The organism is Mesorhizobium sp. IMUNJ 23033 (genome assembly GCF_044778005.1).
Lineage (GTDB): Bacteria > Pseudomonadota > Alphaproteobacteria > Rhizobiales > Rhizobiaceae > Mesorhizobium > Mesorhizobium amorphae_A.
Map to the genome: position 1 here is coordinate 1 of NZ_JBJACT010000026.1, position 56574 is coordinate 56574.

Annotated in this window: 51 protein-coding genes, 2 tRNA genes and 3 pseudogenes (1 of these 56 only partly in view); 30 read left to right on the top strand and 26 right to left on the bottom strand. The window is 62.0% G+C overall.

Features of this window, described 5'->3' with window-relative positions:
- Positions 1-223, top strand: a pseudogene (locus ACFX5Q_RS24570) (IS5/IS1182 family transposase); the annotation flags it as partial.
- A 115-nt stretch (positions 224-338) separates the two neighbouring features.
- On the opposite strand, the gene ACFX5Q_RS24575 reads toward ACFX5Q_RS24570, so the two are convergent.
- From ACFX5Q_RS24575 to ACFX5Q_RS24585, 3 genes are read right to left on the bottom strand one after another with little or no spacing between them, the layout of a single operon-like run.
- Positions 339-1013 carry a lysoplasmalogenase family protein gene (locus ACFX5Q_RS24575; protein ID WP_404282207.1) on the bottom strand — a complete coding sequence of 225 codons (675 nt, stop codon included), beginning with the start codon at positions 1011-1013 and terminating at the stop codon, positions 339-341.
- A complete protein-coding gene (locus ACFX5Q_RS24580; protein WP_404282209.1) occupies positions 1010-1897 on the bottom strand; it encodes a DMT family transporter in 888 nt (295 codons plus the stop codon). The genes ACFX5Q_RS24575 and ACFX5Q_RS24580 overlap by 4 nt, the downstream gene beginning before the upstream one ends.
- 29 nt (positions 1898-1926) lie before the next feature.
- The gene (locus ACFX5Q_RS24585; RefSeq protein WP_404282211.1) at positions 1927-2715 is read right to left on the bottom strand and encodes a DUF3108 domain-containing protein; all 789 of its coding nucleotides are present in this window, start codon (positions 2713-2715) and stop codon (positions 1927-1929) included.
- A 249-nt stretch (positions 2716-2964) separates the two neighbouring features.
- Here ACFX5Q_RS24585 and rpmB point away from each other — a divergent pair, with 249 nt between their 5' ends.
- The 3 genes from rpmB (at position 2965) to ACFX5Q_RS24600 (ending at position 4780) form a co-directional block, all read left to right on the top strand.
- Positions 2965-3261, top strand: coding sequence for a 50S ribosomal protein L28 (gene rpmB / locus ACFX5Q_RS24590; protein WP_192182457.1), 297 nt, complete (start codon positions 2965-2967; stop codon positions 3259-3261).
- 135 nt (positions 3262-3396) lie between these two features.
- Positions 3397-4077 (top strand): queuosine precursor transporter, encoded by a 681-nt coding sequence (locus ACFX5Q_RS24595; protein ID WP_404282213.1) that lies wholly within the window; start codon positions 3397-3399, stop codon positions 4075-4077.
- A gap of 28 nt (positions 4078-4105) precedes the next feature.
- The gene (locus ACFX5Q_RS24600) at positions 4106-4780 is read left to right on the top strand and encodes a hypothetical protein (protein WP_404282215.1); all 675 of its coding nucleotides are present in this window, start codon (positions 4106-4108) and stop codon (positions 4778-4780) included.
- Between the two features lie 42 nt (positions 4781-4822).
- Here ACFX5Q_RS24600 and ACFX5Q_RS24605 read toward each other — a convergent pair whose 3' ends face one another.
- The 4 genes from ACFX5Q_RS24605 to ACFX5Q_RS24620 form a co-directional block, all read right to left on the bottom strand.
- A complete protein-coding gene (locus tag ACFX5Q_RS24605) occupies positions 4823-5845 on the bottom strand; it encodes an esterase-like activity of phytase family protein (protein WP_404282217.1) in 1023 nt (340 codons plus the stop codon).
- Positions 5842-7740 carry a cobaltochelatase subunit CobT gene (gene cobT, locus ACFX5Q_RS24610; protein ID WP_404282219.1) on the bottom strand — a complete coding sequence of 633 codons (1899 nt, stop codon included), beginning with the start codon at positions 7738-7740 and terminating at the stop codon, positions 5842-5844. The genes ACFX5Q_RS24605 and cobT overlap by 4 nt, the downstream gene beginning before the upstream one ends.
- Positions 7741-7751: 11 nt before the next feature.
- Positions 7752-8738 carry a cobaltochelatase subunit CobS gene (cobS, locus tag ACFX5Q_RS24615; RefSeq protein ID WP_006200247.1) on the bottom strand — a complete coding sequence of 329 codons (987 nt, stop codon included), beginning with the start codon at positions 8736-8738 and terminating at the stop codon, positions 7752-7754.
- Positions 8739-8861: 123 nt separating this feature from the next.
- The gene (locus tag ACFX5Q_RS24620; RefSeq protein WP_040582048.1) at positions 8862-9491 is read right to left on the bottom strand and encodes a J domain-containing protein; all 630 of its coding nucleotides are present in this window, start codon (positions 9489-9491) and stop codon (positions 8862-8864) included.
- Positions 9492-9722: 231 nt separating this feature from the next.
- Between ACFX5Q_RS24620 and ACFX5Q_RS24625 the strand changes: the two genes are divergently transcribed.
- A complete protein-coding gene (locus ACFX5Q_RS24625; protein ID WP_404282222.1) occupies positions 9723-10025 on the top strand; it encodes a BolA family protein in 303 nt (100 codons plus the stop codon).
- A gap of 62 nt (positions 10026-10087) precedes the next feature.
- Here the strand turns inward: ACFX5Q_RS24625 and ACFX5Q_RS24630 are convergent, their stop codons facing one another.
- A complete protein-coding gene (locus ACFX5Q_RS24630) occupies positions 10088-11638 on the bottom strand; it encodes an acetolactate synthase large subunit (RefSeq protein WP_404282223.1) in 1551 nt (516 codons plus the stop codon).
- A 294-nt stretch (positions 11639-11932) separates the two neighbouring features.
- Here ACFX5Q_RS24630 and ACFX5Q_RS24635 point away from each other — a divergent pair, with 294 nt between their 5' ends.
- From ACFX5Q_RS24635 to ACFX5Q_RS24645, 3 genes are read left to right on the top strand one after another with little or no spacing between them, the layout of a single operon-like run.
- Positions 11933-13882, top strand: a complete 1950-nt coding sequence (locus tag ACFX5Q_RS24635; RefSeq protein WP_404282224.1) for a PrkA family serine protein kinase — start codon at positions 11933-11935, stop codon at positions 13880-13882.
- 18 nt (positions 13883-13900) lie between these two features.
- Positions 13901-15211, top strand: coding sequence for a YeaH/YhbH family protein (locus ACFX5Q_RS24640; RefSeq protein WP_404282226.1), 1311 nt, complete (start codon positions 13901-13903; stop codon positions 15209-15211).
- Positions 15212-15220: 9 nt separating this feature from the next.
- Positions 15221-16771 carry a SpoVR family protein gene (locus ACFX5Q_RS24645; RefSeq protein ID WP_404282228.1) on the top strand — a complete coding sequence of 517 codons (1551 nt, stop codon included), beginning with the start codon at positions 15221-15223 and terminating at the stop codon, positions 16769-16771.
- 64 nt (positions 16772-16835) lie between these two features.
- On the opposite strand, the gene ACFX5Q_RS24650 is transcribed toward ACFX5Q_RS24645, so the two are convergent.
- From ACFX5Q_RS24650 to ACFX5Q_RS24660, 3 genes are read right to left on the bottom strand one after another with little or no spacing between them, the layout of a single operon-like run.
- Positions 16836-17729 carry an HlyC/CorC family transporter gene (locus tag ACFX5Q_RS24650; RefSeq protein ID WP_404282347.1) on the bottom strand — a complete coding sequence of 298 codons (894 nt, stop codon included), beginning with the start codon at positions 17727-17729 and terminating at the stop codon, positions 16836-16838.
- On the bottom strand, positions 17729-18880 hold the full coding sequence (aroB, locus tag ACFX5Q_RS24655) for a 3-dehydroquinate synthase (RefSeq protein ID WP_404282230.1): 1152 nt from the start codon (positions 18878-18880) through the stop codon (positions 17729-17731). The genes ACFX5Q_RS24650 and aroB overlap by 1 nt, the downstream gene beginning before the upstream one ends.
- Positions 18877-19488: a shikimate kinase gene (locus ACFX5Q_RS24660; protein ID WP_404282232.1), complete on the bottom strand. Its 612-nt coding sequence runs from the start codon at positions 19486-19488 to the stop codon at positions 18877-18879. The genes aroB and ACFX5Q_RS24660 overlap by 4 nt, the downstream gene beginning before the upstream one ends.
- Positions 19489-19650: 162 nt before the next feature.
- Here ACFX5Q_RS24660 and ACFX5Q_RS24665 point away from each other — a divergent pair, with 162 nt between their 5' ends.
- From ACFX5Q_RS24665 to ACFX5Q_RS24685, 5 genes are all read left to right on the top strand, one after another.
- Positions 19651-19803, top strand: a complete 153-nt coding sequence (locus ACFX5Q_RS24665; RefSeq protein WP_404282349.1) for a histidine kinase — start codon at positions 19651-19653, stop codon at positions 19801-19803.
- 27 nt (positions 19804-19830) lie between these two features.
- Positions 19831-20748 carry a site-specific tyrosine recombinase XerD gene (locus ACFX5Q_RS24670; protein ID WP_404282234.1) on the top strand — a complete coding sequence of 306 codons (918 nt, stop codon included), beginning with the start codon at positions 19831-19833 and terminating at the stop codon, positions 20746-20748.
- A gap of 100 nt (positions 20749-20848) precedes the next feature.
- Positions 20849-21799 (top strand): acetyl-CoA carboxylase carboxyltransferase subunit alpha, encoded by a 951-nt coding sequence (locus tag ACFX5Q_RS24675; protein WP_192182431.1) that lies wholly within the window; start codon positions 20849-20851, stop codon positions 21797-21799.
- Positions 21800-22012: 213 nt separating this feature from the next.
- Positions 22013-23308: a L,D-transpeptidase family protein gene (locus tag ACFX5Q_RS24680; RefSeq protein ID WP_404282236.1), complete on the top strand. Its 1296-nt coding sequence runs from the start codon at positions 22013-22015 to the stop codon at positions 23306-23308.
- 51 nt (positions 23309-23359) lie between these two features.
- Positions 23360-23635, top strand: a complete 276-nt coding sequence (locus ACFX5Q_RS24685) for a sulfurtransferase TusA family protein (RefSeq protein WP_404282238.1) — start codon at positions 23360-23362, stop codon at positions 23633-23635.
- A 17-nt stretch (positions 23636-23652) separates the two neighbouring features.
- Here ACFX5Q_RS24685 and ACFX5Q_RS24690 read toward each other — a convergent pair whose 3' ends face one another.
- Both ACFX5Q_RS24690 and ACFX5Q_RS24695 read right to left on the bottom strand, forming a co-directional pair.
- Positions 23653-24771 carry a CobW family GTP-binding protein gene (locus ACFX5Q_RS24690; protein ID WP_404282240.1) on the bottom strand — a complete coding sequence of 373 codons (1119 nt, stop codon included), beginning with the start codon at positions 24769-24771 and terminating at the stop codon, positions 23653-23655.
- A 3-nt stretch (positions 24772-24774) separates the two neighbouring features.
- Complete coding sequence (locus ACFX5Q_RS24695) at positions 24775-25941, bottom strand: D-alanyl-D-alanine carboxypeptidase family protein (protein WP_404282242.1); 1167 nt, start codon at positions 25939-25941, stop codon at positions 24775-24777.
- A gap of 214 nt (positions 25942-26155) precedes the next feature.
- Between ACFX5Q_RS24695 and ACFX5Q_RS24700 the strand changes: the two genes are divergently transcribed.
- From ACFX5Q_RS24700 to ACFX5Q_RS24750, 11 genes are all read left to right on the top strand, one after another.
- Entirely contained in the window at positions 26156-27319 is a 1164-nt protein-coding gene (locus ACFX5Q_RS24700; protein ID WP_404282244.1) for a M20 aminoacylase family protein, read from the top strand.
- 186 nt (positions 27320-27505) lie between these two features.
- Positions 27506-27582, top strand: a tRNA-Arg gene (locus tag ACFX5Q_RS24705).
- A gap of 99 nt (positions 27583-27681) precedes the next feature.
- Positions 27682-27777, top strand: a tRNA-Glu gene (locus ACFX5Q_RS24710).
- Positions 27778-28410: 633 nt separating this feature from the next.
- Positions 28411-29370, top strand: coding sequence for a substrate-binding domain-containing protein (locus ACFX5Q_RS24715; protein ID WP_404282246.1), 960 nt, complete (start codon positions 28411-28413; stop codon positions 29368-29370).
- 113 nt (positions 29371-29483) lie between these two features.
- Positions 29484-31013, top strand: a complete 1530-nt coding sequence (locus ACFX5Q_RS24720) for a sugar ABC transporter ATP-binding protein (RefSeq protein WP_404282248.1) — start codon at positions 29484-29486, stop codon at positions 31011-31013.
- A gap of 11 nt (positions 31014-31024) precedes the next feature.
- Positions 31025-32074 (top strand): ABC transporter permease, encoded by a 1050-nt coding sequence (locus ACFX5Q_RS24725; RefSeq protein WP_404282250.1) that lies wholly within the window; start codon positions 31025-31027, stop codon positions 32072-32074.
- 168 nt (positions 32075-32242) lie between these two features.
- The gene (locus tag ACFX5Q_RS24730) at positions 32243-32869 is read left to right on the top strand and encodes a thermonuclease family protein (protein WP_404282252.1); all 627 of its coding nucleotides are present in this window, start codon (positions 32243-32245) and stop codon (positions 32867-32869) included.
- 18 nt (positions 32870-32887) lie between these two features.
- Entirely contained in the window at positions 32888-33025 is a 138-nt protein-coding gene (locus tag ACFX5Q_RS24735) for a hypothetical protein (protein ID WP_404282253.1), read from the top strand.
- 2 nt (positions 33026-33027) lie between these two features.
- Positions 33028-33858: a hypothetical protein gene (locus ACFX5Q_RS24740; RefSeq protein ID WP_404282255.1), complete on the top strand. Its 831-nt coding sequence runs from the start codon at positions 33028-33030 to the stop codon at positions 33856-33858.
- A gap of 95 nt (positions 33859-33953) precedes the next feature.
- Positions 33954-34328, top strand: a complete 375-nt coding sequence (locus tag ACFX5Q_RS24745; protein ID WP_404282257.1) for a hypothetical protein — start codon at positions 33954-33956, stop codon at positions 34326-34328.
- A gap of 223 nt (positions 34329-34551) precedes the next feature.
- Entirely contained in the window at positions 34552-38664 is a 4113-nt protein-coding gene (locus ACFX5Q_RS24750; protein WP_404282259.1) for a hypothetical protein, read from the top strand.
- 950 nt (positions 38665-39614) lie between these two features.
- Here ACFX5Q_RS24750 and ACFX5Q_RS24755 read toward each other — a convergent pair.
- From ACFX5Q_RS24755 to ACFX5Q_RS24775, 5 genes and pseudogenes are all read right to left on the bottom strand, one after another.
- A pseudogene (locus ACFX5Q_RS24755) lies at positions 39615-40096 on the bottom strand (cytochrome c-type biogenesis protein).
- Positions 40093-42084: a heme lyase CcmF/NrfE family subunit gene (locus tag ACFX5Q_RS24760; RefSeq protein ID WP_404282261.1), complete on the bottom strand. Its 1992-nt coding sequence runs from the start codon at positions 42082-42084 to the stop codon at positions 40093-40095. The pseudogene ACFX5Q_RS24755 and the gene ACFX5Q_RS24760 overlap by 4 nt, the downstream one beginning before the upstream one ends.
- A 35-nt stretch (positions 42085-42119) precedes the next feature.
- Positions 42120-42490: pseudogene (gene ccmE, locus ACFX5Q_RS24765) on the bottom strand (cytochrome c maturation protein CcmE).
- Complete coding sequence (locus ACFX5Q_RS24770; RefSeq protein WP_404282262.1) at positions 42426-42635, bottom strand: hypothetical protein; 210 nt, start codon at positions 42633-42635, stop codon at positions 42426-42428. Before ACFX5Q_RS24770 ends, ccmE begins: the two are co-directional and overlap by 65 nt.
- Before the next feature lie 68 nt (positions 42636-42703).
- Positions 42704-43261 carry a tetratricopeptide repeat protein gene (locus tag ACFX5Q_RS24775; protein WP_404282264.1) on the bottom strand — a complete coding sequence of 186 codons (558 nt, stop codon included), beginning with the start codon at positions 43259-43261 and terminating at the stop codon, positions 42704-42706.
- Positions 43262-43587: 326 nt separating this feature from the next.
- On the opposite strand from ACFX5Q_RS24775, the gene ACFX5Q_RS24780 reads away from it, so the two are divergent.
- The 4 genes from ACFX5Q_RS24780 (at position 43588) to ACFX5Q_RS24795 (ending at position 46055) form a co-directional block, all read left to right on the top strand.
- Positions 43588-44034 carry a thiosulfate oxidation carrier protein SoxY gene (locus ACFX5Q_RS24780; RefSeq protein WP_404282266.1) on the top strand — a complete coding sequence of 149 codons (447 nt, stop codon included), beginning with the start codon at positions 43588-43590 and terminating at the stop codon, positions 44032-44034.
- Positions 44035-44051: 17 nt separating this feature from the next.
- On the top strand, positions 44052-44378 hold the full coding sequence (gene soxZ / locus ACFX5Q_RS24785) for a thiosulfate oxidation carrier complex protein SoxZ (protein WP_404282268.1): 327 nt from the start codon (positions 44052-44054) through the stop codon (positions 44376-44378).
- A 94-nt stretch (positions 44379-44472) separates the two neighbouring features.
- Positions 44473-44790, top strand: a complete 318-nt coding sequence (locus tag ACFX5Q_RS24790; RefSeq protein WP_404282351.1) for a c-type cytochrome — start codon at positions 44473-44475, stop codon at positions 44788-44790.
- Positions 44787-46055 (top strand): FAD-dependent oxidoreductase, encoded by a 1269-nt coding sequence (locus ACFX5Q_RS24795; protein WP_404282270.1) that lies wholly within the window; start codon positions 44787-44789, stop codon positions 46053-46055. Before ACFX5Q_RS24790 ends, ACFX5Q_RS24795 begins: the two co-directional genes overlap by 4 nt.
- 9 nt (positions 46056-46064) lie before the next feature.
- Here ACFX5Q_RS24795 and ACFX5Q_RS24800 read toward each other — a convergent pair whose 3' ends face one another.
- The 8 genes from ACFX5Q_RS24800 to ACFX5Q_RS24835 all read right to left on the bottom strand — a co-directional run bounded on the left by ACFX5Q_RS24800 (position 46065) and on the right by ACFX5Q_RS24835 (position 55391).
- Positions 46065-48251 (bottom strand): heavy metal translocating P-type ATPase, encoded by a 2187-nt coding sequence (locus tag ACFX5Q_RS24800; RefSeq protein ID WP_404282272.1) that lies wholly within the window; start codon positions 48249-48251, stop codon positions 46065-46067.
- Positions 48248-48976 (bottom strand): sulfite exporter TauE/SafE family protein, encoded by a 729-nt coding sequence (locus ACFX5Q_RS24805; protein WP_404282274.1) that lies wholly within the window; start codon positions 48974-48976, stop codon positions 48248-48250. Before ACFX5Q_RS24805 ends, ACFX5Q_RS24800 begins: the two co-directional genes overlap by 4 nt.
- Positions 48977-49503: 527 nt before the next feature.
- The gene (locus tag ACFX5Q_RS24810; RefSeq protein WP_404282276.1) at positions 49504-49680 is read right to left on the bottom strand and encodes a hypothetical protein; all 177 of its coding nucleotides are present in this window, start codon (positions 49678-49680) and stop codon (positions 49504-49506) included.
- A gap of 3 nt (positions 49681-49683) precedes the next feature.
- Positions 49684-51369, bottom strand: coding sequence for a cbb3-type cytochrome c oxidase subunit II (locus ACFX5Q_RS24815; protein ID WP_404282278.1), 1686 nt, complete (start codon positions 51367-51369; stop codon positions 49684-49686).
- Positions 51366-52802, bottom strand: coding sequence for a cbb3-type cytochrome c oxidase subunit I (locus tag ACFX5Q_RS24820; RefSeq protein WP_404282280.1), 1437 nt, complete (start codon positions 52800-52802; stop codon positions 51366-51368). Before ACFX5Q_RS24820 ends, ACFX5Q_RS24815 begins: the two co-directional genes overlap by 4 nt.
- A gap of 152 nt (positions 52803-52954) precedes the next feature.
- Positions 52955-53419 carry a c-type cytochrome gene (locus ACFX5Q_RS24825; protein WP_404282282.1) on the bottom strand — a complete coding sequence of 155 codons (465 nt, stop codon included), beginning with the start codon at positions 53417-53419 and terminating at the stop codon, positions 52955-52957.
- Between the two features lie 28 nt (positions 53420-53447).
- Positions 53448-54584 (bottom strand): metallophosphoesterase family protein, encoded by a 1137-nt coding sequence (locus ACFX5Q_RS24830; protein WP_404282284.1) that lies wholly within the window; start codon positions 54582-54584, stop codon positions 53448-53450.
- Between the two features lie 90 nt (positions 54585-54674).
- A complete protein-coding gene (locus ACFX5Q_RS24835) occupies positions 54675-55391 on the bottom strand; it encodes a hypothetical protein (protein ID WP_404282286.1) in 717 nt (238 codons plus the stop codon).
- A 184-nt stretch (positions 55392-55575) separates the two neighbouring features.
- Between ACFX5Q_RS24835 and ACFX5Q_RS24840 the strand changes: the two genes are divergently transcribed.
- Positions 55576-56190, top strand: coding sequence for an SCO family protein (locus ACFX5Q_RS24840; protein ID WP_404282288.1), 615 nt, complete (start codon positions 55576-55578; stop codon positions 56188-56190).
- Positions 56191-56295: 105 nt separating this feature from the next.
- Positions 56296-56574 carry the 5' end (the start) of a 5-aminolevulinate synthase gene (gene hemA / locus ACFX5Q_RS24845; RefSeq protein WP_404282352.1) on the top strand. It continues 1029 nt past the right edge of the window, so only the first 279 of its 1308 coding nucleotides appear in the window; its start codon is at positions 56296-56298; its stop codon lies off the right edge, out of view.

A 56574-nucleotide genomic window follows, 5' to 3' on the forward strand; every position in this document is an offset into this window, starting at 1 on the left:
CGCCATTGTCGCCGATATGGGAGCTGAGGCCGTCATCCCCTGCAACCCGACCCGAAAGATCCTGATACCCTACGACTTCGAAGCCTATAAGGCGCGCAACCTGATCGAACGCTGCTTCAACAAGCTCGAGCACTTCAGACGCATAGCCACTCGATACGACCGGCGTGCCCTATGCTTCCTCAGTTTCGTCCAACTCGCTTGCGCAATGCTATGGATGCGGTGAATGTCGATTCAGCCTAGAGCAATTCCAGGAAAAGTGCGTATCGGTTTTCCGTCCGGAATTGCGTAAAAACAAATACTTAGAGCGGGGCAGCGATTCTATCAAAAGCTGAACCGCTCTAGGCGAGCAGGAATCCCAAGGTGATGACTAGCTGGGCGACGTAGTAAAGCGCCCAGACCGCGTAGCGCATCCAGATGCGATGCGGCGAGATGGCGGCAAGCAGGAACTGTTCGGTGGCGAGCAGCCCGTCCGACGCCATGAACAGAATGGCGCCGCCGATCACCAGGCTATTGCTGGTGGTGAGCGCCGATATCCCCATGGCGAGGATCGCGGCGACATAGACGCCGATCGGGAGACGCAAAGTAGGGCCGACACGGCGCCAGAGTGCAGCCAGCATGACGAGCGCGAATGCCGCCATCGCCAGCGCGATCGCCCCGCGCCATGACTCTGCGCCGAGCAGCCCCATCCCGCCGCCGCTGCGCAGGAACAGCGGGACATAAAGGATGTGCGCTGCGAAAAAACTACCCAACCCGCCGAGAAAGGCCTTTTCGCCGCCGCGCGACAGGAAGGCGTCGCCGACTGCACTCAGCGCCAGCGCCGCGACGAGCAGCCACGGCCCGCCTTGCATGAAGGCAAGCACCGCCAGCATCGCCACGGCAAGCGTCTTAGCCGCCGAGCGCGCGAGCCGCGGCGGCATGCCGAGCGTGAAGGCATAGATCACCGCCGCCACCAGCGAGAACACCAGTGTCGCATTGGCGTTGGCGTCGATGCCGCCGGGGAACGGCATCGTCATACGCTGGCCTCGCCTGCCGCCGGCTTGCGCATGAACAGCGATTTTGCCGCCAGTGCCGCGCCGCCGGTGATGAGCACGCAGGCGGCGAGGATACGCAGCGACGGCTCGGCGACGCCGGCCGCGATCAGCACCAGCGTCGACAAAAGCGGCGCGGCATAGCTTGCCGCCCCCAGCACCTGGATATTGCCGCGCTTGACGCCGATGTCCCAGGCATAGAAGGCCGCACCCACCGGCATCAGCCCGAGACCGATCACGGCCAGCCACTGGCCGGCGCCGTCAGGCAGCACTGTCTTTTCCAGCAAGAGGTGGCAGACCAGCGAAAGCGCCGAAGTCGCCGCGCAGAACCAGGTGACGATGCTGGTCGGTACCGACGGGAACCGCCGCGACAGCAGCGAATAGGCCGACCACAAAAGCGCGCAGACGCCGGCCATCGCATAGCCGAAAGCATAGCGCGCGTCGAAGGCGAGCCCGCCGCCCTTGGTGACGATGAGGACGGTGCCGGCAAGCCCCAGCAGCGCGCCGACGACATGGTTCCAGGCCAGCCGCTCGCCCGGCATCAGCGCCGAGCCGAGCACGATCAGCAGCGGCCACAGATAGGCGATCAGGCTCGCCTCCACCGCCGGCGCGTTGCGCAGCGCGGTGAAGTAGAAGAAGTGGTATCCGAACAGGCCCACAATGCCGATCACCCACACTTGCGGCGGGATTTTCTCGACCTTTCCGGAGGCCGGCATCACCATCCGCGCGCCCAGCCCGACGCAGGTGCCGATCGCGAAGGTGATGGCCGACAACAGGAAGGGCGGCACCTGCCCGGACGCGTCGGTGAGCAGCGCCAGCAGCGCCCACATGGCGACTGCCGAGAACCCGATCAGTGTTGCGCGCCCCATACCCCGTCTCCGGCGGCGCGCGACGGCGCCTAGTTGATTGCCTCGAACCGCCCGGCGCTGATGGTCAGTGTGCCGATCTGTGTGCCGACCGTGGCGCGGATCGGCGCATATACCCCGCTTTGGCCGACTGGCGCAAACGTCACCATCATCTTGCTGCGGTTCTTCAGGTAATTCAAAGCCTTGCGGCCTTTGCGATAACCCGCCACTGGCTCGAAGCCCATGCGGCAGGTCACCGTGTCACCTTTGTAGCCTTGCACCGAGATCGATCCCTTGGAGGCGTAGGTCAACGTCAGGTTAGCGCGCATCTCGCCGTCGTAGAATTTCACCGTGCGCCCGCAGACATTGTCGAGACTGTCGGCATGGATGACGGTGGCGGCCATCGGATCGAGCACCGATGTCAGGTCGCCGCTGCCCAGCGGCACCCAGCTTTTGGGATCGCGCTTGCCTGGCGCGGGGACGACTTTGGTGGCGGTGACGGCGCCATTGGCGAAGCGGATGTCGACCACCGATGCCTTCTTGCCCGACGTGTAATCGGCGCGGAAGGCCTGCGGCTGCATCTTCTTGCCGGAAATCGTGCCTTTCGACGAGATGGTGCCCTTCGTGTCGTCGAACAGCTTGGCAAGGCCCGCGGCGGAGACCGTGCCGTTGATCGAATAGGTATCGCCCTGATAGCTGCTTGAGAACGTCGCCCTGGCCACCGAAAGACCGAGGAACGACACCGTATATTCGCCCTTGAAGGACTGCGGCGCGGCTGCGGCGGCTGCATCAGGCAGGGCAATGGCAAGCAAGGCTGATAGGGCATATGACGAACGAAGCATGACGGCGGATCGATCCTCGATTTCAGCCGGAAGGCGGGCAACTTCAGGCTGGCATGTCCCTTTGCGACCGCTTATAGGCCAGAATCCGGCCTTTATATGAAACAGGCGCTGGGCATGCCGGAGCTTGACGCGCCAGCGAAATGCAACTATGGAACGCCAACTTTTTCCATAAGGCCGCCTGACCGAGACCGCGCGCCACCCGGCGCGGGTTGAATGGTTTGGTCAGACCGAGAACTGAAGGTTAGAACCATGTCCCGCACCTGCGAACTCACTGCCAAGGCCGTCATGACCGGCAACAATGTGAGCCACGCCAACAACAAGACCAAGCGCCGCTTCCTGCCGAACCTGGTCAATGTGACGCTGATTTCCGAAGTGCTGAACCAGAACGTGCGCCTGCGCGTTTCGGCCAACGCACTGCGTTCGGTCGAGCATCGCGGCGGCCTTGATGCGTTCCTGGCCAAGGCCGACGCCAAGGAATTGTCGCAGCGCGCCCGCCTGCTGAAGAAGCAGATCGCCAAGAAGCTCGCCGAGCAGCCGGCAGCCTGAGACGGTTTTCGGACGGAATACCGTCCGAGCCGTTGAGCCGAAAGGCGCGAAGCGGTTTTCGGCTAGACATCTGAGCAATGCAGCGCCGTCCGGATTGGGTGGCGCTTTGCTGGTTCCATTACCCAGGATAAAAAAATGAATTCCTTCTCGCGATACCTGCCCTTCGTGGCCGCCATGGCGCTTGTCGTCGTGGCGTCGAACATCCTCGTGCAGTTCCCGATGCAGGGCCAGATCGGCGGCCTGTCGCTGGCCGACATCCTGACCTGGGGAGCCTTCACCTATCCCTTCTCCTTCCTGGTCACCGACCTCGCCAATCGCCGCTACGGCCCGGTCGTGGCGCGCCGGATCGTCTTTGTCGGCTTCATGACGGCAGTGATCTGCTCGATCCTGATCCCGCCCTTCCTGTTCCGTCACGGCCTGATCGAGTTCGAGACCGCCGCCGACCGGCTGGTGCGCATCGCGGCGGCTTCCGGCGCGGCCTTCCTGACGGCGCAACTGCTCGACGTCACCGTGTTCAACCGGCTGCGCCGGCAGAGCTGGTGGCGCGCGCCGATCGTCGGCACGCTGGTCGGCTCGGTGTTCGACACCGTCGTGTTCTTCAGCGTCGCCTTCTCGGCTGCCTTCGCTTTTGCCGGCCCGAACGACAGTTTCGCGCTCGAAGCGGCGCCGCTGCTGGGCGTGCTGCCGGTCGAAACCATGCGCTGGGTATCCTGGGCAATGGGCGACCTCTCGGTGAAGCTGATCATCGCCGTGGTAGCGCTGATCCCCTACCGGCTGCTCGCCGCCCACTGGAGTCAACCGGCGCTGGCGACATAGCCATGATTCCAGAAAGTGGAAACAGGCCGTGATCCCCTGGGTCCAACTGGACTCGGCAAAGACGCCGGACGGCGGGCAAGAACTTCGCCTGAAGCGGCGCGGCACTGAATTCTCGATCATGCTCGGCACCAACGAGCTGATGAACAGCCGTCTCAGCGGCTCCGAGGAAGCACTGGCCAGTCTCTCCTGTGAAAAGATTGCCGGCCGCAAGCAGCCCAAAATTCTGATCGGCGGCCTTGGCATGGGCTTTACGCTGCGCGCCGCCCTTGCCGAACTCGGCGGCGATGCCAGCATCACCGTCGCCGAACTCGTTCCCGCAGTCGTCGCCTGGGCGCGCGGCCCGATGGCCGAAATCTTCAAGAACTGCCTCGACGATCCCCGCGTCACCATTTTGGAGGCCGAAGTCGGTCACATCATCAGCTCCGACCAGTCGGCCTGGGACGCCATCCTGCTCGATGTCGACAACGGCCCGGAAGGCATCGTCCATAAGGGCAACGACGCGCTCTATGGCGCGGCCGGCCTCGGTGCCGCCCGTGCCGCGCTCAAGCCCGGCGGCGTGCTGGCGGTGTGGTCGCAAGGGCCGGACAGCGGTTTTGCGCGCAGGCTCAAGCAGGCGGGCTTCGCGGTCGAGGAGGTCAACACCCGCGCCAACGGCAAGCGCGGCGCGCGCCACGTCATCTGGATCGCGACCAACGGGAAATAGGCCTGCTGGCTCGAAATCGCGGGCTCGTTTTGACCGGCGGCCTCAATCCTCGTGCAGAACAAATTCCAGATAGAGGTTGCGCTGCAGGATCGAATGGTTATCGTCTGACATCAGCGACACCATCAGCGCGCCGTCGTCACGGGTCCAGACATCCAGACCTTCCATATTGTCGATCTGGTAGCCCATGTCGGCTTCCAGCAGCACCGGCCCGTCGGCGACGGCGCCCTTCTCGACGCTCTCGCCATAGATGCGCCGCAGCCGCATCTTCACCCCGCCGGCCATCGAGAAGCTGCGCTCGAGCAGCAAAAGATCGCCGTCCGGCAGGAAGGCGCCGTCGGTGATGTCGAAATCGCCATTGCGCTTGACGGTGAAGACGCCCTTGTGTGGCCCTTCGATGATTGCCGCATAGATGTTGCCGGCCTTGTCGAGGCTCTTTTCCGACACCACCACCAGCCCACCCTCATGCTGACCATAAGGATGGGCGTGGGTGACCGTCTCGAAGCCGCGGTTCTGCCGCAACTCCTTGGCCGGAACCTGAAAATCCAATTGCTTGAACGGCGCCTTCATGCCGTCCGGATCGATCTTGAACTGGGCGACACGCTGGTTGCGTTCGAAGCCGACCGTGGCGATGCCGTCCTTGACCGCCAGGCCTTCGGCATCGACCTGCCACTTCTTGTCGATCGGCTGGCCTGCCTCATCGACCATCTGCTGCATGCGGAAATTCTGGATGCCCGAAGGACGCTTGTCGGCATCGTGGGTCACGCTGCCGAAGAACCAGAAGCCGGTGTCGGCGACGCCGATGAAGTCGCTGCCGGGTTTCAGGAAGCGAAAGGCCGACAGCGCGCCGAAATCGCGCGATGCCGAGGTCATTTCCAGTCCGCCGACGAATTCGAGCGGCCCGAACTGCTTGTCGTCATGGCCGATGCGGAATTGGCCTATCGGTCGCGCCGTGATTTCGACCGGCTCGACGGAGTCCGGGCCGGCGGCAACCGCTGGCGACAGCATGCCGGCCAGCATGCAAGCAGCAAAAATCGTGTGCCTGAGGCCCCCGCCCGAAAAGCTCATCCGGCGCGCCGCAGGCCGCCGCGGCGCGTCTCGCGTGCGCTTTCCTCGCCAAACAGAGAGGCAAGCTGCTCGGTCATGGCGCCGGCCAGTTCCTCGGCATCGACGATGGTGACGGCGCGCCTGTAGTAGCGGATGACGTCGTGGCCGATGCCGATGGCCAAGAGTTCCACCGGCGAGCGCGTTTCGATCAGTTCGATGATGGCACGCAGATGCCGCTCAAGATAATTGCCTGGGTTGACCGACAGCGTCGAATCGTCGACCGGCGCGCCGTCCGAGATCATCATCAGGATTTTTCTCTGCTCCGGCCGGGCGATCAGACGGTTGTGCGCCCAAAGCAGCGCCTCGCCGTCGATGTTTTCCTTCAGCAGCCCCTCGCGCATCATCAGGCCGAGGTTGCGGCGCGCCCGCCGCCACGGATGGTCGGCGGATTTGTAGATGATGTGGCGCAGATCGTTGAGCCGGCCGGGATTCGGCGGCTTGCCGTCCTTCAGCCACTTCTCGCGCGCCTGCCCACCCTTCCAGGCGCGGGTGGTGAAGCCGAGAATCTCGACCGAGACGCCGCAGCGCTCCAGCGTGCGCGCAAGGATATCGGCGCAGGTGGCGGCGACGGTGATCGGCCGGCCACGCATCGAGCCCGAATTGTCGAGCACCAGCGTCACCACCGTGTCCCGGAATTTGGTGTCGCGCTCCTGCTTGAAAGACAGCGGCTGCATCGGGTCGATGACGACGCGCACCAGCCGGGCCGGATCGAGATAGCCCTCTTCGAGGTCGAAATCCCAGGAGCGGTTCTGCTGCGCCATCAGGCGGCGCTGCAGCCGGTTGGCCAGCCGGCCGACGACACCTGAAAGGTTCGCCAGTTGCTTGTCGAGGAAGGCGCGCAGCCGATCGAGTTCTTCCTCTTCGCAAAGCTCCTCGGCGCCAACAGTCTCGTCGAAGGCTGTCGTGAAAACCTTGTAGTCGATCTCTTTCGGCAGATTGGTAAAGGGATTGTCGTTGCGTCGAGCCTCGCCGGGCGTCTCCGCGTCGGAATCGTCCTCGTCGGAGAGATCGTCGGCGGTTGCGTCGGACGCCTCCGTCTCGGCCGACTGCTCATCGTCGGCCGACGCTTCGGCATCATCGGACTGCGACTGCTCGGAGCCGGAATCGTCCTCGCCGCCCTCCTCGCTTTGCTCTTCGCCTTGCGGCTGGTTATCGTCATTGTCCTCGGAGTCTTCGGTCTCCTGGTCGTCGCCGAGCTCCTCGGCCATTTCCATGGAAACCAGCATGTCGCGCACGACGCGGGCGAAGGCCTGCTGGTCGTCGAGCTTGGCCGACAGCCCGTCGAGGTCTGCGCTTGCTTTCTCCTCGACCCAGGGGCGCCAGAGGTCGACCAGCCGCTCGCCGCTCTTCGGCACGGCGCGGCCGGTCAGCTTCTCGCGAACCATCAGCGCCAGCGCCTCCTCGATCGGCGCGTCGGCCTTGTCTTTGACGTCGATGAGGTTGGCCCTGGCGTATTTGTCCTCAAGCATCGAGCCGATGTTGTCGGCGACGCCCTGCATGGCGCGGCTGCCGATCGCCTCGACGCGGGCCTGCTCGACCGCATCGTAGATCGAGCGCGCCAGCTTGCCTTCCGGCGCCAGCTTGCTGTGGATGCGTGCATCATGGCAGGCGCGCTTCAGCGCCATGGAATCGCCGAGACCGCGGGTGATCGCGATATCGGTCCTGGAGGCTTTCTTTGGCAGTTCGGGTAGGCGGGCGCGGCTGCCGGCAAGTGCGGGCCTGTCCTTGGCGAAGCCGACTTCGAGATCCTTGTCGCCGGCGATCGCGCGCATGCAGACGGTCACCGAGCGCTTGAAGCTGTCAGCTTCAGACCCCGTCTTCGACTTGTTGCGCGTGTTGTCGCCCGGACCCGCCATGGAGACTCTGTTTAGCCCAGCACCACATTGGCGGCCGATTCGGGCAAATCTTCGCCGAAGGCGCGCTGGTAGAACTCCGCGACCACCGAGCGCTCGAGTTCGTCGCATTTGTTGAGGAAGGTCAGCCGGAACGCCATGCCGATATCGCCGAAGATCTCGGCATTCTCGGCCCAGGTGATCACCGTGCGCGGGCTCATGACGGTCGACAGGTCGCCATTGATGAAGGCAGAGCGCGTCATGTCGGCGACGCGCACCATCTTGTTGACGATGTCCTTGCCCTTGCTGTCGCGATAGTGCTTGGCCTTGGCCAGCACGATGTTCACCTCATTGTCGTGCGGCAGATAATTCAGCGTGGTGACGATCGACCAGCGGTCCATCTGTGCCTGGTTGATCTGCTGGGTGCCGTGATAGAGGCCGGTGGTGTCGCCGAGCCCAACCGTGTTGGCGGTCGAGAACAGCCGAAAGGCCGGATGCGGGCGGATGACCCGGCTCTGGTCGAGCAGCGTCAGCCGGCCCGACGATTCCAGCACGCGCTGGATGACGAACATCACATCCGGACGGCCGGCATCATATTCGTCGAAGCACAACGCGACATTGTGCTGGTAGGCCCAGGGCAGGATGCCGTCGCGGAATTCGGTGATCTGCAGCCCGTCCTTGACGACGATGGCATCCTTGCCGACGAGGTCGATACGGCTGACATGGCTGTCGAGGTTGACGCGCACGCAGGGCCAGTTGAGGCGAGCGGCGACCTGTTCGATATGCGTCGACTTGCCGGTGCCGTGATAGCCCGACACCATGACGCGGCGGTTGTAGGCAAAGCCGGCCAGGATCGCCATCGTCGTGTTCTTGTCGAACAGATAGTCGGGATCAACGTCGGGCACATGCTCGCTGGTCACCGAATAGGCCGGTACCACCATCTTGGAGTCGAAGCCGAATTTGTCCTTCACCGACACCGTCGTGTCGGGCAGGTTGGCGATGTCGCGATCGACCTTGTTCATCTCTATCAACGTCTCCACGGGCGAAACGCCTGATTTCGCCGGCAATCGATTTTGTCCGGGGGCGGTCTTAGAGCCTTTTCCAACCTTATGAAAGTTGGAAAACGACACGAACCGTATGGTCGCTCAGCACAATCCCGCCTGCTTGAGCACGCGATAGGCCTGCAGCACATCGCGGAACCGGTCTTCCGAACCTCTGTCGCCGCCATTCGCATCCGGATGGTGGCGCTTCACCAGTTCCTTATAGCGTGCCTTGATATCCTTGCCAGTCGCCTTTGTATCAAGGCCAAGCGTTTCCAGTGCCTTGGCCTCAAGCGGCTTGGCCTTGCGCTCGCGCGCCTCGCGCGGATCCTTCGGACCTTTGAACAGGTCGAACGGATCGCGCATGCGGTTGTAGTAGCCGGCGCGGCCGGAACGCTGCTGGGCGAAGTCAGGCGAGGATCGCGTCGAAGCGCCATTGATGCCCATCTTCCACGTCGGCCGGTGGCCGGTCATCGCTTCCTTCTGGAAACGGGCTATCTCGCTGTCCGGCACGCCGGAGAAATAGTTGAAGCCCTTGTTGTACTCGCGCACATGATCGAAGCAGAACTGGAAATACTCGCCTTCCTTCATGCGTCCGACCGGCGCGCGATGGGTGCCGGCCTCCTTGCAACCGTCCCACTGGCAGATCGGCGAGCGCGACTTCAGCTCCGCGTCCTTCTCCGGCCGGATGCGGATCTTCTCAAAATATTTGGGATACGGTTTCATCTCACCCATTTATGGGCTGTTCGCTATTGCGAAACAAGAATTGACATTTCGGCGATCATCGCCCTAACCGCTGAATCGCGGCTTAAAGCGGGCAAATGACGAATTTTGCGGCGATGCCAGAGCATGATCCGAAAGTGGAATCCGGTTTTCGGAAAAGATCATGCTCGAACAAAATGATAGAGCCCCATCCCGTTTCCATCGGGATGGAACACGCTCTAGATGTGGTGAAGGGAAGTTCCGATGTCCATACAGGCGACGATGGAAGGCAAGCTGAACAAGGCGTTTTCGCCGGAACGGCTGGTCATTATCAACGAAAGCCATCTCCACGCCGGCCACCACCATCACGGCTCGGACCATCATGGCGCCTATTACGGTACCGGCGAGACGCATTTTCGCGTTCGCATCGTTTCGCCCGTCTTTGCCGGCATGAGCCGCATCGAGCGCCACCGCGCCGTCAACGAATTGCTGGCCGACGAACTGAAAGCCGGCGTCCACGCGTTGGCGATCGAACCGGCGGCACCCGGCGAACAGACGCGCTGGTAGGCACTGCCCGTCGACCGATGCCGCTCAACCCGGCTCCCTGGAAACGCCGCGGGGAAAAACGGTTAGATTACCGCTTCGATGAGAAACGGCCCGTGGCGCGATAGGGTGCTGTCCAGCAGGGCATCGAACCGCTCGCACGTGTCGGCGCGGGCCGCCTCCACGCCCATGCCCTTCGCCAGCGATACCCAGTCCAGCGCGGGCTGGTCGAGATCGAGCATACGCCTGGCATTCTCGCCGATCGCGCCCACCCCGACATTCTTCATCTCGCCATGCAGGATTGCGTAGGTCCGGTTGGAAAAGACGATCGTGACCACGTCGAGATTTTCCCGCGCCTGGGTCCACAAACCCTGCACGGTGTACATGCCGCTGCCGTCGGCTTGGAGATTGATCACCTTGCGATCGGGACACGCGATCGCTGCCCCTGTTGCCAACGGGATGCCTTCGCCGATCGATCCGCCTGTCGTCATCATGTAGTCGTGCGGCGCGGCAAAGGCCGACAGGGCGAAATAGCGCCGGGCCGACGTGACCGCCTCGTCGCAGACGATGGCATTGGCAGGAAGTTTCCGCGCCACTGAAAGGGCGATCGCATCGTCGGTCAGCTTGCCGCGCGGCACCGGCTCGTCGGGAAAGCCCGTTGCTGCGGAGAATTGCTGCGTCGACCTGATGCCGAGTTCGTCGCGAAGCGCCTCCAGTGCCGCCTTCAAATCCTCGCCGTGCGCTGCCAGCGAACGCACCTCGCAACCGTCTCGAACCAGCCGTCCCGGCTTTCCCGGATAGGCGAAGAAGGCAACAGGCTCCTTCGCCCCGACCAGGATCAGCACGTCGATATCGCTCAGCAGCGCCGTTGCGGCATCGATCGGATAGGGGATGCGCGTGGGCGCGACCCGCCCGCGACCGCGCTCCATCCGCGCCACCAGAACCTCGCTGAACAAGCGGACATCCTGCGCTGCCGAGATTTGACCGGCGATCGCCAGCGCGTCGGCTCGCGCCGCGCGTCCGCGAACGATGATACCGGCACGGCCTGGGGCGCCACGGATCGCCTCGGCTGCATTTTGCACAGCGCCCATATCGACGGTGGGCTGCGCGAGTTCCACCTTGCGGGCCGAAACCATAGGAGCCTCGCCCCATGCCGCGTCCGCCGGCAGGATCAGGGTAGCGATGCCCGGCGGTGAAAGGGAAGCGCGGAAGGCCGCCTCGGTGGCCGCCGCGACATCGGCGGGACCTTCGATACGGCGAACCCAGTTCGACATCGGCGAAGCGAGGCTCTCGATATCGCTGGTAAGCGGTGCATCGAGCGCCAGATGATAGGAGGCGTGGTCGCCGACAATGTTGATCATCGGGCTCAAGGCGCGCTTGGCGTTGTGGATGTTGGCCAATCCGTTGGCCAGTCCGGGCCCGGTGTGCAGCAGCGTCGCGGCCGGTCGATCGGTCATCCGCGCGTAACCGTCGGCTGCACCTGTCACCACGCCTTCGAAGAGGCCCAGCACGCAACGCATCTGCGGCTTACGGTCGAGTGCGGCAACGAAATGCATCTCCGATGTGCCGGGATTTGCGAAGCAGACCGTCACGCCATTTGCCAGAAGCACATCACACAGGACGTCGGCTCCGTTCATGAATCCCTCCCCGGTTGGCGCAGGACAATTGATCCTGCCAGCGCCCGCACGGCAATATCCCGCCATCAATTTTGGCGTGATCCACCATCTTCGCCGTCCGACATGGTCGCGCATCGCCGGATCGAAGGAACCGTCGGCGAGGCATCCCAGCCATTCAGATATGTTCCCCATCGCCTCAATGCCTGATTGCAGCCGTTCTCCTTTAGGAGAAGGGAACCACAACGCTCCTCCAACAGTTGAATACGCAGATGGTCCGTCCAGCAGCCAGTCGGGCGGCTCTGAGGGCGAAATATCATGCGCGAGAACCAGTCTGACGTTTTCGACCTGTTTTCTGAGATTTACACGAACGCAGCGCAGGAAGAGATCAGCATCCAGCAGTACCTTCTTGCCTGCCGGGAAGACAGGTCGATGTATGCCTCGGCACCCGAACGGATGGTCGAGGCGATCGGCGAGCCAAATCTTGTCGACACCAGCAAGGACGAGCGGCTTGGCCGCATTTTCTCAAACCGAACGGTCAAGGTTTATCCCTCCTTCTCCGACTTTTACGGCATGGAGGACACGATCGAGCGCATTGCGGGCTATTTCCGCTATGCCTCCCAAGGGCTGGAGGAGCGCAAGCAGATCCTCTACCTCCTCGGTCCGGTCGGCGGCGGCAAGTCGTCCCTTGCCGAACGGCTGAAGAAACTGATGGAGCAGCGCCCGATCTACACGCTGAAGGTCGGCAACCAGATCAGCCCGGTTTTCGAATCGCCGCTTGGCCTGTTTCATCCCGATCGCATGGGCGATCTGCTGGAGGACAAATATGGCATAGCGCGGCGGCGCCTCAACGGGCTCATCTCGCCCTGGGCATCCAAGCGCCTCGATGAATTGTCCGGCGATATCTCCAAGTTCAGCGTGGTCAAACTGGTGCCGTCGCGACTGCGCCAGATCGGCATTGCCAAGACCGAGCCAGGCGATGAGAACAATCAGGATGTCTCGGCCCTGGTCGGCAAGGTCGACATCAGGCAATTGGAAAATTTCAGTCAGTCCGACCCGGACGCCTATTCCTTTAGCGGCGGACTGAACCGGACCACGCAAGGCCTGCTCGAATTCGTCGAGATGTTCAAGGCGCCGATCAAGGTCCTGCATCCGCTGCTGACCGCGACCCAGGAAGGCAGCTACAACGGCACCGAAAATTTCGGCGCCTTTCCCTACCAGGGGATCATCGTCGCCCATTCCAACGAGTCGGAATGGCAGCAGTTCAAGAACAACAAGAACAACGAGGCCTTTCTCGACCGCATCCTCGTGGTCAAGGTGCCGTACTGCCTGCGCATCACCGAAGAGAGGCAGATCTATGAAAAGCTGCTGCGCGAGAGCGAGCTGGCAGCAAGCCCCTGTGCCCCTGAAGTGCTGGACATTCTAAGCCGCTTCACTGTTTCGACCCGCCTGGCGGAGCACTCCAACTCGCCGCTCTACACCAAAATGCGCGCCTATGACGGCGAGAACCTGAAGGAGGTCGACCCCAGGGCGAAGTCGGTACAGGAGTATCGCGACGCCGCCGGCGTCGATGAAGGCATGACGGGGGTCAGCACGCGCTTTGCTTTCAAGATCCTGTCGCAGACATTCAACTACGACACCAAGGAAGTGGCCGCCGATCCCGTGCATCTGATGTACATTCTGGAGGAGGCGATCAAGCGGGAGCAGTTCCCGAAGGAAACGGAAGCGGCCTATCTCGAATTCATCAAATCGGAGCTCGCCGCGCGTTACGCTGAGTTCATCGGCCACGAAATCCAGAAAGCCTATCTCGAATCCTACAGCGAGTATGGCCAGAACCTTTTCGACCGCTACATCGCCTATGCCGACGCCTGGATCGAGGACCAGGACTACAAGGACCCCGACACCGGCCAGATCCTCAACCGGGAGGTCCTGGACAACGAACTGTCCCAGGTCGAAAAGCCGGCAGGCATCGCCAATCCCAAGGACTTCCGCAACGAGGTGGTGAAGTTCACGCTGCGCGCCAGGGCAAAAAATCACGGCCGCAACCCGTCATGGACGAGTTACGAAAAACTGCGCGAGGTCATCGAGAAGCGGATGTTCGGGCAGGTCGAGGATCTCCTGCCGGTGATCAGCTTCGGCTCCAAGCAGGACAGCGTTACGGAAAAACGCCACAACGAATTTGTGCAGCGAATGGTCGAGCGCGGCTATACCGAACGGCAGGTGCGCCGGCTGGTGGACTGGTACATGCGGGTGAACAAGGCGGGTTGATAGGGCCCGGATGGTTCCATGCCGATCTTCATCGACCGTCGCCTGAACCCGAAGGACAAGAGCCTCGGCAATCGACAGCGCTTCCTAAGGCGTGCTCGCGAGGAATTGAAACGAAGCATCCGCGATCAGATCCGCAGCGGCAGGATCGCCGACGTGGATGCCGAGCACACCGTGCCCATGCCCGAAAGAGGAACGGCCGAGCCGAGCTTCAACGATGACAAGACCAGCGGCCGGCGCCAGCACATCCTTCCTGGCAACAGGCATTTTTCCCCTGGAGACCTGATCCCCAAGCCCGGTCAGGGCAGCGGCGCAGGGGCCCCGGGGAACAAGGTGTCGGAAGACGATTTTCGTTTCGTGCTGTCGCGCGAGGAGGTGCTCGAGCTCTTTTTCGAGGATCTCGAACTGCCCGACCTGGTCAAGCTCAATCTCAAGGAGATCCTTGCCTTCAAGCCGCGCAGGGCCGGCTTCGCCGCGACCGGTTCGCCGACCAACGTCAATGTCGGTCGCACCATGCGCAACAGCCACGGCCGGCGCATTGCGCTGAGGCGCCCGAAGCAGGCGGAACTGGATGCGATCCTCCAGGAAATCGCCACGCTTGAGTCGGCACCAGCCGGCGCGGCGACGCGCCAGCGCATTGCAGGATTGCGTGAGGAGCTTGACCGGCTGGAACGTCGGCGCAGGCGAATTGCCTTTGTTGATCCGGTCGATATCCGGTTCAACCGCTTCGACGCCCGGCCCATACCGAATGCCAAAGCCGTCATGTTCTGCCTGATGGACGTTTCCGGATCGATGGGCGAACGCGAGAAGGACCTGGCCAAACGTTTCTTCGTGCTGCTGCACCTGTTCTTGAAGCGGCGCTACGAACGCACGGAGATCGTCTTCATCCGCCACACGCACGAGGCGCACGAAGTGGATGAGGACACGTTCTTCTACAACACGCAGAGCGGCGGTACGATCGTCTCCACCGCGCTTGACGAAATGCACCGCATCATCGAACAGCGCTATCCGGCCAACGAGTGGAACATCTATGCCGCGCAGGCCTCGGACGGCGACAATTTCGCCACCGATTCCGAGCGATGCATAGAGTTTCTGGACCGCAGGCTTATGCGCCTTTGCCAGTACTTCGCCTATGTAGAGATCATCGACGAACGAGAAACCCATATATTCGGCGCCACCGAAAACGGGACGTCGCTTTGGCGCGCCTACAGCAGGGTCGACCTGAAATGGCCCAACTTCCAGATGAGCCGTATTGCCACTCCGGCAGATATATACCCGGTCTTTCGCCGGCTCTTCGCTAGGCAACCGGCTCCTGCCCGCAAGAGCGCCTGAGGAGGGCCGATGGCCAGACAAGCCACCAAACCGGGTCTGCTGTTTTCAGGATCCGACTGGGATTTTGGGAAATTGTCGCGGGCCCACGAGGCGATCGAGGCCCTCGCGATCGAAGAGCTGCATCTCGATACCTATCCGGTGCAGATGGAGATCATATCCTCTCAACAGATGCTCGACGCCTATTCATCGGTCGGCATGCCGCTGATGTATCGTCACTGGTCGTTCGGCAAGCATTTCCTCTACGAGGAACTGCTCTATCGCAAGGGCGGGCGCGGCTTGGCCTATGAACTCGTCATCAACTCAAACCCCTGCATCGTCTACCTGATGGAGGAAAACACCATGGCCTTGCAGGCTCTGGTGACGGCGCATGCGGCACTCGGACATAACCATTTCTTCAAGAACAATCATTTGTTCAGGCAATGGACGGATGCCGGGGCGATCCTGAGCTATCTGGACTTCGCCAAGGGCTACATAACCCGCTGCGAGGAGCGGCATGGCCTTGCCGCGGTGGAGGCGGTTCTCGACGCGGCGCATGCGCTGATGGAACAGGGCGTATTTCGCTATCGTCGTCCGCCGAAATTGTCCTCGGAACGGCAGCGCGAGGGACTGCGTGAGCGCCTGGAATACGAAGAGCGCTCCTACAACGATTTGTGGCGCACACTGCCGCCCACGCAGGGAAACAAGAAGATCGACGACAGGGACCGGGGCATGGCCGATCCGAAGAAATCGCTCAACCTGCCGGAGGAAAACCTGCTGTACTTCCTGGAAAAGAACAGTCTCGTCCTTGAGCCCTGGCAGCGCGAACTCATCAGGATCGTGCGTATCATTGCGCAGTATTTCTATCCGCAGCGCCAAACGCAGGTGATGAACGAGGGCTGTGCCACCTTCGTGCATTATACGCTCATGAACATGCTGTTCGACCGGGGCCAGATCAACGAAGGCGCCATGCTCGAAATCCTGCGCAACCATTCGAACGTGATCTTCCAGCCGGCCTTCGACGATCCGCGCTATTCCGGCGTCAATCCCTACGCGCTTGGCCTCGATATGATGCAGGACATACAGCGCATCGCGACCGAGCCGACGGCGGAGGATCGCGACTGGTTTCCCGACATCGCGGGCCACGGCGACTGGCGCGAGATCCTGCTCGACGCCTGGGCGAACCATCGCGACGAGTCCTTCATCCGCCAGTACCTCAGCCCAACCTTGATCCGGAAATGGCGGTTCTTTGTCCTTGGCGACGCAGCCGACGAACCGCATTATCAAGTCGCCTCGATCCACAACGAGCGTGGCTACAGGAAGATCCGCGCCGCGCTGGCTCACAGCTACGATGTCGGAGTAAACCGGCCCGACATCCAGGCCGTGGATGTCGACCTGCTTGGCGACCGGCATTTGCGGCTGCAGCACAAGGTCAAAGACGGCGTCGTCCTCGATGAGGCCAGCCGCGACGCGACGCTGCACCACATCCGAAAGCTCTGGGGCTACGAGGTCAGCCTGGCGGCGGTCGATGCCCAGACCGGTGCGACACTCAACGAGCGCTCGACCCGCCAGATCGCGGAGTGAGGCTTAGCATTGCGTCTGCTTCTGAGGCCTTCAATGGCATGGCTGGAGGCGACTTGCGGGCCAATCAGGCTTCGCCGGCAGGCTTGATCCTCAGCCTGGCGATCCGGTTCTTGTCGCGCTTCATGACGACGAAGCGCATGCCGTGGAAGGTGAAGGCCTGCTTCTCGTCGGGGATCGACTGCGTCTCGTGGATGACAAGGCCGGCAATGGTGGTGGCCTCTTCGTCCGGCAGGTTCCAGTCGAGTGCGCGGTTGAGGTCGCGGATCGGCACGGTGCCGTCGACGACGACGGAACCGTCGGCCTCCTGCTTGACGCCTTGGATCTCGATATCATGCTCGTCGGCGATCTCACCGACGATCTCCTCGATGATGTCCTCCAGCGTCACCAGCCCTTCGACCTCGCCATACTCATCGACGACGATGGCGAAATGCGCCTTGCGGCGCAAAAACGCGTTGAGCTGTTCCTGCAGCGTCGTGGTGTCGGGCACGAACCATGGTTTCGACGCGATCTTCATCACGTCGATCCTGGAAAAGTCGTTGCCGACCTCGTTGAGCGCCCTGAGCAGGTCCTTGGCATGCAGCACGCCAACAATGTTGTCGAGCGAGCCCTTCCACAAGGGCATGCGCGTGTGCGGGCTCTGAAGGATCTCGCGCACCACGGCTTCCGGCTGATTGTCGGCATTGACGGAGCGCATATTGGTGCGGTGGACCATGATGTCGGACACTTCGAGCTCCTCGAGGTCGAACAGGCCGCCGACACGGTCGCGATCCTCGCGCACAATCTGGCCGTCACGGCGGAAATCGTCGACCGCGCCACGCAATTCGTCATGGCTCGAACGCTGCGGCTCGATCGGCTGCAACTCGTAGCCAAAGAGGGCAAGCAAGCGCGTGCGCAAGAGAAGGACCAGCAGGCCAAGGCCGGCAAGGACGGCGGCGGCGATCCACCCGGGCTCGTTCATCATCCAGGTCGGCTTTCCTGACCCGGGTGGCTCTCTTTCAGGAACGACAAGACTTCCGAGGCCGGCACATCCCTGGCGATGAAGGACTGGCCGATGCCGCGCGTCAGGATGAAGGTCAGCGCGCCGCGCGACACTTTCTTGTCCTGAGTGATGAACGAAAACAGCGCTTCGGCGTCGGGCAGTTCGCCGGGAATGTCGGCCATGCGCCAGGGCAGGCCGACGGCGCTGAGATGCGCCTCGACGCGTGCCGCATCGTCCGGGCTCGCCAAATTGAGCCTCGAGGAAAAGCGATGCGCCAGCGCCATGCCGATGGCGACGCCCTCGCCATGGACGAGGCGGGCGCCGTCATAGCGGGTGGCAGCTTCGAGCGCGTGGCCGAACGTGTGGCCGAGATTGAGCAACGCGCGGTCGCCGGTCTCGAACTCGTCGCGCGCGACGACATCGGCCTTGGCGCGGCAGGCCTCGGCTATTGCCTTCGCCCGCGCCGGGCCACCGTCAAAGACCTCGCGCCAGTTTTCTTCCAGCCAGGCAAAGAAGGCCGGACGGTCGATCAATCCGTATTTGGCGAGCTCGGCATAGCCGGCGCGGAATTCCCGGATCGGCAGCGTGTCGAGCACCCCGGTGTCGGCGAGCACCAGCTTCGGCTGATGGAAAACGCCGACCAGGTTCTTGCCTCGTGCGCTGTTGATGCCGGTCTTGCCGCCGACCGAGGAATCGACCTGCGCCAGCAGTGACGTCGGGATCTGCACGAAATTCATGCCGCGCCGCACGATCCCGGCGGCAAAGCCGGCAAGGTCGCCGATGACGCCGCCGCCGAGCGCGATGACGACGTCGCCGCGCTCCAGCTTCGCGGCAAGCACGCCGTCCACCACCTCTTCGAGATGGGCAAAGCTCTTGATCTTTTCGCCGGCCGGAAGAGTGATGACGGCAGGCTGGATGCCGTCCTGCTTCAGGCCGGCCTTCAGAGTCTCGAGATGGGCAGCGGCGACATTGTCGTCGGTGACGACGGCCGCGCGCGTGCCGGGCAAGCGGCGCGAAATCTCGGCGCCCGCGCGCGACAAAAGGCCGGAGCCGATCAATATGTCGTAGGCACGCTCGCCGAGCCCGACCTCGACGGTGACTGTCTCCCCGATTGGCATATCGCCGCTCATGAACGCACCTCGCCACCCGCGACAATTTCAGCAACGCCGAAATGTCGGCAAAGCGCATTCACCACCTCGGCCGCGATGACCTCCTTGCGGTCGTCGCGGGTCGGCACGGTGACGTCGGATGTGGCGTAGACCGGATAGCGCTCGGTCATCAGCCGCTCGAGCACGGCGCGCGGATCGGGGTTCTTGAGCAGCGGCCGGTTCTGCTTCTTGGACACGCGCTCCATTAGAAGGTCGAGTTCGGCCTTCAGCCATACCGAGACGCCGTGGCCGGCGATCGCCTCGCGCGTCTGCGCATTCATGAAGGCGCCGCCGCCGGTCGACAGCACCTGCGGGCCGTTTTCCAGCAGGCGCAGGATGACACGCTGCTCCAGCGCGCGGAATTCCGTCTCGCCATAGCGCTCGAACAGCTCCGGCACGGTCATGCGCGAGACGCTTTCGATCTCCTGGTCGCTGTCGATGAAGGGCAGTGCCAGCATCGCCGCCACCTTGCGGCCGATCGCCGTCTTGCCGGCACCCATCAGGCCGACAAAGACGATCGAGCGCTTGCCCAGCCGCTCGAGCAGCTCGGCATGGCCTTCGCCTGGAGGATTTGCTGGCAACGCGTTCATGAGACCATGATGTTTCTAGGCCCTCTTTGCCGGCGTATCGACATCAAAAGCCTGTTTGCGTCAAGCAGGGGGCACGCGAGCTTCGTCCTTGAATTGGCCGGATTGGCGTCCCATAAGGGCACAGGGTTTGGAAATGCAGAACAAGAAGACGGGCGAAGATTGATGCCGACTCTGTTTCGCTTTGTCGTGACGGTGATGATTCTTGCCGGCATTGCCTATGGTACGATGTTTGCCCTGGCGATGTTCGTCGAACCGAAAAAGGCCGAGATGAGCGTGCGCATCCCGCCGGAAAAGCTGAATCCCAAGAAGAACTGATCAAAAAAGAAAAACTGATCCAGAAGAATGAACAGCGCGGCTCGCATCGAAGCCTTTCTCGAAATGATGAGCGCCGAGCGGGGTGCCGCCGAAAACACGCTCTCCTCCTATCGCCGCGACCTCGAGGACGCTTCGCAGGAGATAGACGGCGGGCTTGCCGGTGCCGGCGCCTCCGAAATCCGCTCCTATCTTGATGACATCGCCGAACGCGGCTTTGCGCCGACATCGCAGGCGCGAAAACTGTCGGCGATCCGCCAGTTCTTCAAGTTCCTCTACGCCGAAGGCCTGCGCGGCGACGACCCGACGGGCACGCTGGACAGTCCGAAGAAGGGCCGTCCGCTGCCGAAGACGATGAGCGAGGCCGAGACCGGCCGGCTGATCGACCGTGCGGCCCTGGAAGCAGGTGATACCTCGCAGAACGATGGCGACAGCCTGGCGGCTCTGCGCCTGCATGCCCTGGTCGAAGTGCTCTACGCCACCGGCCTGCGCGTATCCGAACTGGTCGGCTTGCCGGTGACGGTAGCCTTGCGCGACGACCGCTTCTTCATGGTGCGCGGCAAGGGCGACAAGGAGCGCATGGTGCCGCTGTCGGCCAAGGCGCGCACCGCGATGCGGGCCTGGCTCACCGCCAGAGCCACCGTGCCTGCTTTTGGCGACAGCATGTTCCTGTTTCCGGCCGCGTCCGACACCGGTCATCTCTCCCGGCAGGTGTTTGGCCGCGACCTGAAGGGGCTCGCCGCCAGGGCCGGCATCACCGCGGCGAAGATCTCGCCGCATGTGCTTCGCCATGCTTTCGCCAGCCATCTCTTGCAGAACGGCGCCGACCTCCGGGCGGTGCAGCAGTTGCTCGGCCATTCCGACATCTCGACCACGCAGATTTACACCCATGTGCTGGAGGAGCGGCTGGTGCGGCTGGTCAATGATCATCATCCGCTTGCCGACTAGGCCTCATATCGCTATGTGAGGGCGACGTTCCACCGCCCGGAGCCTCCGTTTTCGAGGGTTTCGCCAGCCATTGCCTTCCGAATTGCCGGTCCGCTCAAGAATGTACAATTACCTCGATTTCGAAAAGCCGGTGCAGGATCTCGAAGGCAAGATCCTTGAGCTGAAGAAGCTTGCCGAGAACGGCGAGGCCGTCGATGTCGGCGACGAGATCAGCCGGCTGGAGAAACGCTCGCGCGATGCACTGCGCGATGCCTACAAGGCACTGACGCCGTGGCAGAAGGTGCAGGTAGCGCGCCATCCCGACCGGCCGCATTGTGTCGACTACATCAAGGGCCTGCTCAGCGATTTCACGCCGCTGGCCGGCGACCGCAATTACGGTGAGGACCAGGCGATCGTCGGCGGCTTCGCCCGCTTTCGCGGCGAGCCGGTGGCGGTGCTCGGCCAGGAGAAGGGCTCGGACACGGCGAGCCGTCTCAAGCATAATTTCGGCTCGGTGCGCCCCGAAGGCTACCGCAAGGCGGTGCGGTTGATGGAGCTCGCCGACCGCTTCAAGATCCCGCTGTTGACCCTGGTCGACACCGCCGGTGCCTATCCCGGCGTCGGCGCCGAGGAACGCGGCCAGGCCGAAGCCATCGCCCGCTCGACCTCGGCCTGCCTTGGCCTCAAGGTGCCGTCGATCTCGGTCGTCATTGGCGAAGGCGGCTCTGGTGGCGCCATTGCCATCGCCACGGCCAACCGGGTCTACATGCTGGAGCACGCCATCTATTCGGTGATCTCGCCGGAAGGTGCGGCCTCGATCCTGTGGCGCGACACCACCCGCTCGAAGGATGCGGCGACCAACATGAAGATCACAGCCCAGGATCTTTACGAAATGAAGATCATCGACGCCATTGTCCCCGAACCGCTCGGCGGCGCCCATCGCGCCCCGGAAACGGTGATCGCCGCCACCGGCGACCTCATCGCCAGGACGATGAAGGACTTTGCCGGCGCCAACACCGATTTCCGCGAGCAGCGCCGCGAGAAATACCTGGCCATGGGCCGTAGCCTCTAGGCTGGGCCGGCAACACGCCGCAAAGTGGCGGAATTGCGCAATTTCGCCACAAAAATGCCGCCGCATTCGGGTCAATGAAATTGCCGTGAGGGGTGATCCGAAGCTTGCGGTAAGGATTTTTCAAGGTTAACGGGCTTACGGTCCGCTAATGTTTAGCGTGTGGGCCGGCGGGGCCGAAATCTGTCGCCCGAGAGAAAAGACGTAGCCGTACCCATGTTTGCCAAGCTTTCCCGCACTGGAGTCCTGATCGCCGCGATAGGCGTGGCCGGCTGCAACGATTCCTCGATGAAGGATTTCGCCCCGGAGGCCAACAAGCCGCTGCCGGACAAGATCCTGGCCGACATGAAGGCCAAGGGCATGGTCCGCACCTCCTCGGTGATGGCTCGTATCTTCAAGGAAGAGGGCAAACTGGAGATCTGGAAGGCCAAGACCAACGGCCGCTACGATCTGGTCGCCAGCTACGACATCTGCAAATGGTCGGGCAAGCTCGGGCCCAAATTCACCGAGGGCGATCGCCAGGCACCGGAAGGGTTCTACACGGTTCGTCCCCAGCAGATGAACCCGCGCTCGAATTACCATCTGTCCTTCAACGTCGGCTATCCCAACGCCTATGATCGCGCCAACGGCCGCACCGGCTCCAATTTGATGGTGCACGGCGCCTGCTCGTCCTCGGGCTGCTATTCGATGACGGACGCGCAGATCGAGCAGATCTATGCCTTCGGCCGCGACGCCTTCCAGGGCGGCCAGACCGAGTTCCAGATCGAGGCCTTTCCGTTCCGCATGACCCCCGCCAACATGGCGCGCTACCGCAACGACCCGAACTACGACTTCTGGAAGATGCTGAAGGTCGGCTACGACAATTTCGAGATCACCAAGGTGCCGCCGAAGGTCGACGTCTGCGAGAAGCGCTACGTCTTCAACCAGGTGGCTCCGGAAGGCACGACCTTCGATCCGACCGGGCCCTGCCCCGCCAGCACGCAGCCGGATTCGCTGAAGAGCGCCTACAACGCCTACCAGAGCACTTACGAAGCGGCGTTCAGCGGCGCGGTCAAGTCCAGCGTGCCGGCGCCCAAGCCGACGATTGCCGGCATCAAGGAAGCCAGCATCGTTTCCGACTGGTCGAAGCGCCGCGCCCGCGGCGAGCGCGTGCCGATCGATCCGCCGTCGCTCAACTCCGACGGTACGGTGACCGAGACGGCGCGCATGGGCCGCATCGATTCGCCAGCCGGCCGCAAGATGGCCGCGCTCGACGCGGAGAAGGCGGCCAAGAAGAAGGCCGAGGAGCAGCGGCTGGCAGCCATAGAGGCAGCGAAGGCTGCGAAAGAGGCCGCAAAGGCGCAGGCACTGGCCGAGAAAGAGGCCGAGAAGGCCGCGGCACAGCAGCCGGTCGCCACCGCGACCATCGCGCAGCCCGCCGAGGCCGCACCGGCAGAGACGCAGGCGGCTGACGCCGGCGACGGCACGGTGACGAAGCTGAAGAAGAAGCTGCTCGGCATGTTCGGCGGCTGAGGTTCCGCAGCATGATCCCGAAAAGTGGAAGCCGGTTTTCGGAAAAAGATCATGCTTGAACAACAAGATAGGCCCTTGGTCGATCCTGACGCTGTCTATGACCTCAAGGGGCTGAACTGCCCGCTTCCCGTGCTGAAGGCGAAGAAGCGGCTGGCCGCGATGCGGCCGGGCAGCCGGCTGTGGCTTGAGACCACCGACCCGCTGGCGGTCATCGACATTCCCGCCTTCTGCTCCGACGCCGGCCACCAGCTGATCGAAACGGCGGCGGTATCCGGCGGCCATCGTTTTCTGGTTGAGCGTGGCGGCACCGTGGAAATCTTGCGGTAATCTGCCACCTTCGCGAGCTAACGCCGCCCGGCGATGGCCAGCGGATTGTCTTCCAGCGCCGCGCGGTCGGGCGTGTCGATCGACGGCCGGTTGGTGAAGGCGGCAAACAGCCGGCGCACATAATCCTCCGGCATGTCGAGCGTGATCAGCACCAGCCTTGTGCCACGCTGGCCGTCGGGCCAGGACGACAGCCGCGCCGGCGGATGCAGGATCTTCTGCACGCCGTGCACGATCAGCGGCCGCGACGGGTCCTCCTGCAACTCGATGACGCCCTTCATGCGCAGCAGGCGCTCGCCATGCGTGGAACGCAACAGGTCGAGGAACATCTCGATCGCCGAAAACGGCACCGGACCGTCATGTACGAGCGAATAGGACCGCACACGTGAATCGTGGCGATGGCCGTGGTGATGGTCGTGATCGCCCTGATGGTGATCGCCATGATGGTGATCGCCATGATCATGGCCGGCTTCTTCGCCGAGCCAGCGCTGCACGTCGGCGGATTTCGTCGCCGGATTGTAGAGACCGCAGTCGAACAGCGCCGCCGCGCCCGTGCTCCTGTCGCCCGCCTCGAGCAGCGCCGCACCCGGATTGATCTGCCGCAGCCGGGTCCGCAAGGCATCGAGATCGCCTGATTCAGTCACCAGGTCGGTCTTGGTCAGCACGATGCGGTCGGCGACGGCCGCCTGTTTTACCGCCTCGACATGGGCATCGAGCGTCGCATTGCCGTTGACCGCGTCGACCAAAGTGATGACGCCGTCGAGCCGGAAAGCCTGGACCAGTGCCGGATGCGCCATGATCGATTGCAGCACCGGCGACGGGTCGGCGAGACCCGTTGTCTCGACGACGACGCGGGCCAGTTTGGCGATGCGGCCGGTCTGCAGCCGGTCGACGAGATCGGCCAGCGTGTCGACCAGTTCGCCGCGCACCGTGCAGCAGAGGCAGCCGTCGGAGAGCTGGATGATGCCGTCGGAGGCCTGCTCGACCAGCAGATGGTCGATCGCCACCTCGCCGAACTCGTTGATGATGACGGCGGTGTCGGCGAGCGTGGGATCCTTGAGCAGCCGGTTGAGCAGCGTCGTCTTGCCGGCGCCGAGGAAACCGGTGAGCACCGACACGGGGATAGGGAAGCCTGCCATTGCCTAGTTCTTCGCGGCCTTGACCGGCTGGTCGCCCTGTACGGCGGCCGACCCAACCACGGTGGCGCCGGCCGGTGCTGGCCGGTCGGGTCGCCAGGTCGGCAACGGTACATCGGCAAATTCCTGGCCGGTCTCGTCGAGCATCGCCTTCGGCGTCGGTCCGGTGGCGCCGCCGAGGCCGACGGCAACCAGGGTCGGCACGTGGTCGAGCTTTTCCTGATAGGGCGATTTCGGCGCATCCTTGGCGGCAACGGCGGGCGGTGCTTCCGATTGCTCCACCTTCGTCTTTTTCTTGCAGATTTCGTCATTCATGTCGTTGGCCGAGAGCGTGTCGCCATAGGACGGCAAGGCGGCGATGGTGGTCGAGCCGGTCGCCGGCGCGTCAAAACCCTGGTCGAGGAGGCGTGCCGCCGTCTCGGCCCGGCTTACCGCGGATTTTTCGCCAAGCACCACCGCCACCAGCGTACGGCCGTTGCGCGTTGCCGAACCGATCATGTTGAAGCCCGAAGGACAGACGAAACCGGTCTTCATGCCGTCGGCGCCGGGATAGCGGCCGATCAGGAGATTGTAGTTCGAGATCGCCTTCTTGCCGACCGCCAGCCCCTCGATCGAGAACCAGGGCGCGTATTGCGGGAATTCGCTGCGGATCGCCATCACCAGCAAGGCGAGGTCGCGCGCCGTCGTGTACTGGTCGGGCGAATAAAGCCCGTTCGGATTGACGAAATGCGTTCCGATCATGCCGAGTCGGCGTGCCTCGGCATTCATGCGTTCGGCGAACGCGGCCTGCGAGCCGCCGACATTCTCGCCCACGGCCATGGCAATGTCGTTGGCCGATTTGACCAGCATCATCTTCAGCGCATTGTCGAGCCGCATCACCGAGCCAGGCTTGAAGCCCATCTTGCTCGGCGGCTCGCCGGCGGAATGCTTCGTCACCTTGATCGGCGAATCGAGCTGGACCTCGCCCGCCGCAATCGCCCGGAACGCCACATAGGCGGTCATCAGCTTGGTCAGCGAGGCCGGATACCAGCGCTTGAAGGCGTCCTGATGCTCGAGGATCTTGCCCGTCTGCAGGTCGAACAGGACCAGCGGATTGGCGAGAACCGATGTCGCGAAGGCGGGCAGCGCAACTGCGCCCGCCAGCAACAATTTGAGAAAATGCCTGTACCGCATCATGGAATCCGAAATCGCCTCTTGCCGTAGTCGCCTCTGGCTCCGTAAGATTTCATTACACGGTCGCCAGCATATTGGTCCGACCCTCATCCCCGGACCGCTTTGCTGCGGTGCTATTTACCCTATGTGACGCCAACATGGCAAAGTGCCGGACAATCACGATTGCAATTGAGCAGACGCAACCCGGCTGCCCCAACAGCGAAATGGACCGATCATGCCAATCCTGAATCGCGCCGCCGAGATGCAAGAAGAGGTTGCCGGCTGGCGACGACACCTGCATCAGACGCCGGAACTGAACTTCGACGTCTTCCAGACCGCCGCTTTCGTCACCGAGAAGCTGAAGGCATTCGGCTGCGACGAGGTGGTGACAGGCCTCGGCAAGACCGGCGTGGTCGGCATCATCCACGGCCGCAAGGGCGACGGCACGACCATTGGGCTGCGCGCCGACATGGACGCGCTGCCGATCAACGAGATCACCGGCAAGCCCTATGCGTCCACCATTCCCGGCAAAATGCATGCCTGCGGCCATGACGGCCACACGGCGATGCTGCTGGGCGCGGCCAAATACCTGAGCGAGACCCGCAATTTCAGCGGTTCCGTGGCTGTGATCTTCCAGCCGGCCGAGGAAGGCGGAGGCGGCGGCAATGAGATGGTCAAGGACGGCATGATGGACCGCTTCGCCATCTCCAAAGTGTTCGGCATGCACAATATGCCGGGCCTGCCGGTCGGCCAGTTTGCCATCCGGCCGGGCCCGATCATGGCGGCGACCGCCGAATTCACCATCACCGTCAAGGGCCGCGGCGGCCATGCGGCGATGCCACACGGCACCATCGATCCGATCGTCATCACCAGCCAGCTGGTCGGCGCATTGCAGACGGTCGCCTCGCGCAGCACCGACCCGGTCGAGGCGGTGGTGGTGTCGGTGACGAAGTTCCACGCCGGCGACGCCTATAACGTCATTCCCGAAAGCGCCGAGATCGCCGGCACCGTGCGCTCACTGAAGAAGGAAGTCGCAAAAAAGGCGGAGGAGCGCATCCGCACCATTTGCCAGGGGCTGGCCACCGCCTTCGGCGCGACGATCGAGGTCGACTACAACGCCAACTATCCCGTCACCTTCAATCACGCCGAAGAGACGGTCTTTGCCGGCGATATCGCGGCCGATGTCGCGAGCAACGCCCAGGTGCACCGCGCCATCCAGCCGGTGATGGGCGGCGAGGATTTCTCCTACATGCTGGAAGCCCGCCCCGGCGCCTTCATCTTCATCGGCAATGGCGACACCGCCGGCCTCCACCACCCGGCCTACGACTTCAACGACGAGGTTATCCCGCACGGCATGAGCTATTGGGTGAAGCTGGCCGAAACCGCGCTGGCCGCCTGACGGACTTTGGCTCCGGGTCCGCATGCGGCGCCGGCGTTCGGGCACGGGCACGGGCACGACGAGATTGCGGGCTTGTCAGGGCAGGCCTTGGAATTCAAGGCCGCGCCACGCCTTGGCGTATCCACTCGGCGCTTTGAACCTTCCTCTTGGCGAAACGATCCGAAGCGGCTATGTGTCGGGCCGCGTGGTCCCGTAGCTCAGTAGGATAGAGCGGCAGATTCCTAATCTGTAGGTCACAGGTTCGATTCCTGTCGGGATCACCAATAAAATCAATTGCTTAAATGCCACCGATGTTCTTTTCATGTCGCATCATGTTGCAAATGGCTACCGTTTATTTTTAATGACTTACAGAAGCTGTCGGCAGGTCCATGCGACATGGACGCGACATGAAACATCTGCAAAAGTCCGATTGCCCTCTCACGGCGGGAACAGGGGTTCGATTCCCCTTGGGCGTACCAGACTTTTCAATGGCTTGACGCTAGTCCGAGACCTTCGGTCCCGATAAGAGACCCGAAAAGCACCCTCAAAACTCATTACTGAATGTGACCCAAAGGACGGTCTACGGACCGGTTTCCTCTCGCCTGGCGCCACCCAGCAGTTCAACGACACGGGCCGCCGTCCTTTACGACTGCTTTGCCACGCCTTCCCGTTTTGATCGTGCCGGCTGTTTTGCCAGCGGCGAAGTCATTTGCCATGCGCTGCACGTCTCCCGCACCGATGTCTCGCGCCGAGCAAGCGACCCAAGAGGGGCTTGATATGTCGTTCTATCCGACCAACGTCGATCGCGAGCGTGGATAGTATCTTTGGCCGCCCAAACCGAGTCAGGACCTGCCCAGCACGGGCCGCCTCAAGATAGAGGTCACGCAGTTCGGAGACGGCGTCACGCCCACCATCCAAGCCGTCAGGTCATGACTTTGTTGCCCTCTCTTGACGGCATTGTTCGCATCAGCCGATCCCTTGGCGGGACAAGCCCCTGACGGCGACCGCCATCCTCCGCCAGACCGATCGTTCCTGACGCCTTGTAAGTGGTCAGACCATTTGACACTATCCGGGCGTCCGACTAGCGTTCGGGCTCTTTGGGAGGAGAAGACATGACGGTGATCAGGAAGACGCTGGCGCTTGCCGGCGCAGTGAGCATTGCATTCGGGCTTTTGCTTCCGGCGCATGCCGAGGACAAGCCTCTAACGATCATGGAATCGGTACCGGGACTGACCTTCCCGTTCTTCGTCCACATGATGAACCAGATGAAGGCCGAGGCCGAGAAGCTCGGCGGGATCACTGTGATCGAGAGCGACGGCCAGGTCTCCTCGCCCAAGCAGACCGCCGACATCGAGGCCGCCATCACCCAGGGCGTCGACGGCATCGTCATCAGCCCGAACGAGGTCGACGCCATGGCGCCGGCGCTGCAGGAAGCCGTCGATGCCAAGATACCGGTCGTCACCATCGACCGCCGCGTCGACAAGGTTCCGGGCATCCTCGCCCATGTCGGCGCCGACAACGTCAAGGGCGGCGAGGCCCAGGGCGAGCTGGTGATGAAGCTCTTCCCGAACGGCGCTACGGTCATGAACCTGCAGGGCCAGTCCGGAGCCAGCCCCGCCATCGACCGCAACAAGGGGCTCCATAACGTCCTCGACAAGGCTGCCGACAAGTACAAGATCGTGTTCGAGCAGACCGCCGGCTTCGACCGGGCCAAGGGCCTGTCGGTCACCGAATCCGCGCTCGCCGGCATGCCGACGCCGCCCGACGTGATCGTCGCCGCGAACGACGACATGATCCTCGGCGCGCTCGAGGCTCTGAAGGCGCGCAACCTCGGCAAGGTCGCGACCATCGGTTTCGACGCGCTGCCAGAAGCGCTGGCGCAGATCCGCGACGGCACGCTCACCGCGACGATCGAACAGATGCCGGGCGGCCAGAGCCGTCTGGCCGTGGACACGCTGGTCAGCTTCCTGCGTGAGGGAAAGCAGCCGGCCAAGAAGGTCACGCTGCTGACGCCGATCGCCATCACCAAGGACAACCTCAAGGATGCCGAGCGCATGGGCGAGGTGAAGTAGCAGTCTGATCGCCTGAGGACGCCACGCGACTGCCGTGGCGTCCCGTACGACCAAATCACCGGGCGGGTCTCTCGCGCCCTTCCTCTTGCGCACTCATCCTGACTGCACCCGACATGACAGAACCACTCCTGCGGGTGACCAAGATCAGCAAGGGCTTCCCCGGGGTCCAGGCGCTCGAAGACGTCGATCTGGAGGTCGCTTCCGGAGAAATCCACGCCCTGCTCGGCGAGAACGGCGCGGGCAAGTCGACCCTGCTCAAGATCCTTTCGGGAGCCCAAGGTCCGGACGCCGGCGCCATCTCCTTCGCCGGAAAGCCGCTGGCGCTTTCTCACCCTCACGACGCGCAACTGCTCGGCATCGTCACGATTTATCAGGAGTTCACGCTCGCTCCGAACATGACGATCGCCGAGAACGTCTTTATCGGCCGCGAGCCGGGGTCCGGTTTCTTCGTCAACTGGAAGGAGATGGCGGCCGAGACCCGATTGATAACGCAGCGCATCGGGCTCGATCTGAACCCAATGTCGCGGGTCAGCGATCTCTCCGTCGCCGAGCAACAGATGGTGGAGATTGCGCGGGCGCTGTCGATGCGCTCGCGCTTGATCATCATGGATGAGCCCACATCGGCATTGAGCTCGACCGAGGTCGACAAGTTGTTCCGCATCGTCCGGGACCTGAAGGCGCAGGGCCTCAGCATCATCTTCGTCACGCACCGGCTGGAAGAAGTGTTCGAGATTTGCGACCGCTACACGGTGCTGCGCGATGGCCGCCAGGTGGGCAGCGGCGCCGTCGCCGAAACGAATGTCGACGGCATCATCCGCATGATGGTCGGCCGCGTCGCCAGCGCCCTTTTCGAGCGTCGCGAGGCAGGCGAGCCGGGCGAGATCGCGCTGGCCGTCGAAGGCCTTACCCGCCGCGGCAACGCTCGCGACCCGCACGCAACCGTGCTCGAAGATGTGTCGCTCTCGGTGCGCCACGGCGAGATTCTGGGGATTGCGGGGCTGGTCGGGGCCGGTCGCACGGAAATGGCCAGGGCGATATTCGGCGCCGACCCGTTCGACGACGGACGCATTCTCGTCGACGGCAAGGCTGTCGACATCCGCTCGCCGCGGGAAGCCATCCGCCACGGCATTGGGCTTGTCCCCGAGGACCGCAAGCAGCAGGCGCTCTTCCTGTCGCTCGCCATTAGGATGAATGTCAGCGTGGCCTCTCTCGACCAGCTTAAGCGCTGGCTGTTCTTCGTTGACGAGCCGGCCGAGAAGAAGCTGGTCGGCGACTTCCGCCGCGCGCTCAACATCCGCATGGCGAGCCCGGAGCAGCTCGTGGTCGACCTGTCCGGCGGCAACCAGCAGAAAGTCGTTCTGGCGCGCTGGCTGGCGCTGCGGCCCAAGGTGCTGATCGTCGACGAGCCGACGCGCGGCATCGACGTCGGGGCAAAGGTCGAGGTGCACAACCTGTTGTTCGAGCTGGCGCGATCGGGGATTGCCGTCATCGCCATCTCCTCCGAACTGCCGGAGATCCTGGTGATCAGCGACCGCATCGTCACCATGCGCGAGGGGCGGGTGACGGGCGAGATTTCCCGCAGCGAGGCCAGCGAGGAAGTCCTGATGTCGATGATGACGCGTAGCGCCGCCCTGACGAGTTAGGAGAGGACCCCTTGGTTGACGTGAAGCCATCTGCACCGGCCACGCCGGCCAAGATCGACCCGTTCGGTTTCCTTGCCCGCTTTGCGCCGCTGATCTTCCTGCTGGTGCTGATGGCTGCGTTCGCGATCATGGAACCCCGCTTCCTGTCGTCGATCAATCTTTTCAACGTCATGCGCCAGGTGTCGATCGTCGGGCTGCTGGCGATCGGCATGACCTTCGTCATCCTGACGGCCGGCATCGACCTTTCGATCGGCTCGCTGCTGGCGTTTGCCGGTCTGGTCGCCGCCGCCGTCTCCAAGGGCGGCCTCTCCAACCGGTTCACCGTCGGAGAGGGACAGGACGCAATCGGCAATGCATGGTACCTGGCGGCACTCGCGGCGATCGCGCTCGGCATGGTGGGCGGCTACCTGCAGGGCTTTGCCATTACCCGTTTGAAGGTGCCGCCCTTCGTGGTGACGCTTGGCGGAATGTCGGCGTTTCGCGGCGCCGCGCTGTTGTTCGCGGCAGGTGGCCCGATCAGCGGATTCGAGCCCGACCTGGTGTGGTGGGGACAGGGCAAGATCGGCCCCTTGCCTATCCTCGGATGGCAAATCCCAATCCCTGTCATCATCTTCCTGGTCTTTGCCATTCTCGCCCATATCGTGCTTCGCTATACACGCTATGGCCGGCAGGTCTATGCGGTCGGCGGCAATCCCGAGGCCGCGCGGCTCTCCGGGCTAAATGTCCGCGCCGTGGTCAGCAGCGTGTATGTGATCATGGGGTTCTTCGCCGGCCTCGGCGCTTTTGTCCTTGCCGCCCGACTCAACTCGGCGGAGGCCGTTGCCGGCACCGGCTACGAGCTGACCGTCATTGCATCGGTGGTGATCGGCGGCACCAGCCTCTTCGGCGGCGTCGGGACGATCTTCGGTACCGTCATCGGTACGATTCTCATCGGCGTGCTGCTCAATGGCCTCGTGCTGATGAATGTGTCATCCTACATCCAGCAGATCATCATCGGCGTAATCATCGTTCTTGCCGTCTCCTTCGACACGTTCGCGAAGTCGCGACGACGGACGCGATGAGCGCCGCCGAGGCTGCCGGTCCATGGCGGAAAGACCCAAGGCAAAATCGCTGACAGCGGCTCCCGGTATTTCCCTAGTGTTGAAGGGATCGAGCCAGCAAGTGGTCAGCAATATCATTGAAGGCCTTCAGAGCACGATATCGGGCTGGGTAAGCCGCTGCCGGGTCCGATGCAGGGCCGCGCCTCAGTCATAGATGGCGACACCGTTGAAATCGAAGGCCAGCGCATCCGCTTCAATGGCATCGATGCACCCGTGAGCAGACAATATTGCGATGACGCCAAGGGCTTCGAATATCCATGCGGGCGCCGGGCTGCCCAAGCCCTTGATGAGTTCCTGGCGGCTTCGAGACCCTTGTACTGCAGCTTCATCGACAGAGATCGGTATATTGTCGGGAATTGTGCGCGGGCCGATGGCCGCAGCGCCCAACAGTGGCTAGTCGAGAAGGGTCGGGCCCTTGATTGGCCACGCTATTCAGGTGGAGCTTTCGCCGCCGCGCAGGAGTCTGCTCGATCAGCACATCGGGGCGTCTGGCAGGGCCGATTTGATCAGCCATGGGACTGGCGGGCGGCCAATGCTGAAAAGGCGGAAGTCGTCAGCGAACCGTCAGCCGGCTTCGGTCTGCTTGGCTCTGGCTGCAACATCAAGGGGAACATCTCAGCTGAAGGTGAGCGCATCTATCACCTGCCTGGACAGAAGTTTTATTCGGCAACGAAGATCTCTGCCGCTAAGGGCGAAAGGTGGTTTTGCTCCGAAGCCGAGGCGCGAGCCGCAGGTTGGCGGCGATCAAAACGATAGGCAATGGACCCGCTATGGATGGACGTCCTCTTCGGTCGCTCGACGCATGCGGAGCTCGCGCTGATCGACGAGGAGTTGCGCCGAGAACGCGTCAAGTTCACCGGGCGGGACCTAAAGGATGGCAACGCTTCTCGTCCCAAAGGGGCTTGGGGCTGACTATGCCATCGCCCATAAGGAATCCTTCCCCTGATGATCTGTCCTACGGAGCGCTCTCGGCCCACATCTTTGCCCGGTTCGACGATCGCTATGGCAAGAAATTGAACATCGTCTATGCGCCTGCGACGGGCATCATTGACATCGACGGCGATCTCTTTTTGCTGTCGGTGTCGATAATCTATGGCCAGGTTAACGTCGAAATAAATCCGGAGCGCCTGGGTTTCAAATATAGCCGATTGGTCAAAGGCAGGTTCCCAAAGATGAACCTGCTACAAAGCTTGGAAAACCTGACTCAGGCTTATGCCGACAGCATCCCAACACGGCTATATGTCGATCTGAGTGATCAGTTCGGGCGGATCGTCATGGTCTACAACGAAATGATGGCACACCATGACGTGCCGTTGGTTGCCGAAGCATCTGTCGACATTGATGCCGGCGTCTCCGCGCTGATGAATGGGATCTCTCTTGGCCATGCGCGGTGGTGTTTTCATCAGGCTGCGGAAAAGTCCGTCAAGGCCCTGCTGAAGTTCGAGGGAGTGGAATACCCGAAAACTGGCCACAAGCTGGATGACCTCGTCAATCTATCGGGTCGCCTGAAAGGAACGATAAGCAGCACCGTTATTGCGAATGTCGTTTGTTCGAGCAAGGCTCGCTATGGCGAGATCGCCACCTCGGTCGATGAGGTTCTTCTCTCGTATCGAAGTGCGCTTCTGGTAATAGACGCTGCACTAAAGAAAATTCCAGCCAAGCGGCTGTTCAGCGGTATTGTGATCTATCCAGGGCCGTTCCCAGATGGCGCCTTCGACCCTAAGTTAGATGGCGCCGAGCAGTAGTCTCGGCCTCACACGGCCGCTATGTCGGCTCTGCCGCGTATCTCGACAGGCTGTCTGTTCAGTGATTTGCTGACCGGCTCAGATTGGGGGATCGAATGAGCCAGTTGATTCACAACGAGTGCGTCAAAATGTCAGCAAACTATTTCAACAGCATGGGCATCGTGGCGCTCGCGACCGGCGTGATCGTTCCCGTACTGTCCATTGGCATCGTCGGAACACCGATTTCGCTATGGACGTTCCTGCCTCCCGTTCTGGGTCTCGTTGTCAGCCTGTTGTTAATCATTGGGGTCATTCGCTTTTGGGCCGCCTCAGGAGTAGCAGTGCCCGCCATTCCTGCCAGGCGCGCTCTGCGGCCGCCCTGTAGTCCGCTGGCAGCGGCTGCCAATCCGCCGGCGCCCTCCTCATGCACCATTTGCACTGGCCTGCCGGACATGCCCGCGTGCGGATCGCCAATCGATCACTGCTTGTAGCAAATCTGATAAGCGGTCAGGCGCCTTCACCTCGGAACCTTGCGCACTGATGGCTGCCGTAAAACGCTGTTTAGGGACCGAGATTGAGCCGCTGGGCGATCGACTTGAACCGGGCCATAAGCGGACGACCGCCCAACATGTCCAAAGTGGATGCACGGGGGATAAAATCTCAAACCTATGGCACGCCATGGGCAACGATTGATACGATGTGCCGGTGCAAGGCTTGTATATTCCCAGAACCCTGATAGTCGGCCAACATACCTTAACTGAAGAGCAACTGCTTCAGCAGGGTTCCACTATCATTGTGCTTGCCGAACCAGGAGCAGGGAAAACAGAGCTTCTGGTCCAATTGGGCAGGCTACTTTCCGTCACTCCGGTGCGGGCTAGCGTCTTCCGGAACCGCTTGCCGGGAACTCCGGTGGAGGCCCTGGTCATCGATGCGATGGACGAGGTCGCTCGCATCGACAAGCTGGCCATGGACACTATCGTTGTCCGGGCGAGCGAGGCCAACTGCGGGACGGTGATCTTTGCCGGGCGATCCAGCGAGTGGGACCTCGCGCGAACAACCTATGTCAAGGAGTGTTTCGGCGTAGATCCGATCATCGTGAAGCTAGAGCCTTTCAGCGAAGCTGAACAGCGGCAGCTTTTCGAGGCGAGCTTCCCCGCTGAAGACTTTGCGGCATTCTCGAACGAGGTCAGCCGGTTCGAGCTGCTGCCCCTTCTTGGCAATCCCCAGTTTTTGCAGCTTCTCGGCGAAGCGTTTTTCGAAAGCGGTCGAGTCTTCACGTCGAAGCCGAAGATCTTCTCGGATGCCGTGCGCCGGCTGGCGCACGAAGCCAATGAAAACCTCGGCCGTCAGGCCAGACCCTCGATCGCGGAGATCATCGACCTTGCGGGCCAGGTGTTCGCCAAGCTGATGCTTTCCGGCGCGACGGGCGTGAGCACGACCGAAGCGCTCAGTGATCGCGACTATCCGTACCTCCCAGGGCTTGCACCCACCCTTCCTCACAAAGTGCAATTCCTTCCCGATACCAGGTTGCTGAAGCCTTCGAACGATCCGAACCAGCATGAGCCGGTTCACAGGATTGCCGCCGAATATTGCTCCGCCCAATATCTCGTGAAGCGCATTGAGGATCCCTCAGACCGTCTGTCATTGGGCCGTGTCCTATCCGTCGTAGCCCCCGGTGGTGTCGTTCGCGATGAGCTTCGCGGGATGCTTGGCTGGATGGCTGCGCTCGGCAAGGAGCCGATGCAGGAGGCGGCCATAGCCGTTGATCCTTATGCGGTACTCGCCAACGGCGACGCTTCGCAGCTGACTACCCGCTCCAAGATCGCGCTGCTGGCCAGGCTGAGCGCCGTGGCACAGGATGATCCCTATTTCCGCCGAAGCGACGTTTGGCGTAGATTTAATGTCGGCCAGTTCTTCTCGGCGGATACCCATGACACAGTTCGCGCCCTTCTCGCTCCTGCCGCGAAGGCAGGCGCGCTGCGAGACCTAATCCTGGAGTTGATTAACGGATCACAGGCGGCGCCGTCATTTATTCCGGAGCTCACGGGGCTGGCCCTTAACGCGAACTACGATTCCTCTACCCGTATGCTTGCGTTTGGTGCCCTGCTGGATGCGCCGGTCTACAACGCGTTTGCGGATTTCGACACGCTTGTCTCTGAGGGATCGCGTACCTCGCTCGAGCTTGCCTCAAAGGCTGTTATCAAAGCCGGCATCGGCCAGTTTGGATCGGAGAGCGTCATAGGGTTGCTAAGGCTTTTGGCCACCCTCTATCCGAAGCGCACCGATGACCGGGACCGCGAGATAGGCTCAAGATACTTCATCAAACAGCTTGTTCGCACATTCGATATGGAGAGTACGCTCATTTTCCTGGACGCCCTCGCCGACGGTCTCGCCTGCACCTGCTCTCCCAAGCATGAATATCTTTGTAGCTGCCGTACCGGCATCAGCAAGATCATTGGCGAATTGCTCGACCGCTATTTCACTCTGGCGGTCGGACCGCACCACCCCGAACGCATCTGGCAGTGGGCCAGGGGACTGTATTTCGGGCGCATCCTCGCAGACAGCGGCCCGACCGTGAAAACACTGGCAGCCGATGCGGGATTGCGCCAAGCGGTGCAAAGACTCGCCTTCGGGGGTATCAGCGACCCCGGCCAGATACAGGAGGCCGCCAGTCGTCTCTTCTCCAGTACAACCCATTCCGGCTTGCGGTTGCGCCATGAAGACTCGCGCGCGATGACGGTGCACTCATTTGAGACCGCAAACGTCGAACTCTGGTCAGCATTCTGGTCGCCTCACAATCCGGATGAAGAGGCAAAGGGCAGGAATGAGCTTCGTGCCCTTCAGCGCCAGCAGGCTGGATCGGACAGTCGGTTTCTCGCCAACTGGTCTAAGCGCCAGCATGCGTGGCAGAAGATGCTGCGTGATCGGAGGAATCGCGTTCGCTACCGGAAAGGGCGATACGAGCGCCGCGATGCTCTGATCAAGGATGAGAACCGCGCCCACCTCTTAGAGAACCGCGAGCTGATTGAGGCGGGAAGGCACGGGGGCTGGTTGGCCGAATTCGGGCAAAACTACCTTTTCGAGCCGGAAAAACTAACCAAGAACCCGGATTACGGTGAGACGCCCATTCGCGCCCTCCGCAACAGTCTCACCGAGTTAAAGGACAAAGTTCCGGCGCTGGAAGCACTCGGTAGGCGCCAAGGAGTCGTCGTCGCGGACATTCTGCTGGCCGCCTGTCTGGCGCGCTTTAGGGACGGCGAGTCGCTGGACACCATCGACAGTTCCATCCTGGCCGCGGTCAAGGCGGAAATGAGTTCGTATCCCACACTCGAAGAAGGCGAAGAGAGGGCATTCGAGGATGAGCTGGATCATATTCTGTTCGCCGAGTCGGGCGCAGCGGAGGACTTTGCGAGGCGGTTTCTGGAGGTGCAGCTCGCTTCGAGCGAAGAGACTCCAACCCGCGTCGACTGGCTCGAACGCAAAACTGCGTTTCAGCACCTGCGGGCAACGTTGCCACTCGAGTGGCTGGGCCGGTTCCCCTTCATGCCTCTCGAAGCGGTGAGGCAACTTTTTGAACTGGCGGCTGTACATGCCGATCGCACGCAACTCGCCCAGCTGATCGACGCGCGGCTGGCCGACCCTGTGGCCGACAGCGGCAGCCACACAGACGCGGACAAACGCGGCCGGGCGCGACGCAAATTCTGGCTGCTCAACTCCTTCTTTTTCAGCACGGGGAAGGCAAACGAGTCATGGGCTGAGCTTCGCGCCGATTCCGACACGATATTTGCAATCGAGGATAGAACCGGGCGTTTCGGAAGAAGTGAGGGAGCGTTCTGGCCGCCTCTCACTGCAGAGGCCATCTACAAGATATTCGATGCCTTCGTGACGGTCTGGCCAAAGGTTCACCTTCCAAGCTCTTTCGGTTCGGGAGACCCGCCAAATGAAAAAGCCTATCGTTTTCTTCATGACTGCGGCTGGAGAATCGCCAATGACTTGCCGGATCGCAGGCTTCCGGTGTTGGAGCGAATGCTTGCCGATCCTCGCTTTGAAACCTTCCGGGATATCCTGCTGACAGTCCGCGCCGAAGCCAAACGGCAGCTCGCGCTTCAGGATTTCCGCGCGCCCGCACCTTCCGACATATCCGCACTTCTCGAGAAGAACGATATTGCAACGGTCGAAGACCTGCGAGCGCTCCTCGTAGAAGAACTGGTGGAAGTCCAGAAGTGGCTGAAGGGTTCGGAGACTGACCCACTCGACACTTTCTACGAGAGCGGTAAACACGTCGACGAGAATACAGCGCGCAATCGCATCGTCGACAGGCTCAATGGGCGGATGACCGCGCTCGGGCTCTCGGTGGTGATCGAACACCACATGGCGGCCGGAAACCGTTGCGACTTCACCGCGGCTGCAACGGTCTCTGGCGCCCGGTTCTTGCTCGTGGTCGAAGTGAAAGGCCAATGGAACGCGCATCTATTCACGGCGGCGGCAGCGCAGCTTGATGAGAGATACGCAATCCATCCCGACGCGGCCCGGCAGGGGGTCTATCTGGTGCTATGGTTTGGCAATGGCGAGACTGTCGCGGGCAAGTGGGAACCGTCGATTACATCGCCAGAACAGCTTAGGAACCAGATTGTCGGCAAAATGGCAAAGGAGCTTGATGGGCTCATCGATGTGGTGGTCCTTGATCTCTCCAGGCCCGCAGCCGTTGCCAAGAAGGCAGATGTTGCCAAGAAGAAGGTCAGAAGTAGGCGCTCCGCTTCAAAGAAACCAGCCAAAGCGCCTGCCACAAAGGTTAAGTCGCGCAGGCGGAAGGCAGGCCTCCTGTAGTGGCCGAGGAAGTACAGTCTCGTGTGACCATCGTTGATTTGACCAAGGGGTCTATCAACATGACGGGCGTCCATGCCTCGCTGATCGGGGCATGCGCCGCTATCATCCGTTCCCGTTTGACTTTGACTCGACATGCTTGAGCTTGCGAGAGCCAGACGAAGGTTGGGAAGCACAGGTTAAACATTTGGAAAATCGGGCGCGTGTCATCGAGAGACTTAGAGCCGAGCACGGTACCCTTCAAATCGATCGCGTTATCAAGAACACGCTCGATCTAGGACCGTAGACGCTAGCGCAGCGACGACACTACCTATGCCAAACGTGCGGTGGATTCACGACCAAGGTCCGAACAAGGAATGGTGAAAACGCAGAATGACTGCTTGTGGCGCTTTTTTGCGCGTTCAATCCCGCGACATACGCCGGGCACATCCGTGCTCTCGTCTTGTGCCTCAGCGCCGCAACAAACGGCGCGAGCCAGCGCTCCAAATCAGCTTGCCAGTCCCCATCCATGGCCGGCCCCTCCAAAAAGCCGACCTCCTATGAATCACCGAAGACGCCTCTCGGGAATCCTCAAAATGCTCGCCTTGCTAAAAATCTGCCAAAGTAGTGCTAGGGTCAAAACTCTATCAGCTGGCTGCCGCCAACAGCCGAGATAGATGGTTTCCTGCCGTACGTTTCGTCGACCGGAACGAGCACGTTGCGCCATTTGCGGACCTTCACGGACACGAGCATAAATATCACATCGCGACCGATCTTGTTCTCTAATGGGTCAAGGGCGTCAGCTCGGTTGTGAGCGTTGTCGACGCTGTGGGGTGCCTGCGTTCTCTGCGTGCTCAGTGCTAGCATTCACCCCAGACCACCCGAAGGGCTGGCCAATCGAGCAGGCGAACAAGAAGTGTAACGCCCGGCCTTTGCCCTCTATCCAGCGGTTCAAAGCCTGCCCGTCAAACCCGTCAATCGCGATCCTGAAGGATCGTCCCCAGCGCCGCTCTTTCCTCTGCGGTAAGGACTGCGACCTCGTCACGCCTGCGGTTTCGGGCATTGAAGACGATAGATGCGCCGCCGCCAAGAAGCAGGATCACCGGTGTCGCCCATAACAGTGCATTGCGCGCGCTAAACCGCGGCTTCAGGAGTACGAATTCGCATAGCGCGACACCACGAAATCAATGACCTCGCCGTCGGTATCGCCGGCCACGAGCCGTTCGCGGACAAGCACACGCAGATCGCCGGCGAGTTCGGCATTCGAATCGTCGATCGACTGGTTCTGGCAGACCATGCATCTGAGTTTCACCGACAGGGCGCGCGCACGTTTTTCGAGCCCCGGATCGGCAAGCACTTCTTGCGGCTGAACCGCATGGGCGGGCGCGGTCGCTGCGGCCATCGCCAAGGCCATTGTCAGAGCGATCACGCCGATTGCGATGTGGTTGGCGATCATGGCGCACTCGGATTTGCAACATCCGAGATGGGGAGTTTCCGGCGCGACGGCGCACCGACCCTAAGTCGCCGGTCGAAGAGCGAGACCGCACCGCCGGTCATCATCACCAACGCACCGATCCAGATAAGGGTGACAACAGGTTTCCACCAGACGCGCACGACGATGGCACCATCGGGCGTGGAATCGCCGAGCGAAACATAAATCTGGCTGAAACCGCGCGTCGCGATCCCCGCCTCGGTCGTGGGCATCTGACGCGCGGTGTAGAATCGCTTCGACGAAACGATTTCGCCCAAAACCTTGCCGCTCGAGTCAAAATACACGAACCGTCCGCGGCCTTCGGTATAGTTTGGTCCCGTGAGCGGATGAATGCCGTCGTAGCGGAGCGTGTAGCCGGAAATTTCGAGCGTTTCTCCGGGACGCATCGTGACGATCCTTTCGGTCTCCAGAAAGCCCACGGCGACAATGCCGAGCGTGGTCAGGCCGAGGCCCATATGGGCGAGCGACGTGCCGTAGACCGAGCGCGGCAAGCCGGCGAAACGGCGCAGCGCCACGGCGGGGGTCGCGCTGCCGACCCCCGATTTCAAGGCGATATCCGTCAGTGTCCCGATGATCAGCCAGAAAGCGAGGCCGACACCGAGCGCGGCCAGAACCGACGTGCCGTCGACGAAGAACAACGTCACCATGATCGCGACGAGCGCGGCGCCAAAGGCAAAAACGAGGCGCTGCGCAACCGCGTAGAGATCGCCGCGCTTCCAGGTGAGAAGCGGACCGAAGGGCACGACGGCCAGAAGCGGTACCATCAATGGAGCGAAGGTCAGGTTGAAGAAAGGCGCGCCGACAGAGATCTTGTCGCCGGCGATAACCTCGACCAGCAGGGGGTAAAGCGTACCGACCAGAACGGTCGCGGCAGCGGTCGTCAGGAAAAGATTGTTGAGAACCAGCGCGCCCTCGCGCGATATGGGATGGAACAGGCCTCCGGCGGCCAGCGTCGAGACCCGATAGGCGAAAAGTGTCAGCGACCCGCCGATGAAGATCATTAGGATGGCGAGAATGAACACGCCGCGCGTCGGATCCGTCGCGAAGGCGTGGACCGACGTCAACACGCCTGAGCGGACCAGAAACGTGCCGAGCAAGGACAACGAAAAGGTCAGGATCGCCAGAAGCAGCGTCCAGATCTTCAGGGCCGACCGCTTTTCCATGACGATGGCGGAGTGCAGCAGCGCCGTGCCAGCGAGCCACGGCATGAACGAGGCGTTCTCGACCGGGTCCCAGAACCAGAAGCCGCCCCAGCCGAGTTCATAGTAGGCCCAGTAGGACCCCATGGCGACGCCGCCGGTGAGGAACATCCATGCGGCCAGCGTCCAGGGACGCACCCAACGCGCCCAGGCCGCGTCGATGCGGCCATCCATCAGCGCCGCGACGGCAAACGAAAAGCAGACCGAAAAGCCGACATAGCCGAGATAGAGAAGCGGCGGATGGATGGCGAGACCGATATCCTGAAGCACAGGGTTCAACTCGCGCCCCTCGCTCGGGGCTGGTGTCAGACGGGTGAAGGGATTTGACGTCACAAGGGTGAAGAGAAGGAAAGCCGCGCCGATCCAGCCCTGAACAGCCAGGACATTGGCGCGCAGCGATGCCGGAAGGTTGTTGCCGAACACCGCCACCAGCGCCCCGAACAGGGTGAGGATCAAGACCCAAAGGAGCATCGATCCTTCGTGATTGCCCCAGGTTCCGGTGATCCGGTAGAGCAGCGGCTGCTGCGAATGGGAATTTTGCCAGACATTCAAGACCGAAAAATCCGAGTGAATATAGGCGATGGTGAGCGCGACGAACGAGACGGCCGTCAGCGCAAACCCTGTAACGGCAACCGGCCCGCCGACGGCCATCATCCGCTCGTTGCCGGTTCGCGCGCCAACCAGAGGAAGCACCGACTGGACGAGCGCCAGCGCGAAGGCAAGTACAAGCGCGAAGTGACCGGTTTCAACCATGACGCTATCCTAGAGCAACGTCCGACTAAATGGCATCAATTCTCCTGCCATACGCCTTTCGCTTTCAGGCTGTCGGCTACTTCTTTCGGAATGTAGTTTTCATCGTGCTTGGCCAGAACGCCGTCGACCACGAAAACCCCGTCCTCGCGGAATGTCCCTTCTGTTACGACGCCCTGCTCCTCGCGGAAGAGATCGGGCCTGCTGCCGGTGTAGACCCCACCTTCACGGATTGGTCTTTGTCGGTGACGCCAAACGCCACCTTGGTGCCCCCGCCGCGCACGATCGAGCCTTTCTCGACAAGTCCGCCGAGACGGATGCGCTCGCCGGGGGCGACTGCGTTCTCATTGAGGTCGGCAGGCATATAGAAGTACGACGTCTTCTGGCCAAGCGCGACGAATGTCAGCATCGTCGCCGCGCCCAGAAACGCCAAAGCGCCGCCGATAACCGACAGTCGTCTTCTGGCCAAGCGCGACGAATGTCAGCATCGTCGCCGCGCCCAGAAACGCCAAAGCGCCGCCGATAACCGACAGTCTTTTCTGTTTGCGCGTCATGCCGTCACTCCGTCCCCGAAAGTCCAAGCGAGGTCGCGAAGGCTTCGAGCTCCCTGGCCGTGCCGGTTTCAGCGCCGGAGTGAACGAACCCCGCGACCGAGCGCTTCACGGGCATCCGCTGCCCTGTCGAGGGCAATGTACGAACGCACAAGACGCCTCCATCCTTCCCGGTCCTGCGGGTATTCGCGCAGCCGCCTGTCGAGTCCGACGACCATTGTTTCGATCATCGCGTTGCGATCCGTCGGTGTCATCTCGGCGACAGCGTCGATATCTTGCTGGCTGGGGCTCGGTTGTGCGCTCTCTGGCGGCGCAGTTGCCACGTGCTCTGCGGCTTCCGTAAGCACCTGTTCGACAGCACCGCGCCAGGGGGAATCGGCGGGAATATCCGCAAGCATCGCCTGCCAGGCAACGGCGGCATCGGCAACGCGGCCTTCCTGCGCTTGCGCCGTCGCCAGGAAGAAACGAGCCTTCGGATTGCCGGAGTCAAGCTCCAGCGCTCGCTCGAACGCGGCCTGAGCGTCAGCGGAAACGGTACCGCCAGCCCCGGCCACAATTGCTTCGCCGAGCCCGGACTCGCGGGCGGCTGTCGCGCCGTCGAGCCTGATCGCATTGCGGAACTTGGACATTGCGCTTCAGCTTTGGTTCTTGCCGTGGACAACAAGATAGAGGGGCTTGGCCAAAGTCTCCGATCCTCAAGAAAGTACCACGAAACCGCACCGAACGTGAAAATAAAGTCGTTGAAATCGGTCAGGTTAGAAAGAAACCAATGCGTGAGGTTTCGAGGGCGCCGAAAAAACCTTGGACGCTTCCGCGAGATTGCTCAGGGCGGTTGTCAGTGTTAAGGTTTCCTTCTGAAAAGTTGTCGCGCTGAGGTGCCCGAGTGCGCTGCCTGCTGCCGCCGATATGTGTTCGGAGTGGCGTAGTGCGGTGGCAGGGTTTGGAGACCGGGACGATGAGCTTGACGCGCCGCGATGTCTTGATCGCCGGGAGTGCGGGGTTTGCCGGGGTCGTGCTCTTCTCGCCGCGGGGCGCGCGTGCGAGCGATGAAGCGCTGGAACTCGTCAAGCAGCTCACCGGGCGGACGGCCATCGCATCGGATCGCCTTCACCTGATAATGCCGGCGGTCTTCCCAACCGGCTACACCGTGCCGATGAGCCTTGACATCGACAGCCCCATGACCGAGACCGACCATGTGAGGCAAATCCGCGTGTTCGCGCCGCAGAACCCGATCATCGAAGTCGCCAGTTTCCATTTCGTTCCCCAACGCAGCATAGCCCGCGTATCGACACGCATCCGCCTTGCCAAACCGCAGCATGTCGTAGCTGTCGCCGAGATGAATGACGGCGTTTTGCTGATGACCAAGGCCTGGGTCCGTGTCGCCACGAATGGCTGCGCCTGAGATACGGGAGAGAGACAGTGATCACCCCCACACCACGCGTGGTCGTACCAAGCGCTGCGGTGAAGGGCGAAGTCTTTCAGGTCAAAACCATCATCAGCCATGAGATGGAAACAGGGCTGCGCCACGATGATCGAGGCAATGTGATCCCGCGCAAGATCATCAACAGATTTGTCTGCCGCTATAACGACGCCATGGTGTTCAGCGTCGATCTTCACGAGGCGATTGCCGCCAACCCTTTCTTCGAATTTTCCCTGCGCGCGACAGAGAGCGGCCGGCTCGATTTCATGTGGGAAGAAGATGGGGGCGCCGTCTATGCGTTGTCGCACCAGCTCACCGTGGCTTGAGATGGCGAGGCCATCGAGCTGCCGTGAATTGCGTTGGTAGGAGTTGAGGGGGAGAAACGTGACGGGAAAACTCCGAGACGGAGGGGCGTTGAGCATGCGCCCCGTTACGCGATCCGCGATCGCCGCAGGGTTCGTCCTGCTCGTCAGCCAATCCGGTGCGGCGGGCGCCGATCAGGGCGCGCAGCTCACCGCGGCCTGCGCTTCCTGCCATCGCCTCGACGGCCGGGACATGGCCATTCCGCCGATCGCCGGAGTGGATCAGGACAAACTTGTCAGCGCGATGCAAGCCTTCAAGTCGGGCGAGCGGCCGAGCCAGATCATGTACATCATGGTCCGCTCGCTCACTGACGAGGAGGTCGCGACGGTGGCGCGCTATCTCTCGACGCTGGGAAAGGAAACGACGCAGCCATGAACCGCTGGACACGTCGCAAGTTCACTCACCTTGCGGGAGCGGCTTGTCTCGTTCCGTTCGGTCCACGCGTCGCAAGAGGCCAAGCCAAGGCGCGAGTCGTCGTCGTCGGCGGCGGCGTCGGTGGCGCGACCGTCGCCAAATATTTGGCGGCGAGCGAAAAAGGCCTCGATGTCACCTTGGTCGAACCGAAGCCGAGCTACACGACCTGCTTCTTCAGCAACCTTTATCTCGCCGGGCTTCGCTCGCTCGAATCGCTCACGCATTCTTATGCAACGCTGGCGCAGAAATACGGCATCACCGTCATTCACGACACGGCCGAAGCGGTCGACCCGGTGGCCAAGGTCGTCGCGCTGAAGAACGGAACCAAGCTCAGCTACGACCGCGCCGTCGTCGCCCCGGGCATCGCTTTCAGATATAGCGACATCGAGGGCTATGACGAGGCCGCAACGGAGAGCCTGCCGCATGCCTGGAATGCCGGGCCGCAGACCAAGCTGCTGCGTGAACAGCTCGAAAGCATGGAGAATGGCGGCGTATTCGTGATCACCGCCCCCCCTAATCCATTCCGCTGCCCGCCTGGTCCCTACGAGCGCGCATCTCTGATCGCCTACTATTTCAAGCAGTTCAAGCCGCGGGCGAAAATCCTGATTCTCGATTCCAAGGACAGTTTCTTCGAGCAGGATCTGTTCCAGGACGGCTGGAGCCGCCACTATCCAGGCATGATAGAATGGCTGCCCGGTCAATTCACCGGCGGCATCCAGGCGGTCGACGTGAAGGGCCGTGCCGTCAAGACCGCGGGCGGCACATTCAAGGCCGCCGTCGCCAATATCATCCCGCCGCAGATGGCCGGCGAGCTGGCGCGGCGGGCGGGCCTCGTCGATCAGTCGGGCTGGTGTCCGATCGATCCGCTGACGTTCGAGTCGAAGCTGCAGCCGGGAATTTACGTGGTGGGCGACGCGACCAGCGCCGGCGACATGCCGAAATCGGCTTTCGTCACGAACAGCCAGGCCAAGGTTTGCGCCTTCGCCATCGCCACCGCGCTCGCCGGCTCCGAGGCCATCGAACCTCACCTGTTCAACACCTGCTTCACCTTTCTCGCCGCCGACGATGCGGTGAGCGATGCCATCAGCTTCAAGGCCACGGCAGAGACCATCAAGATCAGCGAAATCTTGCTCAGCGCGGTCGGGGAGGATGCCGAACTCCGCCGCCAGGTGGTGCGCACCGCGAACGGCTGGTACGACGCCTTCACGCACGACGTGTTCGGCTGAAGGCGAGGCTCAGCTCCGCTCGATCTCCGGGGCGACTATCATCGAAACGCCCACGTCATGCCGGGCGCTCTCTGCCTCAGCGCCGGATCGTTGCTCGGGGATCAGCGATGGAACAGGATCGGGCAACCGCTCCAGCCGCAGCGAATTCACCACCACGAGGATGCTCGAGCCGGCCATGACCGCCGCTGCAAGGATTGGCTGCAGAAGTCCGAATGCTGCGAAAGTCAGGGCGACGAGATTGTAACCGAAAGCCCACATAAGGTTGGTCAAGATGGTCCTGCGAACCGCGCGGGCCACGTCGACGACCCAGGGCAGCATCCATAATCCGTCCGCAGGCAGCACGAGCGCTGCGGTCTCGCGGGCAAGATCGGTGGCGGAGCCGACGGCGATACCGACATCCGCCGCCGCCAGGACCGGGCCGTCGTTGAGGCCATCGCCGACCATCGCCACCACATCATAGTCGTGGCGGAGCCGATCGAGGGCCGCCCGTTTGGCTTCCGGCGAAAGACCCGCTTGCACCGCCTTGATCCCGACCATGGCCGCGATCCGCTCAGCAGCCGGCGCCAGGTCGCCGGTCAACAGCGTCACGTTGAGCCCACGCTCACGCAGCGCTGTGATCGTCGCCTGCGCCTCGGGAAGCGGCGAATCGTCAAGCGACAGCACAGCATGAACCCGCTCTCCCCAACCAACATAAACCACCGAATGACCGCTCGCCTCCCTCGACCGCGCAGGCTCGGCCAGCGTTGGCGGGAGCGACCAGCCCAAATCATTCATCAAACTGCTGCTCCCGGCCGCCACGAGCCGGCCTTCGGCGCTGCCGCGGATGCCACGGCCGGGAACCGTCCGGACATCACGGGTCGCGAGCGGCGTGATGCCGCGCGCAGCGGCTGCCGCCGCGATGGCTCGCGCCAAACCATGCTCGGACTGGCGCTCCAGACCGGCGGCGCGTGCCAGCACGTTCTCGCTGTCAACCCCGTCACGGTCGATGCCGACGAGACGTGCTTTGCCCGTCGTCAAAGTGCCGGTCTTGTCGAAGGCGAGTAACCGCACATGCGCGAGGGTCTCGAGCACACCGGGGGTGCGGACGAGGCAGCCGTGTCGCGCCAGCCGGCCGATGCCGAGCGAGGTCGCCATTGGAGCGGCGAGGCCGACGGCGCACGGACAGGCAACCACCAGTACCGAGAGGCCAATCAGCAACGCCCGATCGAACGGCAACGACTGCGCCCAGTAAACGAACGTCAGCGCGCCGAGGGTGAGGACGAGCGGCACGGACACGCCAACGACGCGATCGGCAAGGCGCTGGGTTGGACTGCGACGGCTGAGCGCCTCGCGCACCGACCGGCAAATCTGTGCCCAGCGCGTTGCGGTTCCGTCACCGCTGCTCTGGATCAGGAGCGGGCCGTCGATATTGATACTGCCGGCAATCACCGTACAGCCGGCGCCCTTGGTCACTTGCCGGCTTTCCCCGGTGATCACGGCTTCATCGGCGTTCGATTCCCCCTCGACAACCACGCCGTCGACCGGAATGCGCTCGCCTGGCCGGACCCGCACCAGCATGCCGGCCGTCACCTCTCGCACTGGGCGGCGGATCTCTGCCGCGCCATCGACAACAGTTGCGCTCTCGCTTTCGGCGGCCAGGAGAGGTTCGAGGTCGCGCGCCGCCCTGGCGCGGCCAACGGCCTCGAGATAGCGGCCAACGGTGAACAGCATCAGCACCATCACGGCGGTGTCGAAATAGACATGCGTGCTGCCCTCGAACACGGCAAACACCGAATAAAGATAGGCGGCAGCGACGCCGAGCACGATGAGCGCCGACGACGTCACGCGTCCCTGAATGACATCGAGCCACATGTCGCGCAGATAGGGTCCGCCGAGAATCACCACCGCCGGCGTCGCGAAAATCCAGAGCAAAAGGTGAATCCACGGCAGCACGCCCGCATCGACGCCGGTGAACGCGTCCGAATAGAGGAGGAGGCTGAACATCATGATATTCATGGAGAGAAAGCCGCCCACGCCGAGCTGGATCAGAAGCCAGGCGGCTTCCCACTCTTCGTGTCTGCCGCTCTTCACCTGAAAGGCGATGCAGCAGCCGTAGCAGCAGAAGACGCAAGCCTCACCGTTGAGCCTGCGCTCCATCGGGCGCCGGCCGACGGGCAGCGAGCAATGGCTACAGAGGATATCGCCATGCGCAGTCATGCGGGATGTCCGCCCAGCCAGGCAAGGCCGATATGCGCGTCGGAAGGCACGAGACCACGGCTGAGCGTGATGAGACCGAGCAAAAGAATAAAGCCGCCGGCCAGCCGTACGCCACGCCGCCGCCAGGCCGGCCCGAGTATCCGGCCGACGCCGCCCATCATCAACATTGCGGGAAAGGTTCCCAGTCCGAACGACGCCATGACGAGAACCCCGGGAAGCGCTCCGGCGGTGCTGGCCGCCTGGGCAGCGAAGGCGTAGACGAGGGGACATGGCAGGAAGCCGTTGAACACACCAAAGGCGAGCGGCGCAGCGCTGCTGCGGGCCGTCAGCAGGCTGCGTAGAGACATGGCAAACGTACTGCCGCCGAATCCGATCGCAAGGCGATGAAAGACCTGCAGCAGGCCGAAGAACTGCAATGCCATGGCGATCATGAGCAGGCCAGCGACAATCGCGAGAATTCGCTGGGCGATGTCGAGGGAGCCGTTCAAGAGCGGCGCCGCCATCGAACCTTGCGTGGTGCATATGACTTGACCGAGCGCGCCCGCGAGCCCGCCCAAAAAGCAATAGGTTGTCAATCGGCCAGTATTATAGAGCAGGTGGCGAAGGACGGTTACGCCTCCCCCCCGCTGATCACGGCCCAGCGCGCAGGCAAAGCCGCCGCACATGCCGATGCAGTGAAAGCTGCCCGCGAACCCTGCGGCGAAGATCACGAGGTAGTAGGTCATTAGCAGACCTCCTGTCGACGCGCCGCACGTTCAACGAGAAGTGTTGCTCTGCGCCGCTAATGGCGTACGAGGTAAGCCACCCACACGAAGAAGGCGATGTGCGCTATCGCGCCGCCGACCAAGGCGATCGTTTGGTACGGACTTGCATTTGCGAACGAGAAAACGGTGTCTGCAAGCATACGCCTCCTCCTGGTCAGCCGAAATAAACAAGGGCAACGTTCATGGCGAGCGCGGAGAGCAGCAGGAAAAGATTCAGAATCGCCAAACCCATTACGATCTTAGCTACGAGCATCTCCTGCTCCTTCTCTCAACTCGTCGGCATCACCTAGCGTGCGCGACCGTGCTCCTAACCAATCCTTCCCGGCCCGACCCCGCCCCAATAAAGGTAGGCGTAGTAGAGACCCCAGACGAAAAGAACCGCGTAGACGACCAGCAGCCATATCGGGATATACCCGTGTCGCGACTGGACCGTGCCGCCGGCGTACTCCTCCATCTCGTGGTCGGGGTCCGAACCGTGAGACGGACCGTCATTCTGCGGTGTGCTTGGCGTTGTCATTCTCCGCTTCCCTTTCGTAGAATCTGGTGGCCGCTTCATCGGCGCCGTGGAAGGCGCCTGAAAGCACGCCCCAAATAAAGACACAGAGCGCACCAAGGCTCATAAGCAACGCGCTCACGTAGGGTCCGGTGACCTCAAATCCGAGCATAACTCAGCCTCCTTCGGCAGCATTTTGTTTCTCGGTCACCGATCCGCCGTTACGTTCGCCGAGTTCAGAAGTGTCCTGCGCCGGCACCCCGCCCGGAACATAGGCCTTGTCCGGAGAACCCGCCTCCAGAGTGAGCTCGTTGAGCGCCGCGCGATCCTTATCGGCGATCGCCAGCGGTGCGCCCGCAAGCGGGTCCTTATAGGCGGAAAGTGCGAGGACGTAGTACGAGAGCGCCCAGCGGTCCTCTTCAGGCAATGAATCCCGATAGGAGGGCATGGGCGTGCCGCTCAATCCGGTCGTCATGGTGCGGAATATGTCTTCGACCGCTGTCCCCGACTTGAACTGGCCGCTGGTGAGGTCGGCCGGCACAATGCCAAAACCGAGATCGTCCTTCAGCCCGGCAGCCTTCTGGCCATCGCCCTTTCCGGTCATGCCATGGCACTCCCAGCATTTCGCGATCTTCCACACTTCCTTGCCGCGCTCGAGGACTGCCTGGGAAACGGTGGGCGGCTTTCCGATGTAGAGCGGAGGGCCAGGTGGCTCCTCGATGAAGAATGCATAAGGCTGGGCCGGATTGGAGCGGTCCACGGCCAGCTCATACTTGATGTACTGGATGACAGCGAGCCGATCCGTGAGAGGCAGTTCATACCAGGCGGGCATCGCCGTGCCGCGTACCCCACGGGTGATCGTGCGCAATAGGTCACCGTCGGTCGGTAGCGGCTCCTTGGTCAGCCGGAACTTGAACACAGCCGCCGCGAAGCTTCGCGGGCGCTGCTTGTAAAGGAAGGTCGCGGCAGGTCCATTGCCGTCTCCATTCACGCCGTGGCAACCGATGCATCGCCGCTCATAGACCTCCCGGCCATGGGCGATCCACTCGCTCGAGCGCGGAAATGTGGCTTCCGTGACTTCAAGCTGCTGTGGTTCAAAAAGATCGCGCCATTTGCCGCGATCCATGCCGAGCTTCTGGATATAAGCGATCAGGGCTTCCAGGTCTTTCGTCTCGGCGGCGATCTTGACCGCGTCGCCTTTGTACTCCTCGTTCGGTATCACAATGACTGGGGCCTTGCCGCGCGCCTGCATGGGCACGAACAGCAGCCCGTCGGCATTGGGCGTGAGCTTGATCTGCTCCTTGCTCGCGAAGTCGAAGAGCCCCTCGGAAACCGACGTCCTTTCCAGCGTACGATTGCCGGCTCCGTCGTCGACGATCTTGACCGGCTGCTCCGGCGTATCGAAGAGTCCCCGATAGGGCGCCATGATCGAATCCGGGGAGAGCATGCGCGGATTCCAGAAATGGGCAAAATGCCACTCGTCGCCGAACTTAAGTCCGACCCGCATCAGATCGGGTCCGATGCGCCGCGTGCCGAACAGATGCGGCACGTCGTAGGCGAATTCGCCTGACTCCGTCACCGGACCCCAGCGGCGCGTCTCGCCGGTCACTGGGCGCACGTACTGGGAATGACAATACCAGCAACCTTCGCGCAGATACACGGCGCGACCGAGCTTTTGCAGCGGCGTGTAATCAGTGGCCTCGGTTATCATCCATTTGAGCTGGCCGAAATCGGTGCGGACCACGGCAGTAACCCGGTTGGTTCGCGCCGAGGGTTCGAAAAATGGCAGGAAACCCTGGGTGATGAGGGCGGCGAAGAAGCAAAAGATGCCGGCCACCAGGATAACAAACCGCGCACTCATCGCCCCGCCCCACCAGCCGGAACCGGGGCCGCGCCGAATACCGCACCTTCCGCCGCTTCGGCGGGCCGGGTCAGCGCCGTCATCATCATATTGATGACGAGAAGCGTCATCCCGATATCCATGCTGACGCCAGCAACAGTCCGCACCAGCCAATAGGGCCGCATCGAGATCACCGTGTCGAGCCACTCAGTGCCGGCCATCCACTGGAAGCCTTGCTGGAGCCCAGCGGCGGTCAGCACCAGGCCCATGGTGGAGATACCGACGGTAATCAGCCAGAATGCCCAATTGCCCATCGTAAACGACCAAAGCTCGCGCCCACAGGCCCGCGGCCAGACATAGACCAGGCCGCCCATTGCCCAGACCACGAACGTCCCGAACACAGTGAGGTGCGAGTGCGAGATGACGAAATCGGTGAAATGGGTCGGCTGCTGGATCGAACGCAAGGCTTCCGTCGAGCCCTGAAAGCACCCGACCAGATACATCAGCGAGCCCGTTATGAGGAATTTCGCCGGGAGATTCTTGCCGAAGGCGTCCCAGCGGCCCATCACCGTGCCGAAGAAGTTCACCAGCACCGTCCAAACCGGAATGATCAGCAGCATGGAAGTGACGATCGCGATCGTCTCGGCCCAATCTGCGATCGGGCTGTAAAGATAATGATGGATGCCGACAAAGGGGTAGAACAGGGCGAGGGACCAGAAGCCGACAAGCGAGAGCTTGTGGCCATAGATCGGATTGCCCACGCTGATCGGCAAAAAATTGTAGATCAGCACGTAACCCGCTGGCGTGATCCACAATCCGACGATGTAGTGAAGGTAGAGGCCGTGGAAGGCCGCGCTGTTTATGCCAGAAATCGTGTAGGGCAGGATCATGCCCAGTAGGAGATTCATCGTCGTCCAGACGAAAGCCCCGATCAGATACCAGAGTGCGACATAGAGTGGTGGCTCGAGACGTCGGGCAATGGTGATCAGGAACTGTGCGGTCGCCGTGGCGACAACGAGGAAGATCGGGATTTTCGCAAACAGCGGGAACTCGCCCGCTTCGAGGCCATGGTTTGTGCCGAACGGCAACGAGATGAGCGCCGCCGCCACGGAGACATTCCACAGCCAGGCCAGCGGTACGCCCCATTGCGGCCAGGGCACCCGCACACCGCAGAGGCGGGGCACCAGGTAGTAGCATTCGCCGATGAAGAGGGAGGAAAACGCGCCAAAGATGACGCCGTTGACGTGGACCGGCCGTAACCTCCCGAAGGTCAGTCCCAGGTTGGTAGTGCCTAGATAATCGGGATAATTGAAGAGGCCCGACAGTGCCACACCGACCGAAGGTGCGACCAAGAGCCAGAACATGCCCCAATAAAGCCAAGTTCGCACAACCGGCCAGTCGACCAGTTCATCCAGGTCGATGCCGGCGAATCTGCCACGCAATGTCTCTGCCACGGCGCTCCTCTCCCATCACGCGCGCTTGAGCCGCGCGACTTTTCAGGGCTCAACTCCAATTTTACCGGCATCGAGAACCACCCGATGCCGGTTGCCGGTTTCAGATATCGGCCCAAGTCGTCCCTAAGCAGCCCGCTCCAAGCCGAAAACAACTAATGCTTGCCTGGGACCAACACCGAGCCGGAGTTCGACCAGGTGATGTATGCTTCCAAGGCCTTCATCGCCTCCGAATCGATCTCGATCTTTTCGCCCTGGTTAGGCTTCTCGATGCACCAGTTGATCATGTCGCGCAGCGTCGCGAATTTGCTCGTTTCTACCTGGAACTTCGGGTAGGACTGCGGGTGGGTGTCCGAGGCCATGGGATGGCACATTGCGCAGGCCATTCCCGTGGTGGAGAGGACGACGTTCATCTGTTTGGCGGTCGCCGCATCACCGTGGAACAAGAGGTCGCCCTTCCTGACCTCCTCCATGAGCACGTCTTCGTATTGTTTCAACTGCTCCGGTGTGTGCGGTGCCTTGTGGGCACTGGTGGGACCGACGAAGACGGCGACCGCCGCAATCGCTACGACGAAGGACGGACGGCACAACGTGCCGAGAACTGTCGCTCTGATTGTCATAGCCATTCCTCCTTTGGTATGGCCACCCTTAGTATGGCCACATATTGTCGGCCATTCGCGGTCGCAACTTCTCGGGCTGACTAAGCGAGGAATCCGGGTCTGACTGAACGAACACCTCCTTGCGGCCCCACATGATGTACTCGACGTCGACCTTGTCTTCGGCGTTGACGTTCACGGTTTCCCAGCCGACCCCATCGTAGGTATCGCCGGGGTCGACCCGGATCATCGGCTTGGTCAGCTTGGGCACGCCTTCCGGGGCATAGGGCCACGGCCAGGAGGTCGCCAGCATGCCGATCGAGCGCATGCTGCCGATCTCGTTGTAGAGCACCTGGTGGACGTGACCGTGGATATTGGTGACCTTGGTATAAGGCTTCAGCACGTCATTCACTTCGCGCCAGTCGCGCACCCAGAAGTTCCAGGGCGGGTAGTACTCGTAGAGCGGATTGTGGCTGAAGATGACGATCGGTTTGGACTTATCCCAGTCGGCGAGTATCTTCTGCATCCAGTCGAGCTGGTCGCGGCCGACGCCGGCCCACGCGCCGGCGACCGTGCCGTCGAGGGTCGCCATATGGCCCATGCGCTCCTCTGGCGTCATCTTCTTCACTGTCCAGTAGTCCGGTCCCCGGCTGACCGTATCGAGCCCAATGAAGCGCACACCCTTGTGGTCGAAGGTCCAGTTGGGCTGGCCGAACAATTCGCCCCACTTCTTGCCCATATCCAGATACCAGTCGTGCTCGCCCGGGATGTAGTACTTCTTGATCGTCAGATCCTTGAGGAGATCGACGCCAAGCTCGAGTTCCTCGATCTTTCCGAGCTGGGCCAGGTCGCCGCCGAAGATCAGGAAGTCGGCCGGCGGATCCATGGCCTGGACCTCTTGCACGGCGCGCACCACCTTGTCGACGAAGCGCGTGTTGAGGGATTTCTGGTAGAGATGGGTGTCCGAAATCCAGGCAAACTTGAAGGGCGCTTCGGCGGCGTGAGCGACGTCGATAGTGTTGAGCAACGGCCACCACGCGAAGGTCTGGCCGACGGAAGCGGCGCCGAACAGCAGCGATCTGTGAATGAAGGTGCGACGGGTGATTTGGAGCGAGTCGTCGGGGCGTACGCCAGGCTGCTGCAGCACCGCACGCATTTCGCGCCGAATGCGGTCAAGCTCGTCAGACATCAGGGTTCCTCCTCAGTGCAGACCGTTTCTTAAAGCGTCGGTCTTTTCATAGGAACGCGACCCTGTTGGGTCAGTGGGTCGCCCATTTTCTTATTTTTTCAGTTCAATCGTCAGGCTGGTAGGCTGATTCTCCTTTACTGTTACGGGCTGCTCTATAGGTCCGGTGAAGGAGTGGATCGTCACGAGCGTGTAGTCGCCGGGCGGCACATCGGGGATGCTGAACTTCCCATCGGCGCCGGTGATTGCGTAGTAGGGATTGTCCACCACATAGACCCAGCCTTCCATCCAGCCATGCGCGTCGCAGTCGATGCGGACAGTGCCGGCGCGCTTCAGTTCGACGGGTATGCGCTGTCCCTTATTGGGCAGCGCCAGGTTGAAGGCGGTGCGCTTGCCATAGTAGCCGTGGGTGTTGTGGAGCACTGGGTCGCCGTTGACGACCTCCAGCGAACCGGCCGGGATCACCTGAACCGCGGGCACAAAACGGCATTTGATGTTGTCAAGCTCCGGCGGCTTGCCGGGCTCCGGCCAGGCCTTTCCCTTGGCCACGTCGACCAGATACACCACCGCGTTCAGCACGGCCTGATCGCCGCCGACCTCGATCAGCGGCTCCTCGCGGATGCCCCCGCACACCTCGACATCCTTGGTGGGGATGATCTTTGTTGTCGGCACGTCGCCGCGGTAGACGATCGTACCCTCGATCGTTCCGCCTCCCGTGACCGGACCTTCTTCGTAAGCTTGCGCAGGCGCCGATATCGTCGCAACGAAAGTGATCGCCGCTAGCCCGCTGATCAGCTCAGCAATCTTCATCGAAGCCGCCTCCTTCGTGAGGGGCCACCTATGAGGGACTAATTAGCGGAGGAAGCTACCACGCCTAGCCTAGTCAGTCAGCAACAAAATAAGATAAGATCAGTGCAGCCAGGCGAGGTTGCTACGACCGAAACGTCGTACTCGGGAACCTGGAACGTCATTCTCGAGGTACCGGAGGTACTTGATGAAGCGACGGCATGGACTCCTCCGCCCCTGGGCCTACGGTCCGCATACCCTCTTCTCCATCATATTCGCAGCGGCCCTGTCGATCTGCCCCCTGCTGGCGCGGGCTGACACGCCTGTGACGGTCGGTGGCTCATTCACGCTCACGGCGCCGGACGGAACGACGGTCACCGATGAGACTTATCGCGGCAAATGGCTGCTGGTTTTCTTCGGCTATACTTCTTGTCCCGACGTCTGTCCGGCGACACTGTCCGAAATCGCCGTGGCGATTGAGGAACTCGGCCCCGACGCCGCCAAACTGCAACCGATCTTTATCACCGTCGATCCTGAACGCGACACACCTGAAGTGATAGGGAAATACACCGGGGCGATCGATCCAAGGATCGTCGGACTCACCGGCAGCCCGCAACAGATCGCCGCGGTTGCCCAGGGATATGGCGCCTATAGCGCGCGCCACAAAACTGAAGCGGGCGCCGAAGACTACGTCGTCGACCATAGTACTTACATCTACATTATGGATCCTCAGGGCAAATTCGTCCGAGGCCTGGACTTCGACACGCCGGCCAGTCTCATTGCCGATACGCTGCGCAAAATCATGGCGCAGCCCGATGAATGAAGGAAGCCTTAGCTAGAGTTGCAGATAAGGCAAATTGTGAGGTGTAACCAAAGGTCGGCGCGATGGAGAGATCGAGATCTGCGGCGACCGGAAATTGGGGGAAGCATGAGCGATAGCCGATGGCAGTCCCGGGAGGCCGGCGTCACGAGTTATGACGGGTTCTTTGCCGACGCCATCGCGCGGCTGCAGGAGGAGCGACGCTACCGGGTGTTCGCGGACCTCGAGCGGATCGCAGGCCGATTCCCCCACGCCGTGTGGCACTCCCCGCAAGGACCGAAGGACGTCATCATCTGGTGCTCCAACGACTATCTCGGGATGGGACAACACCCGAGGGTCGTCGCAGCCATGATCGAAGCGGCGACCCGGATGGGGACCGGGGCCGGG

Bases quoted from the DNA above. Each gene is read 5' to 3' on its own strand.
- ACFX5Q_RS24575 (WP_404282207.1), bottom strand. From the start codon at position 1,013: ATGACGATGCCGTTCCCCGGCGGCATCGACGCCAACGCCAATGCGACA.
- ACFX5Q_RS24580 (WP_404282209.1), bottom strand. From the start codon at position 1,897: ATGGGGCGCGCAACACTGATCGGGTTCTCGGCAGTCGCCATGTGGGCG.
- ACFX5Q_RS24585 (WP_404282211.1), bottom strand. From the start codon at position 2,715: ATGCTTCGTTCGTCATATGCCCTATCAGCCTTGCTTGCCATTGCCCTG.
- rpmB (WP_192182457.1), top strand. From the start codon at position 2,965: ATGTCCCGCACCTGCGAACTCACTGCCAAGGCCGTCATGACCGGCAAC.
- ACFX5Q_RS24595 (WP_404282213.1), top strand. From the start codon at position 3,397: ATGAATTCCTTCTCGCGATACCTGCCCTTCGTGGCCGCCATGGCGCTT.
- ACFX5Q_RS24605 (WP_404282217.1), bottom strand. From the start codon at position 5,845: ATGAGCTTTTCGGGCGGGGGCCTCAGGCACACGATTTTTGCTGCTTGC.
- cobT (WP_404282219.1), bottom strand. From the start codon at position 7,740: ATGGCGGGTCCGGGCGACAACACGCGCAACAAGTCGAAGACGGGGTCT.
- cobS (WP_006200247.1), bottom strand. From the start codon at position 8,738: ATGAACAAGGTCGATCGCGACATCGCCAACCTGCCCGACACGACGGTG.
- ACFX5Q_RS24620 (WP_040582048.1), bottom strand. From the start codon at position 9,491: ATGGGTGAGATGAAACCGTATCCCAAATATTTTGAGAAGATCCGCATC.
- ACFX5Q_RS24625 (WP_404282222.1), top strand. From the start codon at position 9,723: ATGTCCATACAGGCGACGATGGAAGGCAAGCTGAACAAGGCGTTTTCG.
- ACFX5Q_RS24630 (WP_404282223.1), bottom strand. From the start codon at position 11,638: ATGAACGGAGCCGACGTCCTGTGTGATGTGCTTCTGGCAAATGGCGTG.
- ACFX5Q_RS24635 (WP_404282224.1), top strand. From the start codon at position 11,933: ATGCGCGAGAACCAGTCTGACGTTTTCGACCTGTTTTCTGAGATTTAC.
- ACFX5Q_RS24640 (WP_404282226.1), top strand. From the start codon at position 13,901: ATGCCGATCTTCATCGACCGTCGCCTGAACCCGAAGGACAAGAGCCTC.
- ACFX5Q_RS24645 (WP_404282228.1), top strand. From the start codon at position 15,221: ATGGCCAGACAAGCCACCAAACCGGGTCTGCTGTTTTCAGGATCCGAC.
- ACFX5Q_RS24650 (WP_404282347.1), bottom strand. From the start codon at position 17,729: ATGAACGAGCCCGGGTGGATCGCCGCCGCCGTCCTTGCCGGCCTTGGC.
- aroB (WP_404282230.1), bottom strand. From the start codon at position 18,880: ATGAGCGGCGATATGCCAATCGGGGAGACAGTCACCGTCGAGGTCGGG.
- ACFX5Q_RS24660 (WP_404282232.1), bottom strand. From the start codon at position 19,488: ATGAACGCGTTGCCAGCAAATCCTCCAGGCGAAGGCCATGCCGAGCTG.
- ACFX5Q_RS24665 (WP_404282349.1), top strand. From the start codon at position 19,651: ATGCCGACTCTGTTTCGCTTTGTCGTGACGGTGATGATTCTTGCCGGC.
- ACFX5Q_RS24670 (WP_404282234.1), top strand. From the start codon at position 19,831: ATGAACAGCGCGGCTCGCATCGAAGCCTTTCTCGAAATGATGAGCGCC.
- ACFX5Q_RS24675 (WP_192182431.1), top strand. From the start codon at position 20,849: ATGTACAATTACCTCGATTTCGAAAAGCCGGTGCAGGATCTCGAAGGC.
- ACFX5Q_RS24680 (WP_404282236.1), top strand. From the start codon at position 22,013: ATGTTTGCCAAGCTTTCCCGCACTGGAGTCCTGATCGCCGCGATAGGC.
- ACFX5Q_RS24685 (WP_404282238.1), top strand. From the start codon at position 23,360: ATGCTTGAACAACAAGATAGGCCCTTGGTCGATCCTGACGCTGTCTAT.
- ACFX5Q_RS24690 (WP_404282240.1), bottom strand. From the start codon at position 24,771: ATGGCAGGCTTCCCTATCCCCGTGTCGGTGCTCACCGGTTTCCTCGGC.
- ACFX5Q_RS24695 (WP_404282242.1), bottom strand. From the start codon at position 25,941: ATGCGGTACAGGCATTTTCTCAAATTGTTGCTGGCGGGCGCAGTTGCG.
- ACFX5Q_RS24700 (WP_404282244.1), top strand. From the start codon at position 26,156: ATGCCAATCCTGAATCGCGCCGCCGAGATGCAAGAAGAGGTTGCCGGC.
- ACFX5Q_RS24715 (WP_404282246.1), top strand. From the start codon at position 28,411: ATGACGGTGATCAGGAAGACGCTGGCGCTTGCCGGCGCAGTGAGCATT.
- ACFX5Q_RS24720 (WP_404282248.1), top strand. From the start codon at position 29,484: ATGACAGAACCACTCCTGCGGGTGACCAAGATCAGCAAGGGCTTCCCC.
- ACFX5Q_RS24730 (WP_404282252.1), top strand. From the start codon at position 32,243: ATGCAGGGCCGCGCCTCAGTCATAGATGGCGACACCGTTGAAATCGAA.
- ACFX5Q_RS24735 (WP_404282253.1), top strand. From the start codon at position 32,888: ATGGACGTCCTCTTCGGTCGCTCGACGCATGCGGAGCTCGCGCTGATC.
- ACFX5Q_RS24740 (WP_404282255.1), top strand. From the start codon at position 33,028: ATGCCATCGCCCATAAGGAATCCTTCCCCTGATGATCTGTCCTACGGA.
- ACFX5Q_RS24745 (WP_404282257.1), top strand. From the start codon at position 33,954: ATGAGCCAGTTGATTCACAACGAGTGCGTCAAAATGTCAGCAAACTAT.
- ACFX5Q_RS24760 (WP_404282261.1), bottom strand. From the start codon at position 42,084: ATGGTTGAAACCGGTCACTTCGCGCTTGTACTTGCCTTCGCGCTGGCG.
- ACFX5Q_RS24770 (WP_404282262.1), bottom strand. From the start codon at position 42,635: ATGACGCGCAAACAGAAAAGACTGTCGGTTATCGGCGGCGCTTTGGCG.
- ACFX5Q_RS24775 (WP_404282264.1), bottom strand. From the start codon at position 43,261: ATGTCCAAGTTCCGCAATGCGATCAGGCTCGACGGCGCGACAGCCGCC.
- ACFX5Q_RS24780 (WP_404282266.1), top strand. From the start codon at position 43,588: ATGAGCTTGACGCGCCGCGATGTCTTGATCGCCGGGAGTGCGGGGTTT.
- ACFX5Q_RS24790 (WP_404282351.1), top strand. From the start codon at position 44,473: ATGCGCCCCGTTACGCGATCCGCGATCGCCGCAGGGTTCGTCCTGCTC.
- ACFX5Q_RS24795 (WP_404282270.1), top strand. From the start codon at position 44,787: ATGAACCGCTGGACACGTCGCAAGTTCACTCACCTTGCGGGAGCGGCT.
- ACFX5Q_RS24800 (WP_404282272.1), bottom strand. From the start codon at position 48,251: ATGACTGCGCATGGCGATATCCTCTGTAGCCATTGCTCGCTGCCCGTC.
- ACFX5Q_RS24805 (WP_404282274.1), bottom strand. From the start codon at position 48,976: ATGACCTACTACCTCGTGATCTTCGCCGCAGGGTTCGCGGGCAGCTTT.
- ACFX5Q_RS24810 (WP_404282276.1), bottom strand. From the start codon at position 49,680: ATGCTCGGATTTGAGGTCACCGGACCCTACGTGAGCGCGTTGCTTATG.
- ACFX5Q_RS24815 (WP_404282278.1), bottom strand. From the start codon at position 51,369: ATGAGTGCGCGGTTTGTTATCCTGGTGGCCGGCATCTTTTGCTTCTTC.
- ACFX5Q_RS24825 (WP_404282282.1), bottom strand. From the start codon at position 53,419: ATGACAATCAGAGCGACAGTTCTCGGCACGTTGTGCCGTCCGTCCTTC.
- ACFX5Q_RS24830 (WP_404282284.1), bottom strand. From the start codon at position 54,584: ATGTCTGACGAGCTTGACCGCATTCGGCGCGAAATGCGTGCGGTGCTG.
- ACFX5Q_RS24835 (WP_404282286.1), bottom strand. From the start codon at position 55,391: ATGAAGATTGCTGAGCTGATCAGCGGGCTAGCGGCGATCACTTTCGTT.
- ACFX5Q_RS24840 (WP_404282288.1), top strand. From the start codon at position 55,576: ATGAAGCGACGGCATGGACTCCTCCGCCCCTGGGCCTACGGTCCGCAT.